This window comes from Candidatus Poribacteria bacterium, from assembly GCA_021295715.1.
In the GTDB taxonomy this organism is placed as follows: Bacteria; Poribacteria; WGA-4E; order WGA-4E; family WGA-3G; genus WGA-3G.
Window position 1 is genome coordinate 1 of sequence record JAGWBV010000042.1, and the last position, 53,152, is coordinate 53,152.

At 48.8% G+C, this 53,152-nt stretch carries 44 protein-coding genes and 1 pseudogene; 24 read left to right on the top strand and 21 right to left on the bottom strand.

Translation table 11 applies throughout. The annotated features are described in order from the left end of the window. Positions 1 to 80: 80 nt before the first annotated feature. From J4G07_11940 to J4G07_11960, 5 genes are all read left to right on the top strand, one after another. Positions 81 to 1,508, top strand: a complete 1,428-nt coding sequence (locus J4G07_11940; GenBank protein MCE2414707.1) for an ABC transporter permease subunit — start codon at positions 81 to 83, stop codon at positions 1,506 to 1,508. Positions 1,509 to 1,514: 6 nt separating this feature from the next. Further along, positions 1,515 to 3,008 (top strand): ABC transporter permease subunit, encoded by a 1,494-nt coding sequence (locus J4G07_11945; GenBank protein ID MCE2414708.1) that lies wholly within the window; start codon positions 1,515 to 1,517, stop codon positions 3,006 to 3,008. Positions 3,009 to 3,010: 2 nt separating this feature from the next. Beyond that, positions 3,011 to 4,414 (top strand): ABC transporter permease subunit, encoded by a 1,404-nt coding sequence (locus tag J4G07_11950; protein ID MCE2414709.1) that lies wholly within the window; start codon positions 3,011 to 3,013, stop codon positions 4,412 to 4,414. 210 nt (positions 4,415 to 4,624) lie between these two features. After that, complete coding sequence (locus J4G07_11955) at positions 4,625 to 4,972, top strand: UPF0175 family protein (protein ID MCE2414710.1); 348 nt, start codon at positions 4,625 to 4,627, stop codon at positions 4,970 to 4,972. A gap of 6 nt (positions 4,973 to 4,978) precedes the next feature. Then, positions 4,979 to 5,476, top strand: a complete 498-nt coding sequence (locus J4G07_11960; GenBank protein MCE2414711.1) for a hypothetical protein — start codon at positions 4,979 to 4,981, stop codon at positions 5,474 to 5,476. A 24-nt stretch (positions 5,477 to 5,500) separates the two neighbouring features. On the opposite strand, the gene ilvE is transcribed toward J4G07_11960, so the two are convergent. The 3 genes from ilvE to murJ all read right to left on the bottom strand — a co-directional run bounded on the left by ilvE (position 5,501) and on the right by murJ (position 9,104). Beyond that, positions 5,501 to 6,412, bottom strand: a complete 912-nt coding sequence (gene ilvE / locus J4G07_11965; protein MCE2414712.1) for a branched-chain-amino-acid transaminase — start codon at positions 6,410 to 6,412, stop codon at positions 5,501 to 5,503. 135 nt (positions 6,413 to 6,547) lie between these two features. Continuing rightward, positions 6,548 to 7,327 (bottom strand): imidazole glycerol phosphate synthase subunit HisF, encoded by a 780-nt coding sequence (hisF, locus tag J4G07_11970; GenBank protein ID MCE2414713.1) that lies wholly within the window; start codon positions 7,325 to 7,327, stop codon positions 6,548 to 6,550. A 136-nt stretch (positions 7,328 to 7,463) separates the two neighbouring features. Then, entirely contained in the window at positions 7,464 to 9,104 is a 1,641-nt protein-coding gene (murJ, locus tag J4G07_11975; protein ID MCE2414714.1) for a murein biosynthesis integral membrane protein MurJ, read from the bottom strand. Between the two features lie 192 nt (positions 9,105 to 9,296). On the opposite strand from murJ, the gene J4G07_11980 reads away from it, so the two are divergent. Further along, positions 9,297 to 9,677, top strand: coding sequence for a DUF2203 domain-containing protein (locus J4G07_11980; protein MCE2414715.1), 381 nt, complete (start codon positions 9,297 to 9,299; stop codon positions 9,675 to 9,677). A 9-nt stretch (positions 9,678 to 9,686) separates the two neighbouring features. Here the strand turns inward: J4G07_11980 and thiD are convergent, their stop codons facing one another. The 4 genes from thiD to rpsT form a co-directional block, all read right to left on the bottom strand. After that, positions 9,687 to 10,472: a bifunctional hydroxymethylpyrimidine kinase/phosphomethylpyrimidine kinase gene (gene thiD / locus J4G07_11985; protein MCE2414716.1), complete on the bottom strand. Its 786-nt coding sequence runs from the start codon at positions 10,470 to 10,472 to the stop codon at positions 9,687 to 9,689. Between the two features lie 362 nt (positions 10,473 to 10,834). Next, complete coding sequence (locus J4G07_11990) at positions 10,835 to 11,455, bottom strand: thiamine phosphate synthase (GenBank protein ID MCE2414717.1); 621 nt, start codon at positions 11,453 to 11,455, stop codon at positions 10,835 to 10,837. Next, a complete protein-coding gene (gene rsmB, locus J4G07_11995) occupies positions 11,456 to 12,841 on the bottom strand; it encodes a 16S rRNA (cytosine(967)-C(5))-methyltransferase RsmB (GenBank protein MCE2414718.1) in 1,386 nt (461 codons plus the stop codon). It lies immediately after the preceding gene. 93 nt (positions 12,842 to 12,934) lie between these two features. After that, the gene (gene rpsT / locus J4G07_12000; protein ID MCE2414719.1) at positions 12,935 to 13,207 is read right to left on the bottom strand and encodes a 30S ribosomal protein S20; all 273 of its coding nucleotides are present in this window, start codon (positions 13,205 to 13,207) and stop codon (positions 12,935 to 12,937) included. Positions 13,208 to 13,483: 276 nt separating this feature from the next. On the opposite strand from rpsT, the gene J4G07_12005 reads away from it, so the two are divergent. Together J4G07_12005 and J4G07_12010 are read left to right on the top strand one after the other, a co-directional pair. Continuing rightward, complete coding sequence (locus J4G07_12005) at positions 13,484 to 15,259, top strand: hypothetical protein (protein MCE2414720.1); 1,776 nt, start codon at positions 13,484 to 13,486, stop codon at positions 15,257 to 15,259. A 270-nt stretch (positions 15,260 to 15,529) separates the two neighbouring features. Beyond that, positions 15,530 to 17,467, top strand: a complete 1,938-nt coding sequence (locus J4G07_12010; protein ID MCE2414721.1) for an SPOR domain-containing protein — start codon at positions 15,530 to 15,532, stop codon at positions 17,465 to 17,467. 277 nt (positions 17,468 to 17,744) lie between these two features. Here the strand turns inward: J4G07_12010 and J4G07_12015 are convergent, their stop codons facing one another. After that, a complete protein-coding gene (locus tag J4G07_12015; GenBank protein ID MCE2414722.1) occupies positions 17,745 to 18,584 on the bottom strand; it encodes an amidohydrolase family protein in 840 nt (279 codons plus the stop codon). Between the two features lie 248 nt (positions 18,585 to 18,832). Between J4G07_12015 and J4G07_12020 the strand changes: the two genes are divergently transcribed. After that, positions 18,833 to 19,528, top strand: a complete 696-nt coding sequence (locus tag J4G07_12020) for a zinc metallopeptidase (GenBank protein ID MCE2414723.1) — start codon at positions 18,833 to 18,835, stop codon at positions 19,526 to 19,528. Between the two features lie 57 nt (positions 19,529 to 19,585). Here J4G07_12020 and J4G07_12025 read toward each other — a convergent pair whose 3' ends face one another. The 3 genes from J4G07_12025 to J4G07_12035 form a co-directional block, all read right to left on the bottom strand. After that, on the bottom strand, positions 19,586 to 20,014 hold the full coding sequence (locus J4G07_12025) for a VOC family protein (protein MCE2414724.1): 429 nt from the start codon (positions 20,012 to 20,014) through the stop codon (positions 19,586 to 19,588). Between the two features lie 44 nt (positions 20,015 to 20,058). Further along, a complete protein-coding gene (locus J4G07_12030; GenBank protein ID MCE2414725.1) occupies positions 20,059 to 20,850 on the bottom strand; it encodes a phytanoyl-CoA dioxygenase family protein in 792 nt (263 codons plus the stop codon). A gap of 172 nt (positions 20,851 to 21,022) precedes the next feature. Further along, positions 21,023 to 21,415: an SCP2 sterol-binding domain-containing protein gene (locus J4G07_12035; protein MCE2414726.1), complete on the bottom strand. Its 393-nt coding sequence runs from the start codon at positions 21,413 to 21,415 to the stop codon at positions 21,023 to 21,025. A gap of 73 nt (positions 21,416 to 21,488) precedes the next feature. Between J4G07_12035 and J4G07_12040 the strand changes: the two genes are divergently transcribed. Together J4G07_12040 and J4G07_12045 are read left to right on the top strand one after the other, a co-directional pair. Beyond that, positions 21,489 to 22,064: a methylated-DNA--[protein]-cysteine S-methyltransferase gene (locus J4G07_12040; GenBank protein ID MCE2414727.1), complete on the top strand. Its 576-nt coding sequence runs from the start codon at positions 21,489 to 21,491 to the stop codon at positions 22,062 to 22,064. A 282-nt stretch (positions 22,065 to 22,346) separates the two neighbouring features. Then, positions 22,347 to 23,552 (top strand): aminotransferase class I/II-fold pyridoxal phosphate-dependent enzyme, encoded by a 1,206-nt coding sequence (locus tag J4G07_12045; GenBank protein ID MCE2414728.1) that lies wholly within the window; start codon positions 22,347 to 22,349, stop codon positions 23,550 to 23,552. Here the strand turns inward: J4G07_12045 and J4G07_12050 are convergent. Next, positions 23,532 to 24,770, bottom strand: coding sequence for a tetratricopeptide repeat protein (locus J4G07_12050; protein MCE2414729.1), 1,239 nt, complete (start codon positions 24,768 to 24,770; stop codon positions 23,532 to 23,534). The two genes, J4G07_12045 and J4G07_12050, sit on opposite strands and share 21 nt — an antisense overlap. A 568-nt stretch (positions 24,771 to 25,338) precedes the next feature. Between J4G07_12050 and J4G07_12055 the strand changes: the two genes are divergently transcribed. The 4 genes from J4G07_12055 to J4G07_12070 are packed head-to-tail and all read left to right on the top strand — an operon-like array spanning position 25,339 to position 29,603. Then, positions 25,339 to 26,370 (top strand): amino acid ABC transporter substrate-binding protein, encoded by a 1,032-nt coding sequence (locus J4G07_12055; GenBank protein ID MCE2414730.1) that lies wholly within the window; start codon positions 25,339 to 25,341, stop codon positions 26,368 to 26,370. A 2-nt stretch (positions 26,371 to 26,372) separates the two neighbouring features. Next, a complete protein-coding gene (locus tag J4G07_12060) occupies positions 26,373 to 27,557 on the top strand; it encodes an ABC transporter permease subunit (protein MCE2414731.1) in 1,185 nt (394 codons plus the stop codon). A gap of 25 nt (positions 27,558 to 27,582) precedes the next feature. Beyond that, a complete protein-coding gene (locus J4G07_12065; GenBank protein MCE2414732.1) occupies positions 27,583 to 28,785 on the top strand; it encodes an amino acid ABC transporter permease in 1,203 nt (400 codons plus the stop codon). Positions 28,786 to 28,841: 56 nt separating this feature from the next. Then, positions 28,842 to 29,603: an amino acid ABC transporter ATP-binding protein gene (locus J4G07_12070; GenBank protein MCE2414733.1), complete on the top strand. Its 762-nt coding sequence runs from the start codon at positions 28,842 to 28,844 to the stop codon at positions 29,601 to 29,603. A gap of 40 nt (positions 29,604 to 29,643) precedes the next feature. Here J4G07_12070 and J4G07_12075 read toward each other — a convergent pair whose 3' ends face one another. Next, on the bottom strand, positions 29,644 to 30,000 hold the full coding sequence (locus J4G07_12075) for a DUF2283 domain-containing protein (protein ID MCE2414734.1): 357 nt from the start codon (positions 29,998 to 30,000) through the stop codon (positions 29,644 to 29,646). 117 nt (positions 30,001 to 30,117) lie between these two features. On the opposite strand from J4G07_12075, the gene J4G07_12080 reads away from it, so the two are divergent. From J4G07_12080 to J4G07_12120, 9 genes and pseudogenes are all read left to right on the top strand, one after another. After that, the gene (locus J4G07_12080; GenBank protein MCE2414735.1) at positions 30,118 to 30,981 is read left to right on the top strand and encodes a glucose 1-dehydrogenase; all 864 of its coding nucleotides are present in this window, start codon (positions 30,118 to 30,120) and stop codon (positions 30,979 to 30,981) included. 61 nt (positions 30,982 to 31,042) lie between these two features. Beyond that, positions 31,043 to 31,894 (top strand): phytanoyl-CoA dioxygenase family protein, encoded by an 852-nt coding sequence (locus J4G07_12085; protein MCE2414736.1) that lies wholly within the window; start codon positions 31,043 to 31,045, stop codon positions 31,892 to 31,894. A 63-nt stretch (positions 31,895 to 31,957) separates the two neighbouring features. Continuing rightward, a pseudogene (locus J4G07_12090) lies at positions 31,958 to 33,227 on the top strand (AAA family ATPase). Next, positions 33,224 to 33,847: a DUF4276 family protein gene (locus tag J4G07_12095; GenBank protein ID MCE2414737.1), complete on the top strand. Its 624-nt coding sequence runs from the start codon at positions 33,224 to 33,226 to the stop codon at positions 33,845 to 33,847. Before J4G07_12090 ends, J4G07_12095 begins: the two are co-directional and overlap by 4 nt. 61 nt (positions 33,848 to 33,908) lie before the next feature. Next, the gene (locus J4G07_12100; protein MCE2414738.1) at positions 33,909 to 35,327 is read left to right on the top strand and encodes a sulfatase-like hydrolase/transferase; all 1,419 of its coding nucleotides are present in this window, start codon (positions 33,909 to 33,911) and stop codon (positions 35,325 to 35,327) included. A gap of 199 nt (positions 35,328 to 35,526) precedes the next feature. Further along, positions 35,527 to 36,372, top strand: coding sequence for a GHMP kinase (locus J4G07_12105; protein MCE2414739.1), 846 nt, complete (start codon positions 35,527 to 35,529; stop codon positions 36,370 to 36,372). A 169-nt stretch (positions 36,373 to 36,541) separates the two neighbouring features. Further along, positions 36,542 to 38,575: a hypothetical protein gene (locus J4G07_12110; protein ID MCE2414740.1), complete on the top strand. Its 2,034-nt coding sequence runs from the start codon at positions 36,542 to 36,544 to the stop codon at positions 38,573 to 38,575. Between the two features lie 97 nt (positions 38,576 to 38,672). Beyond that, complete coding sequence (locus J4G07_12115) at positions 38,673 to 39,611, top strand: sugar kinase (GenBank protein MCE2414741.1); 939 nt, start codon at positions 38,673 to 38,675, stop codon at positions 39,609 to 39,611. A 233-nt stretch (positions 39,612 to 39,844) separates the two neighbouring features. Further along, complete coding sequence (locus tag J4G07_12120; GenBank protein ID MCE2414742.1) at positions 39,845 to 40,825, top strand: ABC transporter ATP-binding protein; 981 nt, start codon at positions 39,845 to 39,847, stop codon at positions 40,823 to 40,825. Between the two features lie 208 nt (positions 40,826 to 41,033). On the opposite strand, the gene tgt is transcribed toward J4G07_12120, so the two are convergent. The 8 genes from tgt to J4G07_12160 form a co-directional block, all read right to left on the bottom strand. After that, the gene (tgt, locus tag J4G07_12125; GenBank protein MCE2414743.1) at positions 41,034 to 42,176 is read right to left on the bottom strand and encodes a tRNA guanosine(34) transglycosylase Tgt; all 1,143 of its coding nucleotides are present in this window, start codon (positions 42,174 to 42,176) and stop codon (positions 41,034 to 41,036) included. 146 nt (positions 42,177 to 42,322) lie between these two features. Continuing rightward, entirely contained in the window at positions 42,323 to 44,917 is a 2,595-nt protein-coding gene (locus J4G07_12130) for a pre-peptidase C-terminal domain-containing protein (protein MCE2414744.1), read from the bottom strand. Between the two features lie 121 nt (positions 44,918 to 45,038). After that, positions 45,039 to 45,821: a hypothetical protein gene (locus J4G07_12135; GenBank protein ID MCE2414745.1), complete on the bottom strand. Its 783-nt coding sequence runs from the start codon at positions 45,819 to 45,821 to the stop codon at positions 45,039 to 45,041. Between the two features lie 57 nt (positions 45,822 to 45,878). Beyond that, a complete protein-coding gene (locus J4G07_12140) occupies positions 45,879 to 46,691 on the bottom strand; it encodes a hypothetical protein (protein MCE2414746.1) in 813 nt (270 codons plus the stop codon). 137 nt (positions 46,692 to 46,828) lie between these two features. Then, complete coding sequence (locus tag J4G07_12145) at positions 46,829 to 48,265, bottom strand: DUF1501 domain-containing protein (protein MCE2414747.1); 1,437 nt, start codon at positions 48,263 to 48,265, stop codon at positions 46,829 to 46,831. Between the two features lie 89 nt (positions 48,266 to 48,354). Next, complete coding sequence (locus tag J4G07_12150; GenBank protein ID MCE2414748.1) at positions 48,355 to 50,829, bottom strand: DUF1553 domain-containing protein; 2,475 nt, start codon at positions 50,827 to 50,829, stop codon at positions 48,355 to 48,357. 211 nt (positions 50,830 to 51,040) lie between these two features. Next, a complete protein-coding gene (locus tag J4G07_12155) occupies positions 51,041 to 51,961 on the bottom strand; it encodes a WD40 repeat domain-containing protein (GenBank protein ID MCE2414749.1) in 921 nt (306 codons plus the stop codon). 199 nt (positions 51,962 to 52,160) lie between these two features. Beyond that, entirely contained in the window at positions 52,161 to 53,015 is an 855-nt protein-coding gene (locus tag J4G07_12160) for a hypothetical protein (protein MCE2414750.1), read from the bottom strand. Between the last annotated feature and the right edge of the window lie 137 nt (positions 53,016 to 53,152).

Genomic DNA, 53,152 nt, shown 5'->3' on the forward strand with positions numbered 1-53,152 from the left:
CGTCTCAGAGAATACAATGCTGATATAACCATTGATGAAGTCATAAACATGTATCATTAATTCTAAAGTTTACTATAATAATGATTTGGCATATTACAAAACGTGAACTCTACGATAATCTCAATAGCCTCCGATTCGCCTTAACAACTGTGTTGTTGCTGGCACTGATGGTAACCAATGCTGTTAGGCATCTCCGAGAGCATCCAGAGCGGGTGCGGGAGCATCAGATCGCTGCCACCAAATCTTTGAATCACTTAACGAATCGCGCCGATGCCAGCCTCTATACACTGGCACAATACGGACCGGGAAACTTCTACAAAAAACCGTCTCCGCTTCACTTCTGTGCAAACGGAGGTGAATCCCTTTTACCAGATACGGTTGAAGTGGAAGAGCCATTTGTGTTCGCGAGCGATTCAGAGGGTAACTCAACACTTGAAGGGGTCTGGAGTTTGTCCTATCCAGATGCCAACCTCCAAAATAAGGACGTTGGACCGAACGTTTCACAAGTAGATTGGGCATTCATCATCGGTTATGTCTTGAGTTTGATAGCCCTCTTATTTACTTTTGATGCCTTCTCCGGTGAACGCGAGAGTGGCACACTCCGATTGATGTTAGCAAATTCAATTCCGCGACACACTGTCCTTATCGGCAAGTTCTTAGGGGCATTGCTCAGTGTTAGCATCCCGTTTATACTTGCTGTGTTGGTGAACCTTTTATTAATTTCTACCGCAAATACTGTTCACCTAACAACAGAAGCATGGGGACGCTTAGGGATCATTTTCTTTCTCGCGCTTTTATACACGAGTCTGTTTCTGGCGTTAGGACTGTTGGTCTCCACGCGTGTGCAACGGAGCGCAGTGAGTCTGATGATACTTCTGTTGACGTGGGTGACCTTCGTCGTTTTTATGCCCAGCACCCTCGCTTCAATTGCAAGCAGTTTCTCACCTGCTGTATCCTTTGATGAATCTTGGAAGCAGCGTAACCGTTCTCAAAGGGACTTGTGGGATAAATACGGCGAGTGGCTCTGGTCCAGTGAAGTGGATGACAGCACGTTAAGGGGGAAAAGCAAATTTTACACCGAAAACGTTGAAAGGTGGGAACGCAAGCACGAAGAACGATTAAAGTATCGAACTTCTCAGGTGCGCCGCGCGCATGCTATCACCAGCATCTCACCCGCCACACTTCTCCAGCACCTTATTGAAGCGTTTGCTGGAACGGGTTTTGAGCGGCATTTGCAATTTGTAGAAAATACACAGCATTACGCCCGACAATTTCGTGAATTCATCGTTGACACCGATAGAGGTGACCCTGAAAGCCTTCATATCATAAGTGTTCGTGAAGGCATGTCGCAGAAGCCTGTCAGTCCAGAGGCTGTCCCGAGATTTGAAGACACGCTCAGCCTCAGTAAAGACTTCAACACGACTGTGATGGAGATGCTGCTGTTAGCATTGTTCGTTGTGGTGCTTCTATCGGGTGCGTATCTTGCGTTTGTGCGCGTTGAGGTGTAATTCAAAATGCTTAAAACACTCATTCGCAGGGAACTGCTCGACAATCTAATGACCTTCCGTTTCGCCGCCGTCTTGCTCATCACGCTGTTGCTCGTTGTTGCAAACACGGTGGTGCTTATTCAAGATTATGAACAGCGTATGGAGAGTTACAATAATGCCGTCAAGATGCATTATCAGGATCTACGCAATGCTAAGACCTACTCTACGATGTACCTGTTCGTTGATCGTCCCCCGAATCCGTTGAGCATTTTCAATGTCGGATTGGATAAACGTTTGGGAAACCTCATGGGTATTTGGCATGGGTTCGTGCCTACACTCTGGAATGCCCAAATGCACGGCACTGATAACCCGTTCATCGCCTTCTTTTCTTCAATCGACATCGTCTTTGTCTTTGAGGTTATCCTCAGCCTGATGGGGTTGATATTCGCTTACGATGCGATTGCGGGAGAACGTGAGCGCGGCACGTTACGTCTCGTGCTGGCGCAACCTATCGGACGCGGGCAGATCTTACTTGCGAAATATATCAGTGCGATGGCCTGTCTGTTAGTTCCCTTGATATTGAGTCTGCTTTTTGCCCTACTGCTGTTGACCCGTTCGATTCCGCTGGCAACGGCTGATTTTCTCCGCATCGCCGGGATTGTTTTTACGTCGTTCGCGTACCTGTCCCTGTTTTACCTCATGGGGTTGCTGATTTCTGTAGCGACGCGTAGCACCGGCACGGCGTTAATGCTTGCGATGTTCGTATGGGGTTTTCTGATACTCGTGTACCCTAACCTAATTCGGGCGACAGTTAACCCAGAGGGCGACATTCAAGCGCGAACGAAAACCGCTGAAAACCAAATTCAACAAATTGTAGATGAATATGAACGGGAACGGAAAAAGTTCCTTGAAAACGAGAGTATCATCGGAGATGCGTCCAAGTTTAGCGAGGCAGTGGGGCTTTATACCGACGCACACGTCAATCCAGTGACTCTCTCGCCTTACCTCGAAAGTATGAGCCTTATTTCTAAAATCCCGCCGGACTTTGAAAAGTACGTCCCTATTGCTAAGAAATATTATTCTTTTGTTGAACCGTTAGCCACCGATGCCGCAGAAAAGGCGTGGTTCGTCCAAAAGCAGGCACTTGATGACATTTTCGTTCGGCAAGCCATGATGGATAGGACACTGTTGAAATTCTCACCCGTGGGCATCTATGACATCGCAACGCAGGCGTGGGCAGGAACGGACCTACGCGGTCTCAGAGATTTTTTCGAGGCGGCACGACAGTATCGGAGAGTCGTGATTGACTATTTCTACGCGAAGGATGCGTTTGCATCACGGGAATGGTTTGTCGCCGACAAAGGTGCAGTCGATTGGAGTACACTCCCTCAGTTTACTTTTCAGAGAAGAGACATTGGAACGAATGCAAGGCGGGCATTACCAGACCTGTTTCTATTATTGATATGTAACCTCGCTCTGTTTATAGGGGTCGTTCTTATTTTTATCAAAAGCGAAGTGTAGAAATGATGTGGCATATCGCAAAACGTGAACTCTACGACAACCTGAATAGTCTCCGTTTCGCATTGGCAACCGTTCTGCTGCTGGCATTGATGCTAACCAATGCCGTTGTGTATCTGCGCGAACACCCCGCGCGAACACAGGCATACCACAACGCCGCTGCCAACGCGGTTAAGACCTTAGAAGCGCGCAGTACCAGCTTATATCGCCTCGCGACAGAAGGACCTGGGGATCTCCACAAAGCACCTTCTTCGCTCCGTTTCTGTGCAGAAGGCGATGCGGCATTTCTGCCAAGGCACGCTGGCGGCGGTAACTACGTCCGCGACATCGCCAACGTCCCTGCTGTCTGGCGGATGGGTTACCCACAAGAAACACCGAACCTCCGCAATATCCGTCCTGATTTCACAACGCTGGATTGGGCATTCATTGTCGGTTATGTGCTGAGTTTTGTCGCCATCCTGTTCACTTTTGACGCAATTTCTGGTGAACTGGAACGCGGAACATTGCGATTGACCTTGGCAAACCCGATTCCACGACATACGGTGCTGATCGGAAAATTCTTCGGTGTATTCATCAGTATTAATATTCCGTTTGCGATTGCGGTGCTGATGAACCTACTTCTCATCTCTACCTCAGAGGCAGTACAACTCAATGCCGAAGCATGGGGACGTTTAGGCATCTTATACGGTATTGTTGTCCTCTATACGTGTCTCTTTATCGCTTTGGGACTCCTTATCTCCGCCGCCGTCCGAGAGAGTGGGGTGAGCCTTGTCGTTTTGCTTTTAGTCTGGGTGAGTTTTGTGGTGTTTATGCCGAGCACTATGGCATCTATCGGCAGTCGGACATCGATCCCGATCGCGTACATGGAATTTTGGAACCAGCGCATCCAAATTGCGGACGAAGCGCGCGAGGCATACCAAGATAAATATGGAGATTCACAAACCACGCCGCCAGTGCATGTACTCGGCGAGTATGTTACCTCAGAAGCAGAAGAATATGAACGCTACAATGAGGCGTATTTAAAGCAACAGATTGCGCAGGGGAAAAGAGCGCGTGCGATAACCCGCATCTCACCAGCAGCGATTGTTCAACGTCTCTTTGAATCTTTTGCCGGGACAGAATTTGAGCGGCATCTGCAATTTGTGGAAAATGTGCAGCGTTATGCCCGCGAATATCGCGAATTCGTTGTTGATACCGATAGGGCTGATCCGGAGAGCCTTCATGTCGTTGGGATTCGCGAGGGTATGTCGCAGAAAAGCGTCAGTCCAGCGGCGCTCCCCAAATTTAAAGATACGCTCAGCCTCAATCGTGATTTCAACACCGCGGCGACGGATTTACTGCTATTGGTGCTGTTTCTGACAGTGCTTGTATCAGGCGCGTATCTCGCTTTTGTGCGGCTTGAGATTTAAGGGGTATGAGCGATCTCGTGGAAATACGACACAATGCTAACGAATAATGGACAGAAACATATAAAGAATTGGTTTGAATAAATTGGAAAATATGTTATCTTGTAATTAAAGGGTGAGATTTCCTATCTCCGTACGCACACCTGCAAACGAAAACAGGAGGGTCTCTCTGCGAAATCTGACTCTTTTACAAATTTCTGAGGGGGTATACGAATGTTACAGGTTGAAATTCACTCGCCTACTCTTGAAAAAGAGGTTGATGCCTTGATTTGTGCTGGGCTTTATCCAGATTCCCATGCTTTAATTGTTGATGCTCTTGAAGAACTGGTCCGTAATAAAAAGAAATCCCGCCTTAATGCTTCAATTCAACGCTATCAAGCGGGAGAAGTGACACTTGGGAGAGCTTCGGAACTGGCCGGAATGCACCGTTTTGAATTTGAAGAGGTCTTAAAAGCGAGGGGCATCTTGAAAATCGTTGAGGTTGGGTCGGTAGAAAAACTAAAGGCGGGCGTTTCGCTCATCAAAAGCCTTCACAGAGAAAACAGTAAAACAGAGGAATAGCCGACTTTGGTCTTTGTGGATACTGATATCCTTTCAATTTTCTCCAAGATTCAGCGTTTACCATTATTGTTTGCAGTTTTCGAGCAAGACATACTTAACATTGCCGCTGCCGTAGAAAATGAAATCGCTGTTGGTGTTTCAAAGGGATTCTCTTTTGCCAATGCCCTCATGGAATTGCAAACACAAGGGCTGCTTCAGACGCATCATCCAACAACTGCAGACGAAGAATTTATGTTCTCTTTGCCAGATACATTAGGTGCCGGTGAACGTGAATCTATGGCAATATGTAAACGTCTCACAGCATTTTTTGCGAGCAACGAACGACGAGTGATGCACCATTGTCAGGTAAACGGTATTCGTTGCACTAACCTGGATGAAATTCTACGAGCACTCTGGGAGTTAAAAATTTTGACAGAGCCTGGTCTGAGAAAGGTCATCACCGAGATTGAGACGAAAGATTCTCTCAAATTCCGATCCACAACCACAATTTTTGAGTCAACTTAAGCGAAGGTGCCGTCAATGCGAAATTTACAATTGTGTAGGCAGCGGTTCACCTTCGTTGGCAGTCATCTCTGCGTAAAGTTCCTGTAGCCGAGTCGTCACAGGGCGGATTCCTTCGTCCCCAATTTTCCTGCCATCGACCTCCAAAACAGGACTCAACTCACCGACAGTACCCGTCGTGAAGACTTCGTCCGCGGTGTAAACCTCAGTCAACGAAACATTCCGCTCCGTCAACGGGATACCCGCCTCGCGAGCGATTTGAATGACCGTGCCTCGCGTGATCCCCGGTAGGCAGCTATCAGCATGTGGGGTCAGAACTTCTCCACGTTTTATGAGAAAGATGTTTGTCGCGTTCGTCTCTGAAACGTAACCGAAGATGTCGAGCATGATCGCATCGTCCACGCCAGCGACATTCGCCTCAATTTTGGCGAGGATGTTGTTAATCAGGTTGTTGTGATGGATCTTAGAGTCAACACACTGCGGTGGATTCCGTCGGATTGCTGAAGTGATTAAACGAATACCGCTCTGAGCATAGATGGGCGGTTTCCACTCAGCTATCGCAATTAAGGTGGTCCCGTACTGATTGACGCGTGCGTCCATGCTGGAGGTAACCTTTTTCCCGCGACTCAGCGTTAGACGGATATGAACACCGTCCCGCATGCCGTTGGCTTCAAGCGTCTCAAAAATCGCTTTTTTGATTTCATCGCGTGTTGGAATGCCTGCGAACGCCATCGCGTGGGCTGAATCTATGAGTCGATCCAGATGTGGGTCGAGTGCGAATATCTTTCCATTATAGACGCGCAAACCTTCCCATACGCCATCGCCACCTTGGACGAGGCTATCGAACACGGAGATCTTCGCATCTTCACGAGGTAACAATTCACCGTTAACGTGGATTAATATGTTTTCATTTCTTGAATCGGGTAATTTAGGTTCCATCTCTCCTCCGTTTTTTGGCTATCGGCTATCGGCTATTAGCCATCAGAAAAGAGGCTTTTTTTAAGCGAAGACCTCTTCTACTGACCGCTGAAAGGATTTTTGAAAAAAATCCGACCTGATTGCTGACCGCCACTCCTACCATTTATTCCGGACGCTCACACCTTCATCCGTCAGGTAGGTTTTGATGTTATCAATTGTAAATTCGCCGTAATGTGTGATAGAGGCGACAATCGCGGCGTCGGCGTTGCTTTCGACAAAAACGTCCCGTAGATGCTCTGGGTTTCCCGCACCACCGGAGGCGATGACCGGCACCGGCACCAGATCCGCGATAGCACCCGTCAATTCGAGTTCATACCCGGCTTTTGTGCCGTCTGCGTCGATGCTATTAACGACAATTTCGCCTGCACCTAAATCGACCCCACGCGCCGACCATTCCAGCGCATCCCAACCGACCGGTGTTCTCCCGCCATCTATGAAAATTTCATAGCCGCTTGGGATCTGTTCGCTTTTCGGGACCCGCTTCACCTGCATACTTAGCACGACGCACTGACTGCCGAATGCCCGTGCTCCCTCCGCGATGATTTCAGGGTTCCGCACGGCACCCGAGTCTATGCTCACCTTCTCTGCACCTGCGAGTAGAACACGGCGCATATCCTCAAGTGTGCGCAACCCACCCCCGACAGAGAACGGGATAAAAATTTCGGCGGCGACTGCGGAGACGACATCAATCATAATATCGCGTCGTTCGTTGCTCGCCGTGATGTCGTAAAAGACGAGTTCATCGGCACCGCCTTCGTAATAGAACCGTGCCATCTCAACCGGATCACCGACATCAACATTGCCTTTGAAAGCGATGCCTTTCGTAACCTTTCCGGCACGCACATCTAAACATGGAATTATCCGTTTCGTTAGCATTTTTTAATTAGGGGACCTCGCTATGATTTTTTGGCTATTGGCTTTCGGATTTCGGAAACCATCGGTAAAAAGCAATTTGTGGCATACAAAACTATCGCAACTGACACAGGTTTTCTTACCGACTGCCGACTGTCGACTACCGACTGCCATGTTTAAATATATTCAAAATATCGTCGAATTCCGAGACCTTCAAAAACTTATACATTCCCGCAAGTGCCAGCAGACTCAATCCGATAGGGGCAAACACCCCAGTGGTGCGTGGTATGATGCCCTCCGTACCGAGCCAATCCTTCTCAATGACGTTATTTGTCAGCCAGCAAACAACTCCCATCACCGCTGAAGCGATTAAAATTTTGAGCGTCAGCTTGGCAAGTGATCGAAGCCCCAACCGTCCAACCTTGCGACGGAGCAGTAGCAGTAGGACGGCACAGTTCAACGTCACTGTCAAGACCGTTGAAAATACGACAGCGCGCGGATCCAAGAAAAATTCGCGATAGATGAACAGATAGTTGAGGCAGATATTGAGCACAACGGCACAAATGCTGACAATAACGGGCGCGCGAATATCTTTGTGCGCATAGAACCCGTCTGTAACAATCTTAAGGGTCGAAAATCCGCAGAGACCGAAGGCATAAACGAATAAGATCCCGGTTGTTCCGATTGTGTCTTCTTCAACGGTTGCACCCCATTCGTAAAGCAAACGGCAGATCGGTGCCGACAATATCATGAGTCCAATTCCAGCCGGAATTGTCAGAACAAGCATTAAGCGGAGGGCGTGAGAAAGCGCGTTACGGAAATTCTCTGTCTCCCCCGCTGTTACAAACCTCGCGAGTTGTGGCAGTGCCACCGTTGAAATCGCAACGCCGAATATCCCGATCGGGAGATGCATGATGCGATACGCCCGACTGATCCAAGTCAACCATCCAGAATCTGAAGTGATAAAGAATGTGTTCGTCAGTAGATTCACCTGCACCGCCGCGACTCCTAACACAGCCGGTCCGATGAGGTGAACAACTTGGAGGACTCTCGGATCCCGAAGGCTCAGCAGCGGACGATACCGAAAGCCGACCCGGTACATAGATGGCACCTGAATTAGGAATTGAGCAATGCCGCCGACAATTACACCTATAGCCATGCCTGTTACCGGGTGAATCTCTACCAGTGGACACAAGTAGTAGCCACCTATGCCGACAGCGAGAGAGCCTACGTTAAAGAAGGTGGAGGCGCAGGCTGGGATACCAAACCGTCCCTTGCTATTCAATAATCCCATAGCAATTGCCGCAAATGACACAAAGAGTAGATACGGGAACATCAATTGCGTGAGATAAATTGCCAGTTCAATCTTGCTGTCAAATCCGAAATGTTCAATGGTATCTAAATTTCTTTCAAAATTGTCTCGTGCCAATATATCGATAAGAACTGGAGCGAGAATGATACCGAGTGCTGTGATACCGATTAAAACGAGGAACGTTAGGTTAAAGATGCGGTTCGTAAGATTCCACGCTGCTTCTTCGCCGTCTTCAGCCTCTGTCGCAAGGAATGTGGTAATAAATGCCTTGCTCAAAATCCCTTCACCGAACATATCGCGTAGAAAGTTTGGGATACGGAAGGCAAGATAAAAAGGGTCCGCGCTGGTTTTGGCGGGGAAGTAGTAACCTATCGCCGTTTCGCGAGCGAGACCCAATATCCGAGATACCATCACAGCAATGCTGACAATTCCCACCGCACGGGTGACCTTTTGATTCTCTTGCGCTGTGGATTTCGTTTCGTTTTCCATTTTATATTGTTTATTGGTTATCAGTTTTCAGAAGGAAGCGTCTTTAAACGAAAACCTCTTAACCGAAAACCGAAAACCGACGACTGAAAACTACTTCTTCTTGACATTGCTTCCGTTTCAGTGTAAATTTTACGGCAGTGCCAATATAAATTTAATACACATTGTTCACTACGAACGTGAGGAGACGAAAAGATGCAGGAAAAGCGATATTTTACGCTTGAAGAAGCAAATCAATGCATCCCCGAATTAGTTGATGAAATTTCACTGTTAAGAGCAATAAGAGCGCAACTCGCAGGGCTTCACGCAGAAATTACCCCACTCTTGGAGGTGGTTTCCTCCAATGGTGGCAGTCAGCATACTCCCGCCCTACTCAATGCAACGAAACGCTTTCAGGAAGTTCTGGATCGGATTGAGGCACGCGGGTGTCATCTAAAAGGGCTGGATCCGGGATTAGTCGATTTCCCACACCTCCGCAACGGCAAAGAGGTCTACCTCTGTTGGCGGATGGGTGAAAAGAAGATCCGCTACTGGCATGAAATTGAGGACGGATTTGAAGGACGACAGTCGTTGTAGTCAGTGCACCTACGACCTAAAAAAATGGTTCGTGGGACCGTGTCCGTGCCCGATGTCTAAAGCGTGCTGGATTGCACCGGTGATGTACGCCTTTGCCGTATTGATAGCGGCACTCAAATCTTTCCCGTGGGCAAGTTGCGTCGCGATTGCCGCCGAGTAGGTGCAGCCTGTACCGTGCGTGTTTTCTGTCTCGATCCGTTCCGCCTGGAAAAAAGTCCATTGACCATCGCAATAAAGCACATCAGTGGCTTCCTTGTTTCCGATAAGATGCCCACCTTTGACAAGGACAGCATGACAACCGAATGCCCCGATCGCCTTGGCGGCACTTTTGGCGTCGTCTATGCTCTGGATGTCCTGTTGCGCGAGTAGCTCTGCCTCGTAAACGTTAGGTGTAATCACTGTCGCAAGCGGAATCAACGCTGTTTTGAGGCTATCAATTGCCTCCTCTTTTAACAGTGGAAATTTGCTTTTGGAAATCATCACTGGGTCTACAACAATGGCTGGCGGTGTATATTCCCGCAATTTCCCCGCAACCGCCTCGACAATCGCTGACGAGGAGAGCATCCCCGTTTTGACGCTGGCGACCTCAAAATCCGTAAAAACGGCGTCTAACTGCGCTTCAATCAGTGGAATAGGTAAGTCAAAAGCATCTGTGACCGCGACCGTGTTCTGTGCTGTAACGGAAGTAATCGCTGACATTGCGAAGCCACCATTCGCCGAGATCGCTTTGATGTCTGCTTGTATGCCTGCGCCTCCACCTGAGTCTGAACCTGCAATCGTTAAAATCTGTTTCATTTTTTCGTCTGCTGTTGGTTTTACTGTGTTTGAACCATTAGGCGTAGAGTTAAGAAAGGACTTCATCGTAGGTTGGGTTGAGCGGATACTATTGAAGCCCTAATAGTTTGTCAACGTTATTTTGACTTTTTGTAGGTGTTTTTGATTGGGTATTTCCTGCAGGTAGAACGGAGTGAAAACCGACAAAATCGGTCGAGTACACCTATCAGTTTAGATGTGACAGACTACTAACACATCAAAGGAAAGTGAATCTATATCCAAACATTCTCGTTAGAGAGATAGCAAGTGAAACCCAACACTCCTCCATCTCCGTCCTAAATTGATGCGTGTAAGTTTTACTGCGTCTAATCCAATCTACGATGTTAGCATAAAGCGGCAAGATAGTGTTTCGCTTGTATGCTCGCACCTTTAGGTGACATAACACCTGACATCACAGCCACCCCGAAAGTGCCAGCACTTAAGCATTCCGACACTCTGGTGGGTGTAATACCTCCCAATGCAAAAACTGGCAGTTTCACACCTTCGACCACTTCAGCGAGGCTCGCTGTGCCGACAGCGGGAACGTATCCCGGTTTGCTTGCTGTGGCGTAGATAGGACTATAGGTCACAAAATCGCACCCCTCTGCTTCCCGTTTCTTTGCTGCATCAAAAGAGTGCACGGAGCATCCAACGTAGAAGTTATCGCCGGCCTCGGTTGCCTTTACGGAATCTACGGATTCTGAATTCGCTGGAAGATGGATCCCCGCAGCACCGACATCACTGGCAACACTCGTATGTGTATTGATAAAAAGTTTTGCTTCGTAATTATGACACAATTCTGCAATAGGTTGTGCCAATTTAATCAATTCAGTCTCGCTTAAATCTTTCTCACGTAATTGGAAGGCGGTGACGCCTACGTCCAGTAATTCCAAGATAACATCGATTAATGGAGTGGGCGCGCATCGGTGTCTATCAGTGATGGCGTACAGCTTAAAGTCGATCATTTATTCTGTCGGAACCCGTCGGAGGCGTGCTGCAAACGTACCGTCAACCCCGTGTTCGTGTGGAAAAGTCTGGACGAAACCTTGTGGTGTTATCGCACTCAGCGGAACGTTGGGCAGGAAACGTCGTGCGTTTTCCACCCTATACATCGGAAAGTCTACCAAAAATCGCTGGATGACGTCCTCGTTTTCCATTCGCTCTATACTGCAGGTGCTGTAGACGAGAATGCCGCCCGGCTTGATGTGTGCCGCTGCGTTCTTCAGCAGGTTATATTGTATTTCGCTGAGGGCGCGAACCTGTTTGAGCGTTTTGTTCCATCGGATGTCAGGATGTCGCCGAAGTGTTCCGAATCCTGAACAGGGGGCATCAATAAGCACAGCATCCGCTGTTTTGATAAACTCCAAGTCAGCTTTCGTCGCATCCATTACACGCGTCTCAACGTTGTGTGCCTCGACGCGTCGGCAGTTCTTTTGCAACAACGCTATTTTTTCTGCTGAGGCATCCACGGCGATAATTTTTCCGGTATTCTTCATGAGATGTGCCAAATGCGTCGTCTTCCCACCCGGTGCAGCACACAAATCTACGATGAATTCCGCGTCTTCCGGTGAGAGTAGATGTGCCACTAACATGGCACTCTCATCTTGGACATAGATGTCATTTCGGTTAAGAATGTCTTTCAATGTCAGTTCACCAGCAGCGTCGAAATTAGTGATTGTTCGGTTTTCGAGTGCTATCCCGTCAGGCGCGATTTTGGAAAGGAACGCGGGTAAGCCTTTCGTTTCCAAAAATTGGCAAACTTCTCCGCGTTGGGTCAGGAGGGTATTTACACGGAACGCGAGCGGTGCGGTTTGGTTGCTTGCACGGCAGAACGCCAGTGTCCACGAAACGCCGTGTGTGTGAAGCCATCGCTTTACTAACCATGTTGGATAGGACAGCGAGAACGCAATGTGTTCTGTCGGGTTTGTATCGAGTGGTGGATAGTCGAGCCTTGTGCCTTCGCGTTGGATGGAGCGGAGCACTGCATTGATGAACCCCGCGGTCTTCCGTCGATTGGAAGATTTACGTGGGCGCGAAGGAACGAGTTGGACGGTTTCAAAGATCGCTGCGTGTGCAGGTATCCCATCAAGATGTAGCAGTTGGAACGCACCGAGACGTAGGATATTACGATGTCTCGTGTCTAACTGAAATCTGGGATTGATAAACTGATTGAGCACCCAGTCCAGTTGCTTCTGCCACCGAATAACGCCGTAGACAAGCCCGTTTACCAATCGGCGCTCGCGTCCCTCAAGTGCGTTCCGCCCGAATGCACTGTCAACAACGGATGCTATTGATGCGCTGCTGTGCGAGAGGGTCAACAGGCATTCTAAGGCGACTGTGCGCGCATTCATATCTCGCAATAACGCGAAGGGTCGGATTCACTGTCCCGATGCCTCGCGAGTCTCCTTTGTTTTGACAGTAATTCGTCTAACAGAACGCCAAAATTACGCTGCTTCTGCAGTGAGGGCATGCAATTTGCGGATGAGTCGGGACTTTTGACGGTTCGCTGTCCCTTTTTTGATAACACCTTTACTGGCAGCTCTATCTAAGAGGCTGGCTATGGTTCGGCACAGTTCCTGTGCTGTTTCGATGTTACCTTCCGCAAGGGCGGTTTCTGTTTGTTTCATCACTGTCCGAATCGTTGCTTTACGGTGTCGATTGCGTATCCGCTTTGTGTTGTCCGCACGTGCGTGTTTCTTTGCAGATTGTCGATGCAAAACAAATACTCCTTTTGAAAACTTGTGTCCCGATGATCTTAATGACAATCGAGGTGTTAACTGCCTTTTATACTATATGTACTTAATGATACCACAAAATATCGGGTTTGTCCATATTTTTTGAAGGTTGCTGCGTGAAGTGGATTTAATATTTCATGTTTTGCTGAACCCACAATAGCGAAGGGTCTCATGCTGTGAAGAGTCCTAAACACGGCGAAAACCTATTTGATTTCTCACCACAAAGGTTGTAAAATATATATCAAAGGAGAATGCTTGATGAAATTATCTTCCCTTCTACTGATGTTCACGATAAGCATCGGATTTTGCACTGCTGTAGCGGCAGCACCCCAAGACCCTATTGACACACCCCCATGGCAACCCACAGGACAATACACACATCCCGATATCCAAGAAAGCTCCGGCATCGTCGCGAGCCGACAGTTTGAAGGCGTCTATTGGACGCTCAACGATTCTGGTAATCCCGCGGCACTTTATGCCACAAAACTCAATGGCGAATTAATCCAAAAGATCGCAATAAAAGGTTCAGGGAACTTCGATTGGGAGGCACTCGGAATTGATGACAAAAATCAACTCTGGATAGGCGAGATTGGCAATAACAGTAGGTTGCGGTTCGATCTGAAGGTCGTTGTCATCGCAGAGCCAGATCCATTCGCTGAAACGGAAGCGGAGGTCATCGCAAGTTATCCGTATCGGTACCCGAATGAAAATGTAGATGCCGAAGGACTCTTTATTGTTGCAGGGGTCCCTTATATCGTCTCTAAAGAGCGCGAACGCGCAGTGCTTTATCGGTTCCCTGCTCTGAAACCAGATACGAAACAGGTATTGGAAAGGATTGGCGAATTCACCGGAGCAAAGTGGGTTACGGGTGCCGGAGTGTCCGAAGACGGAACCCGACTTGCTGTCTGTACTTACGACGCACTCTGGGTATATCGCGGCACGACAGATGATTTAGCGCAGATGATTCAGAGTACACCGTGGCACTTACCTCACAGTTTCTATGGGGAAGCGGTCTGTTTTGATGGCTACGATCTCGTTTTGACAAACGAGGCGAGAGACCTCTACTATCTCCCGCAATTTTGGTATGAGAAGGAATGGACATTACCACCCAAGAACACCCACTCGGCTATTGACCTATTACCTAAGACAACAACACGCGGCATAGCAGTCCAGACAGAAAGTTACCAAGCGGTGGGTATTGATATTAATGGGAGCCATGTCGCTCTCACGCCGAAAACTGCTGGGCAGGCGGCTGCCTTGACCGTCCCAATTGAAGTCCCTTATAGAAATATTTATGAAATTCGTGCTGTTTTAATGCGTGGACCGGAGTATGCGCACGTCCAATTGTCTATAGATGACGCAACAGTCGGTGTGCCTTACGATTGTTATTCTTCTGAATCGATAGCTGGGACATTGGTTTCATTTGGGACTGCCCCTTTGAATGCCGGTGAAAATCAGATTACGTTCAGTGTTGTTGGAAAGGGATCCGAAGCCACAGGCTATAAAATTGGTATTGATTCCTATCAAGTGTTGAACGCCTCACCGTTCGTGGAGCACTACGCCGTTTTAGGTCCGTTTCCCAAGACAGATGTTGCTACCCTTGATAAATTGCTGCAGTCTGGCAGCCGATTGGACTTGGAGAAAACTTACACAGGCGTTGATGGCAAACCCGTCCGCTGGCAGGAAATGACTACAAGGGCGGACGGGTATCTCGATTTACGTAAAGATCTCACGCTTACCACAATGACTGTTGGGTACACGTTAGTGTACGTCTACACACCAAAGGCGACCGATTCTATGATGTTGATTGGAAGCGATGACGAAATTGCTGTTTGGTTAAACGGAACTGAAATTCATCGGAAAAGCATTGACGCTGGCGCAACGGCAGATGCAGATGCGGTTCCGTGCCAACTGAAAGCCGGATGGAATACGGTGCTATGCCAAAAAGTCGATCTTGGCTGGTCGTGGGGACTCTATTTAAGATTCACGGACGCAGATCAGATTCTCAGATACGCTACCCAACCTACAGACTAAAAATCAATTAAGCAATATTAAGAAATCAATATCAGGTTTTGAGAAAGGGTGGAAGCAGAGGAAGACTGGAAGAAACCGCGTATCCGCGCTCTTCCAAACTTCCATGCTTCCAATCTTCCAACCAATTTTGGAATCAAAAACACAATTTTAATATTGAAACTTGCTTACAGAAAGCCAAACCCCTCCTACCTGTACCCATTTTCATAGATTCAACGTTAAACGTTGTAGATACGTATATCACTAACTCAAAACAGCAATGGGGTGTATCCGATGCAGTTCAATTTTATTCAAAGGAGTAGGCAACGCCTGCTGCGAATCATACAGAAAATCGGTATTGTCGGGATGGTATTGGCAACCGTATCCGTTTCCGCGGGGACTTCCAGCATAAGCCAACGGGATATTTTTGTCGGGGCAAGTGCCCGCGCCGTCGGGATGGGCAGTGCGTTCACCGCAGGTCCCTCCGCGACCAACGGTTTTCTATGGAACCCGTCTTCATTAGGATTTATGGATGGTGTGGAAGTCAACATGGGCGGAATGCCGTTTCCGGGAAATTTCTCAAGCCGAGATCAGGCGTTTTCAGTCGCCGCGAATCCACAAACGTTCGGTGTGACGAACAGAAATCTCGGAAATGTCTCCTTCGCGACGTGGTTGGATGGATGGAAAAATAACACGACGGAATCTACTCAGATTGTCCTGTTAGGATACGGACTCGCGCTCGGACAGCGTGCCTCGGCGGGTGCGAACCTGCGCTACTATCAGAACAACACACCCATCAGAACCAATTTTCTATGGAGCGTGGACTTAGGGATGCAGTTCGCCTATCCGTTGCAAAAATGGGGTGATTCCCTAACAGTCGGCATGAATTTTTCTGAATTGAGCAACGGCATTCGTGAAAACGGTGCGCTTCTTGAGAGCGCACCTTTAGCCGCACGCTTCGGGACGACTTATGAGTTAGGTGGAGACACACTCTTTTCCGCAGATCTCGCTGTCCGAGGCGCGAATAATGTCAACTGGGGGGAACGACTCCGATTGCACTTCGGCGCGGAACATTGGTTTATTGATGGGCACGTCGGGCTGCGCTTCGGTTATACCGCTTTGACCGCTTCTGAGAGGTTTTGGAGTGGTGAATTAGCACGCGGACTGAGTTTCCGAAATTCCGCCGGACAACTTGATTATGCCTATGTGAGTGGCAGTGAATTAGAACAAGGTGTGCATTGGATCTCGGCGACATTACGTTGGGATGGAGGCGATATGGTACCTATATCGGTGGCAACCCGCACCGAGCCATCAGATGCTGAGGAAGCTGGACCGATTTTAATGCCGGAGACACTCGAAATAGACCCTGAAACGCTTGATGGAACATTGGATCTCTCTGAACCCGCAATTTCGCCAAACGGCGATGGTGTATCGGATAGCACTACATTTCGTTTGCGTCTTGGCGAAGATGACACCGTTCCCCTCCGGTGGCAGTTGGACATCCGTGATGAGTACACCGAAAGCGTATGGCAAAAATCTGGGACAGGTGTGCCAGCGGAAGGTGTGGTCTGGGGCGGTTTCTCAGATACCGGCAACTTGGTGCCTGATGGGAATTATGAGGTTCAATTCCACGTTCTCGACGCACAAGACACGCGATACCTCATGGATACCGGGACGGTGACAGTAGATCTCATTCCAACGACACTGGAACTCTTCGCGAAAACACCGACAACTGTCGGCGTGAAGGCATGGGACATCAATCCGCTTGACTATTGGAAACTTGAACTTTTCGATGCAGAAAACGTACTTATTGAGCAGGCGGAGGGAAACGGTTCACCGCCTGCCGAAGTCGTTTTAAACAAGATCCGAGCGAATCCGAACGCTGTTTACACTGGTAAGTTAGACGTTCGGGACATTGCTGGCAATCAGAGCATGGAACAGACGCAACTACAGTTTCGGGTGAGCAGTCAACCAAAAAGAGCGTCGGTATCGAGTAAGATGACGCTCATGGTAGGTTCATTTGTAGAACTTTATTACGCCGAAGCAATGGAGGAGAGATTGCGGTTGCAGAATCCCGATCAGAAGGTCGCCCTCCGTGTCGCTACTGTTGACGGAAGAACGATGCATCGCGTAACGATCGGCGAATTCAACACACGAGCAGAATCAGCAGAATTGAAGCAACACATTCAAGAGACCCTCGGAATAGAACCAGTATTGATTGCGCTCCAATAGCATCTTTTCCCTAACAACGGGTAGGTGCGGTTTCTAATCGTGCTACTCCAATCTGGTAGGTGCGGTTTCCAATCGCACCCTTTCTTTTTGTAGGAGCGAGCTTTGCTCGTGATACCCTCCGCTGGCGATGTTTCTAACCTCGCCTATCGCAAACAACTCGCCAATCAAAATTGAGACCGCAATCCTGTTCATCCTAAAATCTTGAAAATCCTGATTCAGACAATATACACTCAAATTACCAACATCTACTCACTGATGGCTGACTGCTGATTGCCGTTTATACCGAATAAAATTCCGCAGCATTGTGATAAAAAAGCCTATTTCTCTCCGCATCCGATGCATCCTCAACAGCCCATAAAAGTGCTGCGACCCATTCCTGATATGTCGCCGCCAAGGTACACACGGGCCAATCACTCCCAAACATCAACCGTTCATAACCGAAAGCCGCCACCAGATGCTGGATATACGGCTTCAGTTCCTCACGCGTCCAGTTCTCACTCGCAGTCGTCACAATCCCTGATACCTTACAGTGGACGTTCTCAAAAGAAGCGAGTTCGTTGATGTATGTTGCCCACAACTCGAATTGACCGCCTTTTATGTCGGGTCCACCGCAGTGGTTGAGGGCGTGCCGAACGTCCGGTGTCGCCTTGACGAGTTCGATTGCTGCTGGAAGTTGCGCGTGATTCGCACAGAGTTCAAAAGAGAGATCAAACTTAGCCAACAATTTCACGCCATTAATCAGTTCGGACGTGGCGTAAAACTGCGGATCAGGGTGGTGCCATGCCATCCGACGCACTCCCACGACAAGCCCGAATCCTATAAGTTGCTCAAGAATAGCCTCAACATTCGGTTTTTCAAGCGGTGCCGCCGCCGCTATTGCACCTATCATCCCATCTGTTTCGGAGATTTGTGTTAGCCACTCGACCTCCTTAACAACATCCGCTTCGGCAGGATCTCCTTCAACGTGTACCGATCTGACGACATTAAGGTCTCCAATCGCCTCGCGGTAATCTTCCGCTGTATATCGCTTTCCCAAGAGGTCGAACCCTTCTAACCAAGGGTATTCCAAATTAGAGGTGTCCCAAAGGTGTTGGTGGGTATCAATTATTTTAAGCATCTATCGCTCCTCACCTGAAAATGATTTGAATTTCGTCGAAATATCCTGTATAATTTCTTAACCGAACAGATATTCAACAGCAGCAATCAAACGTTCTTCTTGAAATCGAACCGCAAGCCTGCAACAACGGCGCAGGCGGATATACGTCGAGTAACGCGATATATCCAACCCATCTAACCGAACCGCAAGGGAAAATTAAAAATCCGCAAGGAAAATTAAAAAAAGTAAAATTAAAAGGGGTGTCTATCATGTTTTTAGGTTTCTTTGATCCGCTCTATTTTGTGTTCCTCGCACCGGGACTCGCACTGTCCCTCTACGCGACGTTCCGCACAAAATCGACATTCTCAAAATATTCAAAAGTTGGGTCGCGTAGCGGAATGACCGGCGCGCAAGCCGCCGATCTGATGCTGAAACGGCACGGTGTGAGCGGTGTCCGGATCGAACGCTCAAGTGGATGGTTAAGTGACCATTATGATCCCGGTCAGAAGGCACTTAGGTTATCCGATGATGTCTATTCAAGCCCATCGCTCTCCGCAATAGGCGTCGCGTGTCATGAAGCAGGACATGCGATGCAGGACGCACACGGCTATGCGATGCTGAACCTGCGCACCGCCCTCGTCCCCGCGACGAACTTTAGTTCGGTGTTCTCTTATATTCTGATAATGGTCGGTTTCTTCATTCAACCCTTCTTACTGCTCGGTGTCGGGCTTTTTGCGGTAGGGGTCGTCTTTTCGTTGATAACACTTCCCGTTGAGTGGGATGCGAGTAGACGCGCCAAAGTCGCAATGGCGGAAGCAGGAATGCTCACGCAAGAAGAGAATCAGCACGCCAGTAAGGTGCTCAACGCCGCATTTTTGACGTATCTCGCGGCAGCAGTGACGAGTCTCCTTACACTGCTCTACTACCTATTCCGATTGGGATTATTGGGTGGCGGTGACGAGTAATTATGTGGATGGCGCAGTGTAAAACCGCGCCTGTCAATGTCACTGAGGATTACCGATTCAATTCTTGCTATCGATATCTACACCGGGCCACTGGTCGTCCTGTTCAGTAATATCAACCACGATACCATCTGGGTCTTCTATCTTGAAGGCTTCTGAAGGTAGCTCGTCCGAATTTGGGTCATAAGGTTTGTCACCACCTAATCCTTCCCAAGTGATTGTGAAACCGAGGTCCTCACACCGCTGTGCCGCTTCTCGTAGGTTCGGAACACGAACACCGATGTGGAGGTAATCTAACATCCCGCCGACATGTTCCGGGCGATCGGGGCCGCGGTGTTGAAACACGCGAAAGTTGTGATAACCATCCGTTAGGTCGTAGCATCCGTTCATCGTTGAGTAGACTCGCAATCCGAGCGCGTCACGCCAAAAGCGGATGCTTTTTTCTAAATCGGTCGTCCGGACGCCGATGTGTACAAGTGTTGTTGACATAGGATATCTCCTTTTGTTACGGCATACGGAGTATGCCTATTACTTTAGATCCAGACAGTCGGTTCCCGGTTTTCTGCGCGATGCTCATAGAGCAATTTGACATCATCCGGTAACTTATCGAACGTTTCGCCGGGAATCGTGGCGGTGTTCGCACCAAAGAGTTCTAAATTCAACCACCACGGCGCGTATCTGACGACAACTGCAGTCCGTTTACCGGCACTCGGATTTTCTGCGTTGGAGTGCCAAATCCGGCTGTCCATGATGAGGACGCTGCCCGCGCTGCCAATGGCTTGCATTTCTCCATCAATTGGGTTCCGATCACCAATGTTGTCTTCTTTGCCTCTGGGGTTCCGAAGATCTACATGCGTTTTGGGGACAATCCAAGTCCCTCCGTTTTCTGTTGTGAATTCGGAAAGCATCCAGAGGGTCGTGATACCGATGACAGCACTCGGAAACGGCTGCGGAATGTGCCATTTCTGGTTCAGATCATAGGGGAAATCGGAGTGGTATGCACGCACCAATTCGTAATGTGGAGGTCGAATCTTATACTCAGTTTGTGAAATACGCACTTGTGGTCCAAGTAACTGCTGGAGAGTGATGAGGAGCCGCTCGTTCGCAAGGTGCGCGGCGAACTTTGGCATGAAACTGATGACGTTACGTCCCCATACACCGTGCTCTTTTCTAAACTCGTTATAATCCGCTTCAGACGTTTCTACCTCTTCGCGAACCTCATCAACGACATCGGCGGGAATAACGTTCTCTAAGACGCACCAGCCTTCTTCCCGTAGTTGCGTAACGTGAGGTTCGATCGTTTCTAATAGATTGTCGGTTTCCATTGATGTCTCCTTTTGGGTGCGGCGATATCGATGTGCCGCTTGCAAAAACGCCGCAAATTCTCTAACAGAGTCGCGACTTAACCGAAAACCTGCTTGTAATGAAATTAGGTCTCCTTAAATGGCATAATTTGTCTTTGCTTTACATTTGGAAAGCCGTCCGGGAGCCCCTAAATTAAAAGCCTGTTTCTCGCTCACGGTTGTAACGGACTGCTATCTTGATGAGCGGTGCAAGCCGCATCACCTTACCAAGGGAGCCGATGACACCAATCTCGCGTGTCGTTATCGCTCCCATAACGTTGAGTTCGCCTGTCCAAAATTTGTAGGCAGTGTCACCTGTCATAGTGAGTTCAACATCTGGAGAAGTGCCGTCACAGGTGCCGCACGCAAGGGTATATTCGCCATTTGATGCCGTTAGGGTCATCTTGCAATCAGGTGCGCTGTAGTTGAATTGAACGTTCAACGTCAACGACTTCAATGCCTCTTTCGCTTCCGGTAGCGTGGCGATTTCTTCAAACAGTTTATTGATGTAACTGTAGAGTTGATCAGGTGTTTCAAAGATAGCCATAGTTTGCGGTATAGCATACTGTGTAATACTTATGAAGTCAAGTAACTTTTTAGGAAAATTTTGGTGATATAAAATGAAAAGATTAAGTCCTTTAGAACGTATCTCCGAGGCATTAGGCGGTGAGCAGAACTTGAGGCAGTTCCGCGATGTCTTCGGCATACCGAGTTTCTGTTATAAGTCTCCGATAGGATGGATCGACATCATCGCTGAGGAAAACTGTATTTTGCGTACTTCCTTTAGTGAGGTAGCCCCTTCGTCTGAACCTACTTTCCCGCCAACTCTCCCTGTCCTCAATCGAACGATTAAGTTGTTAGATCTTTATTTTGCTGGAGGACCCGTTGATTTCGCCGAGTTATCGGTCCAATTAACATACGCTACAGACTTCCAGCAACAAGTTTGGAACGCCATTCAGCAGATTCCTTATGGAGAAGTCCAGACGTATCAATGGATCGCTGACCGGATCGGGAGTCCGAAATCAGCGCGTGCCGTTGGAAACGCAACCGGCGCGAATCCGGTCTCTATTCTCATTCCGTGTCATCGTGTTATTAGGAGCAATGGCGCGTTGGGAGGCTACGGGGGTGGTCTAGAACGCAAACGCCAGTTATTGGCACTTGAAGGTCATCCTATCGAGCAATTAGATGAGTTATAAAAACGCGCGAGTTCTTAATATGATACGCAACTTGTAACCCGCAACAACAGGGTAGATTTTTAATTGATGGTAGATCTTAGAATTAATGAGGCGTGCTGAGTTGACGAGGAAGCGAGTCCAATTCGCTTCCACAAGTTCGCGTAAGACACAACCGGTAGTCCGTAATGAAATTATGCCTTAAATGGCATAATTTGTCTTTGCTTTATATTTGGAGGGCGGATTTATGGAAGGCGCGTGAAAGGTTCAAATTCACGTCATTCCTCCGCAAGATATAATTAAAAAATGACATCTGAAAAAAAATTAGGTAAAGCCACCCAAGCCATCCATGCGGGCGAGGCACGAGCAGCCTCCACCGAGAAAACCGGAGTCCCTCTGATACCGCCTATCTATCAGAACAGCACTTTCCGTTTCGCTACGGCTGCCGAGTGTGCTGAAGCGGTCCGAGATGAGGAGAGCGGCTATATCTACACGCGCTGGGGGAACCCGACACAGGAGGTATTAGAGCAAAAACTCGCTGTCCTTGAAGCCGGTGAAGCTGCACTCGCGACTGCGTCGGGGATGGGGGCAGTCAGCACAGCGTTACTTACTGCTTTGGCAGATGGTGGACATGTCGTCGCGATGGAGAACCTCTATTCCGCTACGTTCCAAATCCTCAATGAGGAGTTCCCACGATTCGGGATTGAGACGACGTTTGTTGACGCTACAGATCCTGCGCAAATTAAACACGCTATCCGAGCGGATACCAAAGTCATTTATCTTGAAAGTCCAACGAATCCACTCCTAAAGCTCGTTGACTTACGAGCGTCTGCCGAGATTGCAAAAGCACACGGTGTCACCTCAATCATTGACAACACCTTCGCTACGCCATGCGGTCAGCAACCGATTACCTTTGGTATTGATGTCGTCGTTCACAGCATGACGAAGTACATGAGTGGTTCTGGTGCTGTTATCGCGGGTGCGATTATTGGACAAAAGGAATTCGTGGTGCGTGCCAAGGAAGGGGCACTCCGCAACTTCGGAGCAGTGATCAGTCCGTTTAACGCGTGGTTAACGCTGCACGGACTCACGACGCTACCACTGCGGTTTGCACGACACAGTGAAAACGCTACACGTGTTGCAGCGTTTCTTGAGGCGCATCCGGCAGTCGCATGGGCACGCCACCCCGGTTTACCGAGTCACCCGCAACATGAACTCGCTAAATGCCAGATGGATGCGTTTGGGGGGATGATAACGTTGGAGTTGAAAGGTGGACGCGCCGCGGGTGAACATTTCGTCGATCACCTCCAACTCTGTTCGTTGGCAGTCAGTTTGGGGGACGTGCGCACCCTCATCTGCCATTCTGCGTCAACAACGCATTCAGAGGTTCCCGCAGAGATCCGTCGGCGGACCGGCATTACGGACGGCTTAGTCAGGATTTCCATCGGTCTGGAAGATGCCGAAGATATTATCGCCGACCTCGGACAGGCGTTAGAGTCCTGCACTCCTTAAATTTTGGATGTAATTCTCATTGATGTTATTCGATGGATGGGTTGCCTCTTTATGCGGTTCCGGGAATTCTGTGATCAACTTCTGGTATGCGTCTACTGCTGAATCTGTATCGCTACCGTCTTCATGGATTTTGCCTACCCAGTATTGTGCCTGCCGCCGGTTATCGTAATCGTAAGTGCTATTGTCGGCGACCTTCTGGTACGCGTCAATGGCACTCGCCATGTCGTTGTTGGCGTAGGCAATTTGCCCTATATAAATCTGTGAGTTGGCAGCATTTTCATTGCGCGGATACAGGTCAATGGCTTCCTCAAGTCGAGCGATGGCTTCGTCATATTTGCCAAGTCGCTCATACGCCCATCCCATATAAAAGTACGCATCTTGACCCACCTTGGCCTCTGGATAGAGATCGATGACTTTCTGATAGCCGCCAATCGCTTCCTGGTATTTTCCTTCCGCAAGATAAGTTTGAGGGATGCCGAAACTCGCAAGCGGCGCAAGGTCCGGATCTCCGGAATCAACGACATTTGTAAATTCGACTCGCGCGCTTTCATAGTCCTGCTTCTTAATGTAAATTTCGCCGGTAACGTATAGAATCTGGTAGAGCAGTGGGCTGTCGCTGAACGGCTCTCTGAGCGCATCAAACTGAGCAAGTGCGAGATTCAATTCACCCTTTCCATAATAGCACATCGCTTTATTAAACTCCGCCTGATCTGAGAGTTCGCTGCCCGGGTATATTGCAGTTAATTGGTTATAAAGCGCGAGCGCACGGTCATAGTAAGCATCCACGGATTCAAGCGTGCCCGTCTTTTTTAACTGCTCCGCGATCTGATAAGAGGCGAAAGCGATGGCGTACATCGAATCGTCTGCCCATTCGCTATCTGGATAATTGTTGATAAGTCGGCGAAAGAGTGCAAAAGCCTCTTCATCAGTGCGTGGAATCCGTGAAGCGAGTTGATAGATGGCGTCGTCTGCCCAGAGACTGTCAGGATATTTGTCAAAGACTTCACGGTATGCAGCTCGAGCTTTGCGTAAACGGCTTTTGTCGGGTTCGTCAAGTGTTATTGGCGGATTGTCGATTGCTTGTGCTGCAGTCCATGATTTATCGGCGTTGTTGTAGTAGTTTTCGTAACTTGTGTCGGTACCCGTGATGCGCCCGAGCCAAAACCCGACGACGAGCGCGAGCACAACACAGATTTCTGCGATTATAAACTTCTTCATCTTTTTTCTCCTTGGCAAGTATTGGTTCAAACTATACTAACAAGGTTCCCGAAATATGTCAAGTGTAGTTTATCGTAGAATCCACCTTTACTTTAGCAAATTTTGTGCCGATCTGACTATATCAACGGATGTGATACTTAGCCAATTATTGAGGATGTCCTGCACGAAATAGGACATACGCTATGTTCAGTTGCACGAAATGGGGCAAATTGACACAGCCTTTAATTTACTTGACAACATGAGAGCGGTTTGATAGAATGTATAAAAGTATAACAATCGCTTTTCTTTTTCAGAGGAAAGCATAAAAACGCCAGTTTGAAAATAAATCTGTAGGTGTTTTTGCTTGGGTGTTTCCCAGGTAGAGCGGTAAATACACACCAAAGGTTTCCTGAGTAAGGGGACGAATATGCCACTTTTCAAGGAAACCCTTTCTGCCTAAGTACCGGTAGCGAAACCCGACATTCCACTTTTATCAGAATTGTTAGCAATTATAAAAGACGTTAATCAATTGAGATGTATTATTAAACGATCCCTATAGTCGGGGTCACATTGAAAAGAGAGGATTTCTGTGCGTAAATTATTGTTTCGCGTTTCTGCATTGGTTTTAACGATTGCGTTGGTAGTTCCATTGCTCGCCGAAGGTGAAGAAGGTATTCTGGACAGAGTTAAAAACAGAGGTCGACTGATATGTGGCGTGAATAAGGAATTGCCCGGTTTCGGTTTTCTTGGTCAAAATGGTGAATGGAAGGGGTTTGACGTAGATTATGGTCGGGCGATTGCTGCTGCCGTTCTGGGGGACCCGAATAAGGTTGAGTTCCGTCCCTTAAAGGCTGCTGAGCGTTTCCCCGCTCTCCAGACGGGCGAAATAGATGTTCTTATCCGCAACACCACGTGGACACTGACTCGCGACACGGATCTCGGTGCTGATTTCTGTCCACCGACCTTTTATGACGGCCAAGGTTTCATGCTCCGTAAGGAGCTCGGGATAACATCACTTAAGGAGCTGGCGGGTGCGACTGTCGGTGTCACTTCTGGCAGTACGACCGAATTAAACCTCGCCGATACGACACGTGCCTTAGGCATCGAAGTTGAGTCTATCGTTTTTGAGGAAACTGAAACGCTTTATCAAAGTTACGATCAGGGACGTTGCGATGTCGTAACAAGCGACAAATCCCAATTAATCTCCCGTCGTCAATCCCTGAAAAACCCGGATGACCATATTATTCTTGACGTAACCATTTCGAAAGAACCGTTGGGTCCCGTTACCGTTCATGGAGATAACGAGTGGAATGATGTCGTGAGTTGGGTCGTTTATGCCACGTTCTCCGCCGAGGAGCACGGCATTACGCAAGCCAACGTCAACACCTTTAAACCAGAGAATACAGAGAATCCCGAAATCAAGCGGTTCTTGGGTTTAGGTGAAGGTGGGGGTATGGGTGAAAAACTCGGACTGTCGAAAGATTGGGCGCGCCACGTCATCGCTGCTGTTGGCAACTATGGCGAGATTTTTGACCGTAATCTGACACCACTGGGCCTGCCACGTGGCGTCAATAAACCTTGGACGCAAGGCGGTTTACTCTATGCAATGCCGTTCCGTTAAAGATGGAAAATAATTCACCGAAAGTTGTATCGGGAAAAATCCCCTTCTGGCGAGATATCCGAGTGTTGCGGATCCTGTTTCAGGTTATTTTCCTGCTCGGTGTGATTTTGTTGTTAGTCATTCTTTACACGAACATGTTAAAGGGGCTGCGTGGGCTTGGACTAACACTGAACCTCGATTTTCTTCAGGACGAAGCCGGGTTTGACATTTCGGAGGGGATTCCCTATGAACCTTCGGATGTGTATCTCAAAGCGTTCTGGGTTGGGATCCTGAATACCCTGAAAGTCAGCTGCATCGGGATCGTCTGCGCGACGCTGCTGGGACTCCTTTTCGGCATCGCTCGACTGTCGAGTAACTGGTTAATCCGAACGATAGCGACCGCTTATGTTGAATGTTTCCGGAACGTTCCGCTCCTGCTTCAGATTCTGTTTTGGTACACTGCTGTCGTCGGTCAACTCCCCAGAGTTAGGGAGAGTATAGCCCTGTTCGGAGGTGTGTTCATTAACAACCGAGGGATATACTTACCGTCGCCTGAGCCGACCTCAGGTCTGAAAATTTGGCTCGGTTTTCTTGGCGCGGGTTTACTCTTGGCAGCGGTTCTCTATGTTGTGCGGTGGCGGAAACTCCAACGGTTGGATCGTCCCGGTTTTCGTGCCAAGTGGGCACTACCTGCCTTCCTTATTGTGGCACTTTGTGGATGGTTTCTCACCCCAGGCAGGCCGTTCACGCTGGATTTACCGGTGTTACAAGGTTTCAACTTCAGAGGCGGGATGCGCTTTTCACCAGAGTTTTCTGCCCTTTTAATCGCGCTTTCTGTCTATACAGGGGCTTTTATTGCTGAAATCGTGAGAAGCGGTATACAATCCGTCGTTAAAGGGCAACGCGAAGCAGCGAGAGCCATCGGTTTGAAGGAATCGCAGACATTACGGTTAATCGTTCTACCCCAGTCTATCCCGATCATTGTGCCACCGCTGACAAGTCAGTACTTGAACCTCACGAAAAATTCAAGTTTGGCTGTTGCAATCGGTTTCCCCGACCTGGTGAGCGTCGGAAATACGATGATGACGCAGACAGGGCAATCAATTCCCGTTTTTGCGATGATTATGGCGAGTTATCTGGTGATGAGTTTGACGACATCAGCAGCCATGAATTGGTACAACCGTTGGATTAACCGCGTTGGGCGGTGATTGAACTATCAATCACTTATAACCCATGAGAAAGGCGCATCACACAGTGGAAGAACGAGAGTTTACGCAAGAAATGAAGCCCCCAGCCCATACAAAAAGTCCCGCGCGATGGCTTAAGGACAACTTATTTAACACGTGGTACAACGTGCTTTTGAGTTGCTTGGTGCTTGTCGTCCTTTTCTTTGTTTTTAAGGTGCTTTTGACATGGGCTTTCACAGAGGCAAAGTGGGGCGTTATTCCAGCGAACCTTCAGCTCTTTAGCGTCGGGTCTTATCCACGGGAACAGATATGGCGCGTATGGAGTGTGATTTATATTTTCTGCGTGCTTGTCGGTTTGAGTGCCGGAATCTGGGGTGCCTTAACGCTCCGATTTGCCCTTGTGCTTGGAGGTATTTGGTTTATTGGTGCGCTTTCCCCCTTTGAACTCTCAACGCGAGGATGGTTTTTAGGTGCCGTCGCCACAACAGCAGTTTCTCTTTTCCTTGGACGTGGGAGAACAAATTTACGCCCTTGGATTTTAGGGGCATGGCTGCTCTCCTTTCCCTTGATAATGATAGTGTTACGCGGGTTCGGGGAGAATGCTGTTCTCACAAGCAATTGGGGTGGACTTTTATTGACCCTGATTTTAGCGGTTGTCGGTATCGTCGTCTCTTTTCCGCTGGGTGTGTTTTTAGCACTCTGCCGTCAGAGCGATCTTCCTGCTATTCGATGGATTTCAACGGCTTATATTGAGGCTGTCCGCGGTGTGCCGTTGATAACAATCCTATTCATGGGGAATATCTTGGTACCGATCTTCATGCCGGGGCTTGATATTAACCAAGTTTTACGGATGATGCTCGGAATCACCTTCTTCTCTGCCGCTTACATGGCAGAGAACGTTCGTGGCGGACTCCAAGGGATTCCGCGCGGCCAACACGAGGCTGCACAAGCGGTAGGACTTAACTACGTGCAGACAATGCTGTTTATCGTCTTACCGCAAGCACTCCGGTCGGTCATTCCAGCGATTGTTGGACAATTCATCGCCTTGTTTAAGGACACATCCTTAGTTGCTATCATCGGGCTTATTGACCTCTTAGGGGTCGCCAGAAGTGTTATCGCCAATCCAGACTGGTTCGGACTGCAAGCCGAGGTCTACCTGTTCGCTGCAATTATCTATTTCATTTTCAGTTATTCGATGTCCTACGGCAGTCAGGAAATTGAAACCGCACTCGGAGTCGGGGAGCACTAAAACTTGTAAGTTCAGCCTGTGCAAAATTTGGAATACTTAGGAGGGGATGAAATAATATGGCAGAACACGAAAACGCGCCAAATGATCCTATTATTAGTTGTGAAGATGTACATAAATGGTTTGACGATTTCCACGTCCTCAAAGGGATTACGACCTCGTTTGAAAAAGGCGAAAGGGCAGTGATATGCGGTCCCTCTGGCTCCGGAAAGTCTACATTTATCCGAACGTTAAACCGTTTGGAGGAGCATCAGCGTGGCACAATTATCGTTGATGGTGTTGAACTCAGTGATGATCTCCGCAATATCAATCTTATCCGTCAGGAAGTCGGTATGGTGTTCCAACAGTTCAACCTGTTTCCGCACCTGACGAACCTACAGAATATCACCTTAGGTCCCATCCGAGTCAGGAAAATGACGAAAAGTGAAGCCGAAGAGATCGCTTTATCGCTTTTAGAACGGGTGGATATCGCAGATCAGGCATACAAGTATCCCTCAGAAATTTCAGGGGGTCAACAGCAGCGGGTCGCAATCGCAAGAGCACTGGCGATGGAACCCAAGATTATGCTCTTCGATGAACCGACAAGTGCCCTCGACCCAGAGATGATTACGGAGGTGTTGGATGTGATGCGTGAGCTTGCGCGCTCCGGTATGACGATGCTGGTTGTGACGCATGAAATGGGATTTGCACGTGAAGTCGCCGATCGGATCCTCTTCTTTGATGAGGGAGCGATTGTCGAGGACGCAGCACCCGCAGATTTCTTCGATAACCCACAACACGAACGCACGAAACTTTTCATCTCGCAGACACTGCAACATTAAGGATATATTGAAAAATAGGATACTTCCGCGGCATATGCGTTTAATAAATCGCTTGTAGAAGTGTAATCGGAATCGTTTCGGAAATCGAAGGTGTATATGATGAAAGCAAAAGCAGTTCACTAACTGGAGGACATTGGAGAATCTCCAGCACAATCTCTTGCAGATCCTCGGGTAACTCGGCTAAGCCCGTGAGAGGAAAGCTCCGAGGTCCCATATCGGTCTTCTGAGCGAGTAGAGAGTATTCCAGAAAGGTCAACCCAACAGCCCTGCGTTCTTGTTTATTGAGCCACAGTAGAATGTGAGGAGTCAGTTCAATGCCTGTTGCTTGTTCACCGGGGGCAAACGAAACGTAGAATGTGTCACTTACTTCATCGTAGTTAAAAACTGGTTGCGTCATAATTGCATTTTTACCTAATCCTTACCGGTCATGCGTTTTCCAACGTATACCAACTACAGCCATGTATTTTCTCTTTTGCGTGCCTGAGTGTTAGTTTTATTATATCATACAAACTAGATGAAAGCAAAATATGATTTTTCAGAGGGTGAACGCGGCAGATTCTACAATTCAAAAGCCGTTTTTAATATCCCCAATTCTCACGAAAAAGATGTAGGACAAAAGATGCGGTTGGATAACAAAATAGCCATTGTCACAGGAGCTGGACGCGGTATCGGCAGAGCAGTCGCGCTTCGGTTTGCCGAAGAGGGGGCGAAAGTCGTCGTTGACGACGTAAACGATCCCCTCGGCACAGCAACGGTCGCTACTATAACCGATGCGGGCGGTAAAGCACTGTTTGTCAACGCTGATGTCTCTGATACTGCGGATGCCCAAGGACTCATTACTGAAACCGTTGACACTTACGGCACTGTTGATATTTTGGTGAACAACGCCATCTGCTCCACAGCTGATGTGCTGAACAACAACTGGGAGGCAAACTTGGCGGTTGCCCTCCAAGGCACCAGCCACTGTTCTAACGCCGTTATCCCTATAATGCAAGAGGCTGGAGGCGGTAGCATCGTCAATATTGCTTCTGTCAATGGACTCATTGGGTTACAGGCGATCCATGCGTATTCTGCTGCGAAAGGTGGCGTTATCGCTTTGACCCGCTCAATGGCAGTCGCACACGGTAAAGACAACATCCGTATCAACTGTATCTGTCCCGGGACGATTCAAACCGAAGTCTGGGAGCCGATGCTTGAACGTAACCCACAAATCTTGGACGAAATCACGCCGTGGTATCCGTTGGGGCGGATTGGGCAACCTATTGACATCGCGAATGCCGCACTCTTTCTCGGTTCCGATGAAGCCAGTTTTGCAACGGGAGCAGTTTTCGTCATTGATGGTGGGTTGACCGCAGGCAATCACCAATTTCCAATCTGATAGGTTAATAGCGGGAGACACCCAATTCAGACACAGGACGATTGACACACGGAGGGACCAAATGGTAACACAAGAACAGGTCGATTTTTTTCAGGAAAACGGCTATCTCAAATTTGGGAGAGTTTTAGATAGCGATGGCGTTGAAGCCATGCGCGCGGGTTTAGATGCAGTCATTGAATTAGAACTTAGCGAAGGCGACGATTCCTCGCCGGAGTTCAAATATGGACACGACCGACGCGAAAACCGACTCAATCGGGGGAGCGGACACCCGCGTGCGATTCATCAGTACGTTAACATGTGGAAGCGGGAGCAGAATTATGAAGCAGCCATTCATCACCCGCTCATCGCTGGGACAGCACGCGCCCTACTGGATACACCTGAGGTCCGTCTCTGGCACGATCAGGTGATTTCCAAACCCCCAGAGGATAATGGTCATTTCGCATTCCATCACGATTTTTTCTTTTGGCCCCTCAGTCCACCGAATATTGTGAGCTGCTGGCTCGCTTTGGACGATGCAACGGTGGATAGCGGGTGCATGCACGTTATGCCGAAAAGCCATAAAGATGAACGGTTCTCGGTTGCAGCAAGAGCAGCATTCAATGCGGAATCAGCAAAAGCGAGCGAAGAAGGGCACGAACCACCCCCAAACCCGTGGACAGAGAGAGGGAAGCTGGACATCAGTCACGGCATGCCGGTGGAACTGAAAGCAGGCGAGTGTATGTTTCATCACTGCCTAAACTGGCACGGTACACCGCCAAATGTTACCGACCATCAACGTCGCGCATTTGTCATGATTTTCATGGCGCAAGACGTCTACTATAACAACGCGCAATCGCCGAACCACGTCCTCGTTCCAACAATCGAGGTCGCGGATGGTGAACCGCTCGTCGGTGACGGATTCCCGGTAGCGTAACCTGCATGGCATCGGGGTTCCAACCCCTCCTACAGCGGAGATGCCGAGGTGAGGTTTAATGACATGAAAGATTCAGCTTTTATTACAAGAGTTGTCCTAAAAAACTATAAGAGTATCGCCGCGTGTGATGTAAGATTACAGCCCTTGACATTCCTCGTAGGGCGCAACGGTGCGGGTAAGAGCAATTTTCTGGATGCGCTGCGATTCGTTGCCGATGCGTTGAACCATTCACTTGATCACGCCGTCCGCGCTCGTGGAGGTATCAACGATGTATGTAAACGAACTGATAGGTCTATAAACGATGTGTATAAACGAGCTGACAGGTCTATAAATGAGCCAGACCATTTCAGCATTCGTCTTGAATTCGCTTTACCTGATGGTTCTACGGGATACTATGCCTTCCAAATTACGATAGGCGGCGTAATAAGAAGGTATGTGGTACAGACGGAAGAGTGTAAATTTCATAATGAGAATCTCAATACTCCTGATATTTACTTCAATGTAGTTAAAGGCAATGTAACGGACACAAGCGCAAAAGTCGCACCAGCAGCCGCACGGGATCGTCTTTACTTAGTAAATGCCTCAGGTTTACCGGAATTTCGTCCTGTTTACGAATCTCAATCCGGATAGAATCCGAGATCTTCAAGACCCGGATCCTGGAGATGTGCTTCTTCGTGATGGGAGTAACCTTACAAGTGTCTTCAGCCAACTCTCACCTGTGGTACGGGAAAATATTGAGGAATACCTGGCAGTGGTAGTCCCTGGCGTGCCACGTGTACATGTCAGGAAGTTTGGACCGAAGGAAACATTAAGGTTCAGGCAGTACGTTCTTCAGAACGAGCACTCATGTCAATTTCTCGCAAATAACATGTCTGATGGGACCCTCCGCGTGTTAGGGATTCTCGTAGCACTATTCCAAGGAGATGGCGACACTCAAAAACGTGTGCCGCTCGTAGGAATTGAGGAGCCAGAGATAGCACTTCATCCAGGGGCGGTAGGGGCATTGCTTGATGCCCTTCGGGATGCTGCTCACAGAACGCAGGTTATCATCACCACTCACAGTCCAGATCTGCTTGAGGACAAGCATCTGGATGTAGACTCAATTCTTGCAGTTGAAGCAGATGATGGCAATACAGTGATCGCCCCAGTGGACGAGGTGGGAAGATCTGTATTGAGCGATCGGTTGTTTACAGTAGGTGAACTTCTACGTGTTGATCAATTGCGGCCAGATCCAAATCAGACACCTTTGGCTAACCGTGAGAAAGTTAAGCAGCTTGATCTTTTTGATTCCAATAAAAAAGATACTAACCAAAAAAACAGGACGCGTAAATGACGGTCAAAATTGGATGTATTGTTGAAGGGCACGGCGAAGTAGAAGCTGTCCCAATTTTGATTCGACGCGTGGCAGCATGCCATTATCCTGAATTGACGACTGTCATTCCAACTTCGATTCGTATTCTGAGAAATAAGGTCTTTACAGTAGGTGAACTTGAGCGTGCAGTCGGATTAGCAGTTCAGAATATCAAGCAACAAGGTGCTATATTTATCATCCTTGACAGTGACGATGACTGTCCTGCTCAATTAGGTCCGTCACTATTGCATCGAATTTCACGAATTTTTCGTAATATGCCTATTGCTGTTGTTCTTGCCAGATATGAATTTGAGGCATGGTTTCTTGCGGCAGCCGCATCACTCCGTGGCAAAAGGGGTCTAAGAAGGGACATTGATCCTCCAAACGATCCGGAGGCGATTCGTGGGGCAAAAGAATGGTTGCGTGATCGAATGCAAAGCGGTAAAACGTACCGTTCTAAACGCGACCAACCTGCACTTGCAGCACTTTTTGATATAGAACAAGCGCGGCAAGCGGCCTCGTTCGATAAATGCTATCGCGACATCGTTCGCATCCTTGAAGAATCGCAAAAAGCGAGCGACCCCATCAGTAAACAAGCATAAGGGAGAAAATATAGCCTATTACACCAACTTCACAACTTCACCCATGGAATGGAGGTATAATATGGAACAAAAACCGAATGTCATCTTTATTTTAACTGACGACCAAGGACCGTGGGCAGCGGGCTGTTGCGGTAATGATGAAGTCCGAACCCCCTATCTTGACCAGTTAGCCTCAGAGGGGACCCGCTTCCCCAATTTCTTCTGTACAAGTCCGGTTTGTTCACCGGCGCGTGCAAGTCTCATGACCGGTCGAATCCCTTCAGCACACGGCGTACACGACTGGATCCGAGACGGAAATATGCCGCCAGACCCCGCTCAATATCTCGACGGATTGACCTGTTATACCGATGTTTTAGCCGACTATAACTACACCGTCGGACTGAGCGGTAAATGGCACCTTGGCGATAGTTTAACGCCACAACACGGGTTCAGCCACTGGTTCACTTTGCTGACAGGCGGAAGCCAGTATAACGATGCGGATATGATCCGAGCCACCGCCTCTTCAGAGGGACAGGTTGAAAAGCAACCCGGCTATCTTACCGATGTCATCACCGATGATGCGTTGGACTTTATCTCAGCGAATCAGGAGGGCCCCTTCTACCTCAGCGTTAACTACAACGCACCGCATACACCATTTACAGGACACCCTCAAGATATTGTTGACTCCTATGACGATTGTCCCTTCAAGACGTGTCCACAAGAGGCATTGCACCCGTGGGCGGTGCAAGGGGCGGCTGTGCACATGGGCAATCGTGAGTCGTTGAAAGGCTATTTCGCGGCGATTACCGCGCTGGATTTGAACGTCGGACGAATTTTAGAGAGGCTTGCACAGTTAGGGATCCGCGAGGATACGCTCATTGTCTTCAGTAGTGACAACGGCTATTCGTGTGGACATCACGGGTTTTGGCATAAAGGGAACGGAACGTTCCCGCTGAATATGTATGAAAACTCCGTCAAAGTCCCCTTCATTGTCAGCCAACCCGGGAGTATTCCAGAAGGTCGGGTCAGCGAGGCGATGGTGAGCCAATACGACTTCATGCCGACACTCCTCGATTATCTTGGCTTACCCGATCCGAATGACGATATGTCTCCCGGCAGAAGTTTTGTCCCGGCGCTTTCTGGTGAGACAAACGATGCGAAAGACGAGATCGTCATCTACGATGAATACGGTCCCGTCCGCATGATCCGAACCCAGGAGTGGAAGTATGTCCATAGGTATCCTTATGGCCCACATGAACTGTACGACTTGGTAAACGACCGGGGTGAACGGAAAAACCTGGTAGACGACAAATCTCAGAATGCCCGCATAACTGACATGAAACAACAGATGGGAGCGTGGTTTCAACGGTACGTCTTACCGGAGTTAGATGGCGCGAGATGTTCCGTTACCGGTGGTGGACAAGCCGCAAAGATTGAGGCGGGACAATGTAGTGAAGGTGCCTTCCATCCGAGATATGCTCCACCTCGACAGAATGTGTAGGAGGCAGTTTGTTGAGTGAATGGAAAACGGCAAATGCGTGTTCTCTAACAAATCAATGGAATTGAAAGCCATACAGGATTCTCAAACGCAGTCACAACTTGATCGGAAACCTGATCGTAATGAAATTATGTCTCCTTGAATGGCATAATTTGTCTTTGCTTTACATTTGGAGAGCAGTCCAGGAGGCCATAAATTAAAAATGGCGAAAGCCTTTGCCCCCGGCAACATTTCGTGTGTTTTCAAGGTTATTCCGCACACCGATGCAACCCGTATGCACTCGCTCGGCATGGGGTTCACCGTTACAGAAGGTGTAGATGTCACCGTTTCTGAGCACCGTGAAACGAGTGTGATGTTTAACGGGCAAAGCATCGATTTTCCGACCGTCCGTGCTGTTGCTGATCGGCTAACCCAAGACGCAGGCGCGGTAGGTGTGAGAGTAGACCTTATGTCTCCATTGCCCCTCGGTTGCGGTTTTGGTCTTAGCGGTGCCGCTTCGCTCGCAACGGCATACGCGCTCAATGAATTGCTCCATCTGGGTAAAGATACGGAGACGCTCGCAATGATAGCGCACGTTGCAGAGGTTGAAAATCGAACTGGATTGGGTGATGTCTGTTCACAATACCATGGGGGTTGCCTCGTGAAGTTAAGGGAAGGCGCGCCGTTGGTTGCTGATAGGTTACCGATAACAGAACAGCCTATCTATTACCGCTACTTCGGACCGATTCAGACCAGCGAGGTGCTCGGGAACAGTGAACAGACGATCCGTATCAATCACGCCGCCGATGCTGCGTTAAGCGTTTTACAGACGCTTACCAGTGCTGAGCCTAATACCGAACTCTTTAACGCCTGTTTTAGGGTATCAAAGCGGTTTTCGGTCGAGAGCGGCTTGCTCAGTGATGCCCGCGTCATAGAGACAATCAAACAGATTGAAGCGGAGGGCGGTGTCGCTTCGATGATTATGTTGGGAAACGGTGTTTTCAGCACGCATCCATTTCAGGACGCAGTGGAAACGAAGCTTGTTCATAATCCAGCACGTCTCATATAACTGAATATCAGTCAGCAATCAGCCTTCAGTTCTCCATCAGCAAAGAAAGTTTGCAAGTGTATCTAAAGTTGCGAAGTGTGCTAAAGTTGTTGACCACTTTACACATTTTAGCTCACTTTAGGAACTTGAAACTTTGTGTTAGAATTTACCAATTCCCATGGTTAAAAAAATGAAATTTGTCCTTATCCTTTCATTTTTTGCAGTATCTATTGTTGCTCATGCAGTAGAGATTGAGGACGTGACATTCGGATTCGGCGATGGTTACAGAGTAGGCACATGGGCACCCTTAACTGTAACTGTTCGAAATCATGATGAAGGCACTGTGTTTAGTGGTGAGTTGGTTGTGGAGGTTCGGAACTTTTCTTCGGACATCCCGGTAGAGCGTTACGCTACGTCACTTCACCTTATCGGGCCCGAGCGACAACAGAAAGATTTCTATGTTTACTGCCCGAAAAAGGCTACGCAGCTTGTCATCCGACTTGCCCCCGAAACACCTTCAGAGACTGTAGGGTTAGACAGTGCAGCGTCCGGTCTGATGGAAAATATACTGCTGCCGACACCCATTGCACGCAAAGATTACTTCGTGCTCGTATTGGCTCCGAGCGGCGACACGTTAAAACGGTTTATTGATAAGAAAGAGTTAGAGATTTCCGATGGCGCACAGGTGCATGTCAAGTACCTTCCGAATTCGAGGGCCTTGCCGCGCGACTGGATAGGCTACAATGCTGTTGATGTACTCGTTGTTCGTGAGATTCGCTTAACTGACCGGCGTATCCTGAAAGCACAACAGACAGCAATCCTTGATTGGATACAGCGTGGTGGGACGCTTATTGTTTCCGGCGGTAGTAGTTTTAACTACTTACAGGGCAGTTTTATAGAACCCTTTCTCCCTGTCGAATTGAAGGGCGTAAAAAAAGTGAATACGCTCCCAGTTGCCGTGCTGCAACAACTTAACAGAATCGCAGTCAACGGTCAGCAAGAGGGCGTAACTTCACCAGAAGACTTCTTAACTGAAAGCCGACAGCCGATGGTTGAAAGCCAATTTGAGTGTATCCAGTTTGCTCCGAAAGCAGGATGTGAGGTGTTGATTGGGACGGCGGAGCAGATTTATGTCGCAAAACGGAAATTTGGAGATGGACAGATTCTCTGTTTTGCCTTTGATTACAACGCAACTCTCTTTGGCATCCACCAAAAAAACAGCTTAGGTGGGGTTTCCAATTCTGATGACTCTCTCGCTGAAATGTTCTGGCACGGGTTACTAAGGAGGCACGGTAAATCTCCGCGTCACCTCGCAGACCAATACGCGCTTGCACTCCAACATGAGGAGGAAATTCACAAGCACTTTCTATCTGAGATGCCTACTCGGGTGCCGCTCATTAAACTGTTGGCGATACTTTTACCTATATATCTGCTGGGTTTTGGTGGGTTCTTGTTGTATTTCGGGAGGTCGGGGCAAAAATCACGTGCCTATTGGATAGGCGGATGTCTCTTTGTTCTACTTTCGGTCATTACAGTTGCATCAGCGCAAACAGTCTGGTTTCCGAACACCGTCACAGCGGATAGATTTTCAATTTTATCGGTTTATCCTGAACAGCAGCGCGCACACTTATTGAGTTACGTTTCCCTCAGAGCCGCATCGCGCGCCGAAACATCTATTGACTTCGCACAAGGGACGTTCGTTCGCCATCAGGAGGTTGAGGCGTCAAGGGGGGAACGCCTTCAAAAAATTGGGACATTGATTCAGGATTCACACGTTCAACTGCGGGACTTATCAGTGGATCCGTGGCATCCAACGACGTATGTGGCAGAAGAATTTTTGGCGTTGGATACCCAGCAACTTCCGCACACCCTCGAAAACACGTGGCGCGTTGCAGGAAAAGAGATGGTTTACTTAGGAAACGTCGTGTTAAGGGGTGAATCGGGGTTGGAAACCGATCCTACGTTTGATCCTTCAATGGCACGACTTCGGTTGCGAGTGACACCGAAAATGCCGCCTGATGAGGAATTGGACGGTGCCCGAAAGACATTTGCGCAAATCCTACAGCGAGATTATGTATTGCGGTATCTGGAGGCAGAAGCAAATTTGAATCCCTCACCCTACTTCATGGGGTGGATTTCTCAGGATTTTACTGGCATTATAGCAGATCAGAATATTAACACAAATCATGAAACTTTATTGATTTTTCGTCCCGGTGATTTTTAATTTATGGGCCCCTGAACGGAAAGGAAACCCTTCATCCATCAAACCCACCTGACCGAACTGCAAGGTATAATTAAAAACCGCAAGGTAAAGTAAAAAAATGGATGTGCTATCGCTCGGTATTTATGTCGTTGATGTGTTGGGACGACCAATAGATCAGTTTCCTGAAAAGGGGAAATTAGCCCTCTTTGATGAACTCGAAATCCATACAGGAGGCTGTGCTAACAACACGGCTATTGCACTCACACGCTTAGGTATCTCTGCAGGCGCGATGGGTAAAATTGGCACTGATGCTTTTGGCGACTTGATTCTGCAAAAGCTCATAGATAACGGTGTTGATACAGCGGGCATGCAACAGGATCCGGGTTCCAGTACTTCCTTTACGTTCGTAGCGATCGCCTCCGATGGAGAGAGGACTTTCTACCATTACATCGGTGCGAACGGCGAACTCTGTGAGGCAGACCTTGATTGGGAAGTCATCAAAAGTGCCAAAATTTTGCACATCGCTGGTGCGCTTGTCATGCCACGTTTTGATGGGGCACCGATGGCGAACGTCCTTCAAAAAGCAAAAATTTTAGGAATAACCACCTCACTCGATACAGCCTATGATGCCACAGGAAAATGGATGGAGACACTCGAACCCTGCCTGCCTTACGTAGACATGTTTATGCCAAGCATCGTCGAAGCGCAACATCTCACGGGTATATCTGAGGCTCGCGAAATCGCCCAATTTTTACGGCGTAACTACGGTATCCACACGATTGCTATCAAGATGGGTGAAGACGGCAGTTACGTCTCCACGTCAGAAATGGAGCATTTTGCACCAGCGTATCCTGTGACCGCTGTTGATGCAACAGGGGCAGGGGACGCTTACGTCGCCGGTTTCCTCGCAGGGACTCTCATGGGCTGGGACCTAAAAGCAACGGCGGAATTGGCTTCCGCTACCGGTGCAGCCTGTGTCACCGCCATTGGTACAACTGCCGGTATCCAGAATCTTGAAGAAACCTTAAAAATTAGCCGTCAGCGGTCAGATTTTTAATTTTACCTTGCGGTTCGGTCAGGTGGGTTTCAAGTTTGACGTGCCTTTCCGTATATACGCCCTCCAAATGTAAAGCAAAGACAAATTATGCCATTCAAGGAGACATAATTTCATTACGAGTTATGGGTTTTGGTTTACCTAAAACAGTAGCCTGCAACAACGGCGCAGGCGGATTCGAGGAAGACACTCTAAAGAGAGAACCCACGCTGTTTCTCCGCAAGGTAAAATTAAAAATGGAAAATTCAAAAATTGTTCAAACGGAAAATCTTTCCAAATGGTATGGTGAGGTGATGGGGGTAAACGATGTAACCCTCACAATTCATCCAGGAATAACTGGGTTGCTGGGTCCGAATGGCGCGGGAAAAACGAGTTTAATTAAGCTCATGACAGGGCAACTCAAACCCAACCAGGGCGAGGTCAGCGTGCTGAACCAGCCAGTATGGAATAATCCGGAACTCACGAGACGGGTCGGCTACTGCCCAGATATAGAGTTGGCGTATCAATTCATGACTGGCTTTGAGTTTATCACGTTTTTCGCCACGCTGAGCGGATATGATAAATCAGAGGTTGAATCTCGGAGTCTACACGTTCTTGAAACAGTGGATATGCTACCCGCAAAGGAGCGTCCTATCGCCTCCTATAGTAAGGGAATGCGACAGCGTATCAAACTCGCGCAAGCGTTAGTCCATGAACCGGAACTCCTCTTCCTTGACGAACCTCTCACGGGCTTAGATCCCAATGGAAGACGACATGTTATTATGCTTCTGCAGGAACTTGCTGCGCAGGAAATTAGCATCATCGTTTCAAGTCATATTCTCTATGAAATTGAGGCGTTAACAGAGACGATACTGCTCATCCATCAAGGGCGTATTCTCGCAGAAGGCACCATCTCCGATATTCGCGAACTCATTGATGAACACCCACACAAAGTCTACTTGAGCACAGATGAACCTCGTCGTTTGGCGCAGGTCTGTCTCCCTTTTGAGGATATTCTGAGTGTTACTTTTGTCGATAGCGATAATATTCCGAATGTAGGGGTAGGTCTTGTGCCTACCGAAGAAAAAGAATCAGGTGATATTATTATAGAAACTGACAAACCCGATGCCTTCTACGCTCGGCTCCCTGAACTGATCATCGAAAACGAATTGAGTGTCTCTCAGCTCTACTCACCTGATGATAATCTTTCCTCTGTGTTTAAATATCTTGTTGGGTAACCTGTGCGAGAAATCTGCGCAATCTGATAAATCCGCAATTCAGACAGTTTCCCACCGATTCCTGCACGCCTACCTAATCGGTAGGTGCGGTTTCCTAACCGCACCGATGCTCCTCTACAGAAGAAGGGCTGTCGCGGTTTATGCTACAAAAGAGCAGCATGCGTAGAACCTACGTTATATGAAGATTCAAGGTAGTTCTCTATCGCAATCAGACTTCCGTAGGTTGTCCCAATTTCACGAACTGTCCAATATCCGGTCCACTGTCTGCTAACGCTGCGAAACTCCCGTCACAGATAGTATGTCGAATCCCGCGCATTAAACTAACATAAAAATGCAAGTTGTGTAAGGTGTGCAATTGTGAACCGAGAATCTCATTTTCAACGTGTAGGTGTCGGAGATATGCACGTGTGAAGTTCTGGCAGGTGTAACAGGTACACGCCGTATCCAGTGGACTGAAATCGTTCTTATATTTCGTATTGCGGATACGGATGATACCTGCTGTCGTGAACAGAGAACCATTACGCGCGTTTCGGGTCGGCATCACACAATCGAACATGTCAACCCCGCAACGCACCCCGTAGACTAAGTCTTCAGGTGTCCCGACTCCCATTAAATAGCGCGGTTTCTCCTCCGGCAGGAGCGGCGCGACGTATGCGAGTGTCTCATACATCAAATCCTTCTCCTCACCCACGCTTAAGCCACCGATTGCGTATCCCGGAAAACCGATCGATACAGTCCCATCGACACTTGCCTGACGCAGATCACGTTCCATGCCACCTTGCACGATTCCAAAGAGCAACTGGTCCGGATTCTGATGTGCCTTTCGACACCGCTCTGCCCACCGCAGGGTCATCTCCATTGAGTTCTTGAGATATGCGTAATCGTTCGGTAGCGCGGGGCACTCGTCGAACGCCATAATGATGTCCGCACCGAGAGCGTTTTGAATCTCGATCGAACGTTCCGGGCTGATAAAGTGTTCAGTTCCATCTATTGTGGAACGAAACGCCACCCCTTCTTCTGTAATCTTGCGTAAGGGACCGAGGCTAAAGACTTGGAATCCACCGCTATCCGTAAGGATGGGTCTCTGCCATCCCATAAACGTGTGTAAACCACCCGCTTCGTGGACAATTTCGTGTCCGGGACGTAGATAGAGGTGGTAGGTATTTGCAAGAATAATTTCCGCCTGAATTTGCTCGGACAGTGTTTGCGGTGCGCAGGCTTTCACCGTCCCGCGTGTCCCAACGGGCATAAATATCGGTGTGTTCACAACACCGTGCGCTGTTTGGATCTTTCCAACTCGGGCTGAAGTTGCTTCGTCTTGATGAACAAGTGTATAAGGCGATTCTGTCATCTTGGGGGGTATTTCAGAGGAATAGCAGGCGGCAGGCACGGAATAGCGGTCAGCCATCAGCAAAAAGGTGTTCTTAAACGAGAACCTCTTTACTGATGGCTGAAAGGGTTTCGTAGAAACCCGGCCTGACTGCTGACCGCCGGTAACTAATGAATAATCTTTACCTTGACAGGGGGACTATCCTGTTCAAATGGTTTATTGTTAATCATCACAGAGCCGCGGAACTTAAACTCGTACGTCTCCGGCGTTAAAGACCTGAGAGCCGTGAGTGGGACTTTTACCTCCGTCTCGTTCGCGGGAATGGTAACCGCTTCCGTAGTGAAGCCTTCTGGGACATCCATAGGTGTCAACGTAATTTCATCTGTGAAGCCGCCTTGCCGGACGATCGTTAACGTCAATATCGCTTCCTTTGTTTGTGAGTCTTGGTTTTTTACTGTTTCGGTATCTGCTGCTGGATTGGTTTCGGCAAGTGCCACGGCCTCGACTTCAGATCCTGCTGTTGCATCGCTTTTTGCGGTGGTTTCCGTTGCCGGGAAGACAATGCTAAAGCGCAAAGGCTCTACCGTTACAATAAAGGGGGCCTCGACGATAGTCAAAGGGATAGCAGGTGTCGATTGTTTCACCGTCTCACCGTTGACAGTTGCCGTTCCAGTAACTGAAATATAACTTGTACCGGGTGTCGGCAGAACAGAAAATTCCTCTCTCCGTTCAAAGGTCCCAGCTTTAACCGAAACCTTCGCTTCTGTTTCGCCTTCTGCAATAGTGACAGGTTTTTCGGAAACAGGATCAGGAAGCGCCGAAACGCGATTTGGAAGTCCTGATACCGACAGAGTGATAGGACCGACGAAGTCATCGCGCCGATCCGCCGTCACGTGGAGGTCAACCGTTTTGTTGTGAATAGCACTTAAGCCGATCTCCGCAACGGTCAGTGTAAATTCTGGAGCGTCCATCACAGTGAGCAGGATTGGAGAAGGATCGGCAACGCGTTCTATTTGTCGACCATCGACGGCACAAACCCCAACGATGGAGAGCGGCATGAGTCCGAGTGGGGCATCCGGCGGAGCCGTTATCGTGAGCATCGCTCGGTTTTGGTCTGCGCCAACAATAGTTGGGCTCACATTAAACGTTTTCGGAATGTCTGGACAGAGCAGACGAATTGGACCATCGAATAGGTCAAGACGCGTAACATCAACCTGCAATGTAACGCTGCCGCCTCTGCTGACGCGCGGGTTATCCATAGCGATCGGACGATTCCGGATGTCAAGTGCCACTACATTGAGTTGGCAGTCTGGTTCCAACGGACGGATGTTTAATCGGTATGGATAGGTCTCACCGCCTTGGTTGTTCAGGTCTCGAATGGCGATAGAATACTTTCCGGCTTCTTCAAAATTCCAGTCAATACGAGCATCAGCACCGCTGACAGCATCGTCGTTCACCATCAAGACCTGTTCCGCTGGCGAGGTTTCCCAACCTCGCTCGCTATTTGCCATTTCTTCTGACGCTTCCATCGGTTTTCCCGGTCCGTAGAGCGTAAGCAAGGCATCGAGGTTTGATGACAGTTTAAGTGCCTCTACCTCAAAAACGAGAAGTTGTGGTTCTTCAATCTCAAACGAAAACCAGTCGATGTCACCGGGTTTGTCAATTTTCCCATTGAGCGTTATCGGTGTCGTTACAGCGTTTGCATTTCCGGTTGTGTTATTCGGTTCGGTCTCCACCATTTCCGTCCAATTGCCGATAGCAAACGGATGCGGATTGGTAGCCAATCCAGACGGAGTCTGGACCCGTAGAGATTGCTCGCCTGCCGGTGTTTCAGCACCTATTGAAATCTGTATGGATTCTACCGTCTCAAGGTTCGCACCACTGACAGTAACTGTGTTTTCGGTGCCGCGTTGTCCACCAAGGGGAAAGATCGTCTCAAGATACGGTAGTTCGCCGATACTCAAGCGATAAGCGTACCCATCTCCGCCTTTGTAACGAATATCGCGAATGTGGAGCGTGTATTTTCCAGTTTCAAGTGCCGTGTAATCCAAAACAGAGTCAAAGGCATTGCCAAGACCACTGTTGGCGACCTCAGTCCCGTTAGCATCGCGGAGGACGAGATAGGAATCCAGCAACGAGTCTATTTGCTGTGCTGCCACCTCACAGATAAGCCGCGCATCCTTTTTCAGTTGAAAGGTGAAACTGTCTTCATCGTCGATTGAAGCGATTGTGCCGTTCACGGTAACCGGCAACGCAAGCCAGTCGGCTTCCATTGTAGGTGGGGTTTCCGACTCTAATTCTGCTGTCTCTTCTTCAATGATTTCTCGCAGATTTCCAACGACGAAGCTCCCTGCATTGGAAACACCATACGGGGTGACAGCGCGTATCTCTTGGATACCTAACGGTGCATCGGAGGCAATCGTTAACAATGCGACCAACTGCGCATCGCTCGGAATACTTCCAGAAACGCCAACACCGTTGAAAACGACAGCGGCTTGCCCCGTTTTTTCCTTAACTTCCGCGGTGATACCCTTCCCACTGAACCACACCGCTGTTGCTGTGCCGAGATTTGTGCCTGTGAGTGTGACTTCTACGCTGCGTCCCTGTTGACCGCCTTGTGGAAAAACAGCTGTCAAGGTGGGTTGAACCTGCGCGTGTACGAAACCAATCGTTAGGAGAAAGATCGCTATGACGAGAAAGGACTGTTTTATTAACAGATCAGGTCCCTGTCTTCTATGTTTCCGAAATAGCGTATTCGGCATTTTTAGTTACCTCATTAGTGGTTGTTAGTTATCGGGTTGCCTCGCAGTGAGAGTTGTCGGGTACAAGAGGTGTTGGACATATCGTAAGCCTCTTTTAATAGTTATCAGTCTTTTGAGGGACTCAAAAAGGTATCTCTGTCATTCTCTCTTCTATAGAGATTTTGAGGCTGAAAGCGTTGCGGCTACCTTTCGCACTGTACGGACTCCCGGTAACGCACAAGCGAAACAACTTGCCTTCGTCAAAAGGGTAGGTGATCTTCCCCGTTTCTTCGGGACCGATATACCATTCCATGGCGAGAGCTTCGAGAGCTTCCAAATAAACCTCGCCTTCTTGACGCTCCCAAACAGAAGTAGGTACGCCTTCAGGTGCTTTTTCTGTTGGGAGGTCTTTGTCACCATCAAACAGGTAGAAAGTTCCTGCTGCCTTACCTCTACCAACTCCGATATCCAGCGTAAGCGTGCCGCCGTTTTCAAACGCAGTGGTATCAATCTCTACGACGGTGTAGTCTTGATGGGGGATCATAGGTGTCTGAAAAGTGTCCAATATCTCCACTGAGGGACACTCACGGGGCAATACGATTTTACCCAACCCAGGGCGTTTTCCTGATAAGGCTTCCGATAAAAATAGACGGTACCCCTCCGCTTCGGAGAGTCCTCTATCCCTGCTATCTCCGCGGAGCCGATTGGCATCTTGTCTACCCATCAGTTTCAGTTCAGGCGAGATAACCAGAGAATCTATTGGCGAGTGTATCTCCCACCCACTTATAATAGTTTGTGCCAACGGGTGTGTTGTATCAACCGCTTTGAAACCGTCCTGGATCCTCTGGGCAAGGTAGGCGCGCTTGTTTGGTGTGCGTCCGAAGGCGACATTGGACACCCATGTATTGATAAAATGTTCGTTCAAGAATTGGATGTTTTGTTCGTCGGAGAGAGCACCTGACCTCAGGGCTTTACCACTCCCTCAGCAAACCTCGTCTGCCAAGGGGCCATCTATAGAAATAACGTGGATCGGTTTCTGCTGTGCTTGTGCCAATTCCAACGCCGCCTCCATCGAGACCCAATCGATGTGCTCCGATTTGTAAAACTGGCAGTTTAGCGCACGCTCGGCTTCCGCCTGTGTAATAGCGATAGAATCGCTCATTTCGCTGTCCAAACGGGTTATGGTGTCTTGCAGAATGTCTTCGGCACCAGCACGCAGTTCCATTTGCGCGCAAAAACCAGTATCCGCAATCCAGTTCGAGTCATCCCAACTCCTTTCGTCTTCCCAGCTGACCTGAAAGTTCACAGGACCTTCTGGAACGCGCATCTGAAAGAACGAGACACTCTCTTTTGAACGGTTGATAATGAGGTGTCCCGTAAACTGTGAAGGCGTGAACCAGCCATCGCCTAACTGAAATTCTGCATGAACGCGAAACACAATATCTGCGAATTTATCGGTGTAGGCACGTAAGCATGCCCACAACCCGGGATTCCCGTAACCGCGCATGTCCAAATATGGGGTCGAGTGAAGTTGTCGGAGCAGTTCAAGAGCACCCGCTTCTTTAATCTGCCATGGATTTCCAACCGACACCCCTTCGTCTGGAAGGAACGCGCGGAAAACGGATGCCGAATACGCCTTTTCTGGCGCAGCGACGCGGAGTTTCGCCAACTCGTCCCACTCATATTCCACGTGGTAGTTGGATTGAGTGTATTCAATCGGGGCGATGAAGCCTTTGATGGAAACTTTGGCATCACCATCAATATTAAGCGTAATTTTGTCGGGGGTTAGGTTCATAGTTGTAGAAGGGTTGTTGGAAGAATAACAGCCAGCAAACAGCGGTCAGCAATCAGCAAAAAGAGGTAAATTTACCTGTAACCTCTTTACTGAAAGCCGACAGCTGAAAGCCGATAGCCAATGCACTGATAACCAATTTAGAATATTCCAGCAATCGGTTCGCCTTTCACCAATTCACGTGGCTGATCCAAATGGTTGTACACGATGGTGTGTGGAGCGATACCGAGTGTATGGTAGACCGTGGCAAGGATATCTCGCGGATGCACTGGGTTCTCAAGCGGTGTTGAACCTGTTGCATCGGACTTCCCGTAGACCTGTCCACCTTTAACGCCAGCACCTGCAATCAGACCTGTGTAACAATAGGGCCAGTGATCGCGTCCATCAGGCGCGTTGCTGTTACCGGAGGTGCTAATACCCATCCGCGGCGAGCGTCCGAATTCACCGATCGCCAAGACGAGCGTGTCTTCCAACATACCGCGCTGATCCAAGTCTTCCAACAGTGAGGAGACGGCACTGTCTAACTTCGGACAGTGAAGGTTTTTCAACGGACCAAAGTTCGTTGCGTGCGTATCCCATGCTGTGGTGTTCGGATCACCGTTAGCAACAGAGGGCCAGTTCACCTGCACGAAACGGGTGCCTGCTTCCACCAAACGGCGGGCGAGGAGTGCACTCTGTCCGAACGTGTGTCTACCGTACTTATCTCGCATCTCATCCGGTTCTTGGGACAAATCAAAGGCATTGCGTGCCCGCTGCGACAAGATCAGATTATACGCCTTCTCATAATACTCGTTCAAGGCGTAGGAGTCGGCAACCTTATCAATTTCCGGCATCCCTTTGTTAATCGTCTCAAGGAGATTTTTACGTCGTTTCAAACGCACCGGTGGCACCTCTGGGCGTAAACTCAGATCATCGAGGTTAATCTCCTCATTTGGATCTTGGAAGAGAAAATACGGATCGTACGCTCTACCAAGGAAACCAGCGTTTCCACCTTTACCGATGATATTACTCTCCTGCATCGGACGCGGGAGTTGCACTGCAGCGAGCATCGGTTCATCGGGTGGACGATAGTTTGCGATATGCGATGCAGCATTCGGATGATCTGCTGGTGACGGCGGATCGAGCTGTCCCGAAGGCGCAACCTTGTCCGGCGTTTCACCGGTTACCATTTGGTACATCGCAGCGGTGTGGTTGAAAAGTCCCGCCGGTGTATAACTGACGGAGCGGATAAGGCAGGCTTTATCCATCTGTTGTGCCAAACGCGGCATCGTCTCAGATAACTGAATTCCCGGCACGTTGGTCGGAATCGGACTAAATTCACCACGGATGTTCGAGGGGGCTTCCGGTTTCGGATCCCAAATGTCAAGGTGGCTTGGACCGCCCTGTAAGAAAAGAAGAATGACCGAGTTGGCTTTTCCCCATCCGTTGAGTGGCTTGGCGGGGTCAACTGTTGTATTCGCGTTGGCTTGGAGTGACAATACCTGTGGCAAACTAATGCCGAGCATCGCCGCACCACCGACACGTAGAAATTCACGACGTGAGATTGTGGTAACGATAACATCTATTGTTTCCTCCATTGGAATGGCTGTCAGCCATCGGCAGTTAGCAGTCAGCAAGTCTCTGGTTTTTAGACAGCTAATAGCCGATGCCGAAGGCTGATGGCTATTTAACGATTGAATAAGAAGGCAGGACTGTTAATGAGTGCCCACAACAAGTCTTGCGCACCTTCTTCCTTAGATTCGGCGTTCCCAAGGTGTTCAATCGCTATTGCATATTCGTTTTTCTCTGGTAACCGAGAAAGCGTTGCGAGATAGAGTTCCTCGACGAGAACTCGGTCATCATGATTCGTTTTGATGAGTTGTGCAATACGTCCTTCTGGATCAATGAGGGACTCTGCAACCGTCGGTCCATTAATAAGGTTCATTGCGTGTGCGAGGCTGACCTCGGTGGTCCGTTCACATTCACACGAAGTTTCGCGCTCAGGTCTGCCAAACAACTTCAAGAATCCGTCATCTTTGACTTTGCTGTCTGGCAACTGCACCGCACGGAATTTTTTCGGCATCTCTTCAAACCGGGGTCGGCTGCCTGTCGCGATGCCGATGGCATCTAATAACTGTTCTGCCGTCAAGCGTCTCGCAGCTGCGTGTGAAAAGTTAATCGTATCAGCCTTGTTCCACTTATTCGTTGTGATGCTCTGCTGGTAGGTTCGGGAACGTGTGATTGTCTTCATGATATGTTTCATGTCAAATCCACTGTCCACGAAGTCCTTTGTCAAAGCATCGAGCAATTCTGGGTTCGTCGGTGGATTACTTGTGCGAATATCGTCTACAGGTTCGATAATTCCACGTCCCATGAAGTAACTCCAAATGCGGTTCACACCTGCCCGGGCAAACATTGGATTCTCTTCGGAGGTGAGCCACGCTGCGAGCATTTCGCGTTTATCGCCGGTTTCCGCTGCAACTTCTCCGAACGGGACTGACGGTTCAACCACCGCTAACGTTCGCGGATGTTTCACAGGTTCAGGGGTATAATTAGCATAGACGACCTCATCGCCGGGGAGTTGTCCTGGTTTGACCTTGACATCCGCGAAGAACGCACCGAATTCGTAGTACTGGTTCTGTGTCCATTTTTCAAACGGATGGTCGTGACATTTGTTGCAGGAAAACCGGACACCTAAGAAAAGTTGCGTCGTATTTTCCACCGCAGCCGTGTATTCACGCGAGACGCGGAAATAGTTCGCTGCCGGATTCGTGTAGGTGCTACCGGTTGCCGTAATCAGATCTCGTACAAACTCGTCATACGGACGGTTCTCGGCTATGGCTTGATGGATCCACTCTTGGAAGAGCCAGATCCCACGCTCACCGAGAAATTTACGGTTAGACTGCAACAGATCGCCCCATTTATGCGTCCAGTGATCAATAAACTCCGTTGTTTCGGCGAGAGTATCAATGAGTTTTTCCCGTTTGGCTTTAGAGGGTGTGGTATCGGTTAAGAAGCTCCGCACCTGTGCTGGAGTCGGTGGGAGACCTGTCAGGTCGAAATAGACGCGCCGTACAAACTCTTCATCTGTGCAGAGTTCAGAAGGTAGGATTTTCATCCGCTTCAGTTTGTTGTGAACATACGTATCAATATAGTTGTATTCGGGCGTTTTAACCCATTTGTAACCGCTCCTGTCCCCCATAACGATGATGCCGTTCGTGCTATAGGCACCTTCGTATCGGGTGAGGATGGCCGTTTCGCCACGGCGTTCTGCGGTTACCACGCCGTTGTCTGTGACCTTTGCCACCTCATTGAGACTACTTGTGAACTTCGCTTCACGGGTGACATCCCGCGTTGTGCCGTCGGGATAGTGGGCGATCACTATAAGCTGCTGCTTCATACCCGGCATCGTGAGTTCAGCCGCATCTGGTATGACCTCCAATCTTTCGACACGTTTTGTGGTGTGAACGTCAGGAGTAGCCCCTTCCGCTATCCATTGACGGATAATTTCATAATCTCGATCCCCTGGAACAATTACCTGTCCGCCTTTATGCGGCACCTCCGATGTCGGTTTGAGCAACATCAGACTCTGTTCGGGAAATGCTCGGTTAAACCGCCGTCCGGATATGTCCTCGATTAAGAGTTCATAGTCGAAATCGGGGTCGTAGCCGCGGAGTGAGAGTTTGAACCCATTTTTGCCCTTTGCTGCACCGTGACATGTGCCGTTATTGCATCCAGCATGGCTCAGAAGAGGCATGACATCTCGCACGAAACTGACGGGTGGTGCTTCCATGCTTTTAACGTTCACGGGCAATGCGGTGCTGGCACCTTTGACAGTCACCGTAATTTTTGTTGTGCCAACCATCATGGGGAAGATATAACCGTCTTCATATACCTTCACCGCTGCGGTGGCGGGCGTTAGTGTAGCATAAGGTGTTACATCTACCCATGTGCCACTTTTCGTCTTTCCTGACACAAGCACCCGTCTACCGTCGCGAGCATGCTCCAATGTCAGTGACTCAGGATGAACTTTCAACGCTTGCACCGTCGGAACTTCGGCACTCACAGGCTGCTCCATCTCGCTCGCTGCTGTCAGTTGGAACGCGAGACAGATAGAGAATGCAACAAGGAATGTTGTTACAATGTTAGACCTGGGTTTCATCAAAAAACTCGGCGTGGGACCCCCGACTATGATCGGCGGAGGAAACGCCGTCCTCCTTTTTTAATTTTACCTTGCGGTTCGGTCGGATGAGTTGGATACATCGCGTTACTCGACGTATATCCGCCTGCGCTGTTGTTGCAGGCTATAATTTTGGTTTAACTTTTCTAAAATTTTCCTCAAATCGTCATCTGTCTTCTTCTATGTTAATCATTTAGGTAAGATCCCAGATGAGTACAGTGTGATCGTCGCTTCCGCTGGCGAGAACACTGCCATCCGGGGAATATGCCACGTTCCTGACACTGCCTGTATGTCCTGTGAGCGTTGCTTTCAGTTCCGCCGCCTCAACATCCCATAAACGAATGGTGTTGTCATTTCCACCGCTTGCAACGATTTTACCATCAGCGGCGTAAGCGACACCCCAGACATAACCTGCATGCCCTGTAAAGGTTGCTATCAATTCCCTTGAGTCTGTATTCCATAACCGAACCGTGCCATCAATACTTCCGCTCACAAGCATTCCCCCATCAGAGGAATAGGCGATCGAATCGACAATATGTGTATGTCCTTCGAGTGTCGCTTTGTGCCTTCCGGTAGTAGCATCCCACAATTCCACTGTGTCGTCTCCGGTTCCAGCGGCGAGGGTGCTTCCATCTGGGGAATATTTAACACATCTGATGGAGTCTGCGCGCCCGGTAAGTGTATTTTTAGTCTCTCCTGTGCTGGCATCCCATAACCGCACTGTTCCATCAGGACTTCCACTTGCGACGGTTGCGCCATCCGCGGAATATGCAACACTCCTAACAGCATCCGTATGTCCGACGAGCGTCGCTATCGGAGATCCGCTGATCGCATCCCACAAAACCACCGTGTTATCTATACTTCCGCTGGCAATCGCGCTCCCATCAGGAGAATACGCGACACATCTGACGTATTCTTTGTGCTCAACGAGGAGGTTGAGTCCAAGACCGCTGTCCACATCATAGATCCAAACACCGATGTCACAGGCGACTGCAAGTTGCGTCCCATCTGGTGAAAATGCTATATCTCCGGTTAAATTTCCTTGATCGAGGCGTACTTTGACTCCTTCAGGTAGGTTCGATTGTGTGTCTGTCTGAGCGTTTAAATTTTCCAATGATACGTATCCTTTTTAGGCAATCAAACTAAAACTTGTTATTATTGCTGTTATTGTAGTAGATTTACAAATACTGATACAATATGAATCACAGTCAACCATCAGTTACAAGAGGTGTTAGGCGTATCAGAAGTCGGGAATCGGGGTTCCATTCTACTGATGGCTGAAAAGATTTTTTGTGAAAAATTCGACCTGATCGCTAATGGTTATTCTTCAGTCGTCCCCACACGATTGGCAGCTTACCGCCAGCAGATACCTCTGCATATTCTGATTCACTTGCTAACCAATTGATGACATTTTCTGTAAGTTTCTGTATCTGATCAATATCCTTGTTGTTCTTGTGATAATTCGGGAGTCGCCAGTTCATGTTGAACACCTTACCGTCTCCAGCTTCCCAATAACCGAACGCTGCAATCCTATCCGTGTAATTGGTGCCCCCCTCCCAAGCATGCGCAAGCGTCGTAAAATTCTTCCAAATCTTGTCGAAATAGTCACCACTTACTGGATACCCAGTTGAATTGACCTGAATCCAATCCTCAACTTGCGGTGTTTTTCCATCGACATTCTTAAGTCCGTCTACCAACCCGAGTGCCAGTGTCTCTTTCAAGACGATAATACCGACATTACTTCCATCGTTTTCAACGGGCCCAAATGCACGGGGTTGCGCGTCTTCTAATCCCAACGGCGTAGCATACCGGATAGCTGCGCCTGTCAAGAGCACCGCGCCGCCGCTTTCAGCGTAGTCTAAGAACGCATCAAGTTCTGCGCCAGATAATCCCCCCGGATCGGCATCGCCATCATGCCACCAGATAACCCCAAACTGCTTGAATGTCTCACTTTTCAAATCAGCCTTCGCGAGTTGCTCTGTTTTAAAGGTCTTTTCAGCAAACGCCAATGCGGGCGAAGTAAAGTTACCCTTGTCACCGAGGTAGATGAACCCGACTTCCACCGCCGCGCCACTAACACTTATACCACAAACGAGAAAAAATGCCAAACAAAATACGATGTGGCTTACAAGTTTCGCCAAATCTTGCCATTTAAAAGTCCGTTCCATGATGCTCCTTATATGTTTACACGAAGTGGCGCGCGGATGATTATCCCTACTGATAACATTCTTCAAGGGAATTGTCGGTTTTGGAATCCCAATCCTTTAGGTTTGGGAGGAAAAACCGCCCTCTTGGAAAGGACCAA

Coding starts and splice junctions, on each gene's coding strand:
- J4G07_11940 (MCE2414707.1), top strand. CDS start 81: ATGATTTGGCATATTACAAAACGTGAACTCTACGATAATCTCAATAGC.
- J4G07_11945 (MCE2414708.1), top strand. CDS start 1,515: ATGCTTAAAACACTCATTCGCAGGGAACTGCTCGACAATCTAATGACC.
- J4G07_11950 (MCE2414709.1), top strand. CDS start 3,011: ATGATGTGGCATATCGCAAAACGTGAACTCTACGACAACCTGAATAGT.
- J4G07_11955 (MCE2414710.1), top strand. CDS start 4,625: ATGTTACAGGTTGAAATTCACTCGCCTACTCTTGAAAAAGAGGTTGAT.
- ilvE (MCE2414712.1), bottom strand. CDS start 6,412: ATGGAACCTAAATTACCCGATTCAAGAAATGAAAACATATTAATCCAC.
- hisF (MCE2414713.1), bottom strand. CDS start 7,327: ATGCTAACGAAACGGATAATTCCATGTTTAGATGTGCGTGCCGGAAAG.
- murJ (MCE2414714.1), bottom strand. CDS start 9,104: ATGGAAAACGAAACGAAATCCACAGCGCAAGAGAATCAAAAGGTCACC.
- J4G07_11980 (MCE2414715.1), top strand. CDS start 9,297: ATGCAGGAAAAGCGATATTTTACGCTTGAAGAAGCAAATCAATGCATC.
- thiD (MCE2414716.1), bottom strand. CDS start 10,472: ATGAAACAGATTTTAACGATTGCAGGTTCAGACTCAGGTGGAGGCGCA.
- J4G07_11990 (MCE2414717.1), bottom strand. CDS start 11,455: ATGATCGACTTTAAGCTGTACGCCATCACTGATAGACACCGATGCGCG.
- rsmB (MCE2414718.1), bottom strand. CDS start 12,841: ATGAATGCGCGCACAGTCGCCTTAGAATGCCTGTTGACCCTCTCGCAC.
- J4G07_12005 (MCE2414720.1), top strand. CDS start 13,484: ATGAAATTATCTTCCCTTCTACTGATGTTCACGATAAGCATCGGATTT.
- J4G07_12010 (MCE2414721.1), top strand. CDS start 15,530: ATGCAGTTCAATTTTATTCAAAGGAGTAGGCAACGCCTGCTGCGAATC.
- J4G07_12015 (MCE2414722.1), bottom strand. CDS start 18,584: ATGCTTAAAATAATTGATACCCACCAACACCTTTGGGACACCTCTAAT.
- J4G07_12020 (MCE2414723.1), top strand. CDS start 18,833: ATGTTTTTAGGTTTCTTTGATCCGCTCTATTTTGTGTTCCTCGCACCG.
- J4G07_12025 (MCE2414724.1), bottom strand. CDS start 20,014: ATGTCAACAACACTTGTACACATCGGCGTCCGGACGACCGATTTAGAA.
- J4G07_12030 (MCE2414725.1), bottom strand. CDS start 20,850: ATGGAAACCGACAATCTATTAGAAACGATCGAACCTCACGTTACGCAA.
- J4G07_12035 (MCE2414726.1), bottom strand. CDS start 21,415: ATGGCTATCTTTGAAACACCTGATCAACTCTACAGTTACATCAATAAA.
- J4G07_12040 (MCE2414727.1), top strand. CDS start 21,489: ATGAAAAGATTAAGTCCTTTAGAACGTATCTCCGAGGCATTAGGCGGT.
- J4G07_12045 (MCE2414728.1), top strand. CDS start 22,347: ATGACATCTGAAAAAAAATTAGGTAAAGCCACCCAAGCCATCCATGCG.
- J4G07_12050 (MCE2414729.1), bottom strand. CDS start 24,770: ATGAAGAAGTTTATAATCGCAGAAATCTGTGTTGTGCTCGCGCTCGTC.
- J4G07_12060 (MCE2414731.1), top strand. CDS start 26,373: ATGGAAAATAATTCACCGAAAGTTGTATCGGGAAAAATCCCCTTCTGG.
- J4G07_12065 (MCE2414732.1), top strand. CDS start 27,583: ATGAGAAAGGCGCATCACACAGTGGAAGAACGAGAGTTTACGCAAGAA.
- J4G07_12070 (MCE2414733.1), top strand. CDS start 28,842: ATGGCAGAACACGAAAACGCGCCAAATGATCCTATTATTAGTTGTGAA.
- J4G07_12075 (MCE2414734.1), bottom strand. CDS start 30,000: ATGACGCAACCAGTTTTTAACTACGATGAAGTAAGTGACACATTCTAC.
- J4G07_12080 (MCE2414735.1), top strand. CDS start 30,118: ATGAAAGCAAAATATGATTTTTCAGAGGGTGAACGCGGCAGATTCTAC.
- J4G07_12085 (MCE2414736.1), top strand. CDS start 31,043: ATGGTAACACAAGAACAGGTCGATTTTTTTCAGGAAAACGGCTATCTC.
- J4G07_12095 (MCE2414737.1), top strand. CDS start 33,224: ATGACGGTCAAAATTGGATGTATTGTTGAAGGGCACGGCGAAGTAGAA.
- J4G07_12100 (MCE2414738.1), top strand. CDS start 33,909: ATGGAACAAAAACCGAATGTCATCTTTATTTTAACTGACGACCAAGGA.
- J4G07_12105 (MCE2414739.1), top strand. CDS start 35,527: ATGGCGAAAGCCTTTGCCCCCGGCAACATTTCGTGTGTTTTCAAGGTT.
- J4G07_12110 (MCE2414740.1), top strand. CDS start 36,542: ATGAAATTTGTCCTTATCCTTTCATTTTTTGCAGTATCTATTGTTGCT.
- J4G07_12115 (MCE2414741.1), top strand. CDS start 38,673: ATGGATGTGCTATCGCTCGGTATTTATGTCGTTGATGTGTTGGGACGA.
- J4G07_12120 (MCE2414742.1), top strand. CDS start 39,845: ATGGAAAATTCAAAAATTGTTCAAACGGAAAATCTTTCCAAATGGTAT.
- tgt (MCE2414743.1), bottom strand. CDS start 42,176: ATGACAGAATCGCCTTATACACTTGTTCATCAAGACGAAGCAACTTCA.
- J4G07_12130 (MCE2414744.1), bottom strand. CDS start 44,917: ATGCCGAATACGCTATTTCGGAAACATAGAAGACAGGGACCTGATCTG.
- J4G07_12140 (MCE2414746.1), bottom strand. CDS start 46,691: ATGAACCTAACCCCCGACAAAATTACGCTTAATATTGATGGTGATGCC.
- J4G07_12145 (MCE2414747.1), bottom strand. CDS start 48,265: ATGGAGGAAACAATAGATGTTATCGTTACCACAATCTCACGTCGTGAA.
- J4G07_12150 (MCE2414748.1), bottom strand. CDS start 50,829: ATGAAACCCAGGTCTAACATTGTAACAACATTCCTTGTTGCATTCTCT.
- J4G07_12160 (MCE2414750.1), bottom strand. CDS start 53,015: ATGGAACGGACTTTTAAATGGCAAGATTTGGCGAAACTTGTAAGCCAC.